Consider the following 57,671-nt stretch of genomic DNA (forward strand, 5'->3'; position numbering starts at 1 on the left):
TGGGTTTTTAAGAAACCCTAAACTTGGCTCAGCAATCTCAAATGACTATGTGATTTCTCGCATGGCCACTTGTGATGCTGATAATCTTGGCGACGATCAGTCCATACTCACAAGCACCCACACGAATTGCTTGATTCAATTTGTTAAAGAGCGTTTGGTTAAGAGCGTTTCGTCTCAACCGAGGCGCGCATTCTACGCCTTCCTCAAAGTCTGTCAAGCGTTTATTTTGAAGTTTTTTGCGAGAAACTCGTTTCACTTCAAACACTTGACTCGCTGCGATCGCTCGTAGCGGGAGGCGAATCATACAGCGTTACAACCTGCTGTCAACTGCCTTTTTCACCGCTGCCGACCTGTCGATCGAGCACTTCCGAGACTACCTGAATCGCTCAACTCGTTGATTACCAAGGAATTTTGCGCTTCGACTACGTCGGAAGTGGGGCGCATTATAAGGGCCTCGGAAACTCCGTCAACCCTTTATTTCAGAAATATTGAAAAAGAAAGAAAGGCGCCGCCTGGACGGACCCCATCGCGGGGCAAGCCCGCTACAGGGACCTTGCAGCGACGGAGCGCATGAATGCGGGTTGCAGTAGCGCCTCCTGATTGCGCACTATATTGCGCACCTCCCTGCCTCCCCCCCTGAAAGGACTGCCTGCCCCAAATGAATACCCAGCCCCGCAGCCTGGTCGCCACGCTGTTCCCCATTGGCCTGCTGCTGATCGCCATGGCTTCGATCCAGTCTGGCGCTTCGTTGGCCAAGACCATGTTCCCCATCGTCGGCGCCCAGGGCACCACCACACTGCGCCTGATATTCGCCAGCTTATTCATGCTGCTGTTACTGCGCCCATGGCGCGCCCGGCTCAACAGTAATGCCTGGCGTAACGTGATCATCTACGGCATGGCGCTGGGTGGCATGAACTTCCTCTTCTATATGTCCCTGCGCACCGTGCCACTGGGCATCGCCGTGGCCCTCGAGTTCACCGGACCGCTGGCCGTGGCGATCCTCGCCTCGCGCCGCGCCCTGGACTTCCTCTGGATCGCCTTGGCCATTGCCGGTCTCCTGCTGTTGATCCCGGTGGGTCAAGCCGGCAATGCCATCGACCTGGCAGGTGCGGGCTACGCGCTGGGTGCCGGCGTGTGCTGGGCGCTATACATCCTCTATGGCCAGCGTGCCGGTGCGGAGAATGGCATCCAGACCGCCGCGCTCGGTGTGCTGATCGCCGCGCTCTTCGTCGCCCCCATCGGTATCGTGCATGCCGGCAGCGCGCTGCTCACGCCTGCGCTGATCCCTGTGGCCCTGGGTGTGGCGATCCTCTCCACCGCCCTGCCCTACAGCCTCGAGATGGTCGCCTTGACGCGCATGCCCGCGCGCACCTTCGGCACGCTGATGAGTATCGAGCCCGCGTTCGGTGCGCTTTCTGGCTTGCTGTTCCTCGGAGAAGTGCTGACCTTTGCCCAATGGCTGGCGATCCTCGCCATCATCACCGCCTCGGTGGGCGCCACGCTGTCGATGAAACGCGAAACCACGCCTGCGGTGGCCGCTGATTGATTTGAGAAATGTTGTCATTTGGGTACGCGCGCGCCTTGTACCCACCTGCCAGGCTGTTTAAGCTGTCACAAAATCATAATCCGCGGGCTATCTACTGGGCCGGGCACGGACGCAGGAGTGTTCAGGAAGAACCAAGCGACAACAGCAGGGTCGGACGATGTACCGATACCCTTACTATTAAGGACAGGAATGAAACGTATTATTCTCATCCTGGCCATCTTGGCCATTGCTGGGTGCGCCGCGACAGCCAAGACCGAGGTCAAGCGGGGCAAAAAAGGCCTGCACATCAACTGCTCAGGCCTCTCGTCGTCGTGGGACAAGTGCTACAGCAACGCGGCGGCCTCCTGCGGCAACAAAGGCTACAAGGTCATCGCCCGCTCCGGCGACAGCGACGAGGAGCCCGGCGACTATGTGTTCGGGATCAACCCCGCCGGCTACACCAGCCGCAGCATGATCGTCATCTGCAAATGAAACACCACAAGGGCAGCTTCTAGCTGCCCTTGTGCATTTCCGCGCGGATCAGACCGGCGCCGTGCGCCGCTCCAGCCACTCCAGCGCTTCCCCCTTGAGCAACGGTGCGAGCCGTTCGCGCACCGTCTGGTGGTAGCCATTGAGCCACCCACGCTCCTCGGCGCTAAGCCGCTCCGGCAGCAGGCAGCGGGTGTCGATCGGGCAAAGCGTCAAGGTCTCGAAGGCGAGGAAATCGCCAAAGGCGCTCTTGCCCACCTCGCGGTTGACCACCAGGTTCTCGATACGCACGCCCCAGCCACCCGGCCGATAGGTGCCCGGTTCGATCGAGCTGATCATGCCCGCCTGCATGGCCGTCTGCGGCGTGGTCGCGGCCTGGTAAGCAATCACCTGCGGCCCCTCGTGAACGTTCATGAAATAGCCCACCCCATGCCCGGTGCCATGGCCGTAGTCGACCTGCTCGGCCCAGATCGGCGCACGGGCGATGGCATCGAGCAGCGGGGACAGGATGCCGCGCGGGAAGCTCGCCCGCGACAGTGCGATCATGCCTTTAAGTACACGCGTGCAATCCTGCTTCTGCTCCAGGCTCGGCGTGCCGATCGGCACCATCCGGGTGATGTCGGTAGTGCCGCCCAAGTACTGGCCACCGGAATCGATCAGCAGCAGGCCATCGCCTTCGATCACCGCGTGGGATTGCTCGGTGGCGTGGTAGTGGGGCATCGCGCCATTGGCATTGAAGGCGGCGATGGTCGAAAAGCTCAGCGACACGAAGTGCGGGCGCCGCGCCCGGGCCGCGCTCAATTGCTCGTCGACGGTCAGCTCAGTGATGGTCTGCTGGCCCAGGTTGGCCTCGAACCAGGCGAAGAACTCGCACAGGGCCGCGCCGTCCTGCTCCATCACCTGGCGAATGTGCACCAGGTCTTCCTCACCCTTGCGCGACTTGCTCAGGGTGCTCGGGTTGAGCCCCTCGACCAGGCGCACCTGGTCGTCGAGGTGGTCGAGCAAGCCACAGGTGACCCGCGCCGGGTCCACCAGCAGGCGGCTGCCCGGGGCGATGGCCGCCAGCGCCTGGGTGATGTCGGCATAGTCACGCACCTCGATACCGTCGGCGGCCAGCACTTGGCGCAGATGGTCATCGATCTTGTCGCGGCCAACGAACAATGCCGCACGTTCCTGGCTGACCAGCGCGAAGGAAACGAACACCGGATTGTAGGACACATCGCTACCGCGAAGGTTGAACAACCAGGCGATGTCATCCAGCGTGGCGATGAAGTGTGCATCGGCGCCCTTGTCGGCCAGGGTGCGCCGCAGTTCAGCGAGCTTCTCCGCGCGGCTGACCGTGGCGTGGGGGGGCAGGTGCTGGTAGACCGGGTTGCCCGGCAGCACCGGGCGGTCGTTCCATATCTGGCCCAGCAGGTCGAGGTGGGTCAACAGGCGTACTTGACGCGCCTGCAGGCGTTCGCCGAGCTGGCGCGCCGAGGCCAGCGCCATGACCGCGCCATCGACGGCCACCGCGCCCTGCGCCGGGACCTGCTCGCCCAGCCACTCCAGGGCGCCCGGCTGGCCCGGCATCAGCTTCATCAGCACGATGCCGCTGCCGTTCAGCTCCTTCTCGGCCTGCTCCCAATAACGGCTATCGGCCCAAAGGCCAGCGAAATCCGCAGTGACCACCAGCGTGCCGACCGAGCCGTGGAAACCGGACAACCACTGGCGCCCCTGCCAGTGACCGGGCAGGTATTCCGACAGGTGCGGGTCCGCAGAGGGCACCAGCAAGGCATCGACGCCTTCCCTGGCCATGGCCTCGCGCACACGCGCCAGGCGCGCCGGCCCGGTTTCCTGAAGGGGGGACTGACTGTTCATGCGCACTCCTGCGTTCACATCTTCAACGGTTCCGAAACGCCGATAATGGAGCAGCCCGCAGGCGCCAGCAATCCCCTCGCGTCGCTAGCCCCCAGGGCCTGGGCTACTAAATGGCGCGCCTGCTCCTCGGCCTGCATGGAGGGTTACAGGGTGAAGCCTGCCGCGTTGCCTGGCGAGTAGCGCCCCAGCGGCACCTGCAAGCCACCAGGGCGCCCGCCCGCTTACGCCGCGACCTTGGCCGGCGCGATCTTGAACCAGATGGCGTACAACGCCGGCAGGAACATCAGCGTCAGCAAGGTGCCGCCCAGGGTGCCGCCAATCAACGTGTAGGCCAGGGTGCCCCAGAACACCGACTGGGTCAGCGGAATGAACGCCAGCACCGCCGCCAGCGCTGTCAGCAGCACCGGTCGCGCCCGTTGCAAGGTGGCCTCGACCACCGCGTCGTACGGCGCCAACCCGTCGGCCTGGTTGGTGTGGATCTGGCCGATCAGGATCAGCGTGTTGCGCATCAGGATGCCGGCCAGGCCAATCAGGCCGATCAGCGCGTTGAAGCCGAACGGCTGGTGGAACAGCAGCAAGGTCGGCACCACCCCCACCAACCCTAGCGGCGCGGTCGCCAGCACCATTGCCAGCGCCGACAACGAACGCACCTGGAAGATGATCACGATCATGGTCAGGATCGCCATGATCGGGAACCACGGCGCCAGCGCCGCATCGGCTTTGGCCGACTCCTCGATCGCACCGGCCAGTTGGATGCGGTAGCCACTGGGCAACTGGCCGATTAGCGGTTGCAGCTCCTTCCAGACCTGCATCGACACGTCCGGCGGCTGCAGGCCCTCGGCGATGTCGCCACGCACGGTGATGGTCGGCTCGCGGTCGCGTCGGCGCAGCAGCGGGTCTTCGGCACGCACCGTGATGTCGGCGACCTGGGCCAGCGAGATCCGTCGGCCGCCACTGGCCACCAGGCTGAAGTCTCCGAGCCTGGCCGGGTCCAGGCGGGTGTCGCCAGCGCTGCGGGCGACCACATCGACCTTGCGGATGTCTTCGCGCACCTGGGTCACGGCGCTGCCCTTGAGCAGGAACTGCAACTGTTCGGCGACTTGGGCCGAGCTCAGCCCGAAGGCTTGCAGGCGGTCCTGGTCCAGCGCCAGGTGCAGGGCCGGCGCGCGCTCCATCCAGTCCGTGTTGACCGTGCGCATCTGCGGGTTGGCCTGCATCAGCGCACGCACCTGGTCGGCGATGCCACGCACCTTGTCGGCATCCGGTCCGACCACACGGAACGCCACCGGGAACGGCGAGTACGGGCCGAACACCAATTGCGTCACGCGTACCCGCGCCTCGGGCGCCAGCCCATTGGCAACCGCCTCGCGCAGGTTGACCTTGAGTGTGTCGCGGTCATGCTCGCTGGCAGTGAGCACGACGATCTTGGCGAACGAGGGATCAGGCAGCTCTGGCGCCATGGCCAGGTAGAAACGCGGCGCGCCCTGGCCGATGTACGAGGTGATGATCTGGCTTTGCGCCTGCTTCGCCAGCCATTTCTCCACGGTCTCGGTGGCGCTACGGGTTTGCTCGATGCTCGAGCCGTAAGGTAGCTGGACTTCCACCAGCACCTCGGGACGGTCGGACGACGGGAAAAACTGCTTGCGCACCGCGCCCATGCCCATCACTGCCACCACGAAACTGGCCACCACCAGCGCCGCGACCCACCACTTACGCTGGATGACCCACCCCAGCAAGCGCCGGAAGCGCTGGTAGTTCGGCGTGGAATAGATACCGGCGTGGCCACCCTCGACCGGGGCGATGCGTGGCAGCAGCTTGACCCCGAGGTACGGCGTGAACACCACCGCCACCAGCCACGACGCAAGCAGCGCGAAAGCGACGATCCAGAAGATGTTGCCGGCGTATTCGCCCGCAGTGCTCATGGCAAAACCCACCGGCAGGAAACCGATGATGGTCACCAGGGTGCCCGAGAGCATCGGCGCGGCGGTGTGGCTCCAGGCGTAGGCCGAGGCACGCAGGCGGTCGTAGCCCTCCTCCATTTTCACCACCATGGTCTCGATGGCGATGATCGCGTCGTCCACCAGCAAGCCCAGCGCGAGGATCAACGAACCCAGGGTGATGCGGTCGAAATCGCGCCCGGTGGCGAGCATGATCACGAACACCGCCGACAGTGTCAGTGGCACCGCCGCCGCCACCACCAGGCCGACCCGCCAACCAAGGCTGAGCAGGCACACCACCATGACCACGGCCAGGGCGACGAAGAACTTCAGCATGAACTCGCCGACCGCCTCGCGGATGTTCACCGACTGGTCGGTGACCTTGCTCAGCGACATACCCAGCGGCAATTCACTGGCGATACCTGCGCGCGCCTGCTCCAGCGCCTGGCCCAGCTCCAGGCCGTTCCAGCCCTCGCGCATGACCACGCCGAGCAGCAGCGCCGGCTCGCCGCCGTTGCGCACCAGGAAGGTCGCCGGGTCTTCGTAGCCACGGTGCACTTCGGCCACGTCGGCCAGCTTGAGGGTGCGGCCATTGACCTCGATGGGCGTCTCGCGCACTTGCTCCAGGCTGTTCAGCGCGCCGTCCAGGCGCACCTGCACCTGCGGGCCATAGGTTTCGATGGAGCCGGCCGGGGTCACCGCGTTCTGTCGATGCAGGGCAGCGAAGATGTCGTTGGGCGACAGGCCCAGGGTGGTCAGCCGGTCATGGGCGATGTCGACGAAGATTCGCTCCGGCTGCTCGCCAATGATGTTGACCTTCTTCACCCCCGGCACGTGCAGCAGGCGCTGACGCAGGGCCTCGGCCTGGCGCGCCAGCACGCGCTGCGGCTCGCCGGCGGCCTTGAGGGCGTAGAGGACGAAGGTGACGTCGGAATACTCGTCGTTGATCAGCGTGCGCGAGACGCCCTGCGGCAGGTTCTGCTGCTCGTCGCGGACCTTCTTGCGCGCCTGGTAGAACTCCTGCTGCACCTCGCGCGGTGGCGTGCTGTCGCGCAGCACCAGGGTGGTGAAGGCCAGTCCGGGGCGGGTGAAGGTCTCGCTGCGATCGTACCAGCGCAACTCCTGCAGACGCTTTTCCAGCGGCTCGGCCACCAGGTCCTGCATTTCCTGGGCGGTGGCGCCGGGCCAGGCGGTGACCAGGGTCATCTGCTTGACCGTGAAGGCAGGGTCTTCGGCGCGGCCAAGCTTGAGAAACGCCAGGGTACCAGCAGCGAAGATCGCGATGAGCAGGAACAGAGTGACCGCGCGCTCACGCACGGCCAAGGCGGAAAGGTTGAAACCGGTCATGGTTGCTGCCCTTCCACCACCCGCACCTGCTGCCCCTCGTGCAACTGATGCACACCCAAAGCCACCAGCAACTCGCCCGGCGCCACGCCCTCGCCGACCAGGGCACGCTCGTCCTCGATGCGCAGTACCTTCACGGGCCGGTAGTGCACGGTGTTGTCGCTGGCCACCACCCATACACCAGGGCCTTCACCACGGTCGTAGAGGCCGGCGAGCGGCACCTCGCGCACCTCGCCGCCCGAGGTGGGAATGCTGATCACTATCGTGGCGCCCAGCGGTAGTTCGCGGGTGTCGCCGTCGAGCACGTAACGGGCGCGGTAGGTGCGGCTCTGCGCGTCGGCGGCGCCGGACAGCTCGCGCAGTCGCGCCGTGAATGCCTGCCCGGCCTGGCCGTAAAGGCGTGCGGTGGCGCTGGAGCCCAATGCCGGACGCAGGGTTTCCGGCAGGTCCACCAACGCCTCGCGGGCGCCGTCCTGGGCCAGCACCAACACTGGCTGGCCGGCGGCGACCACCTGGCCGCTGTCGGCCAGGCGCTCGACCACGATACCGTCGCTGTCGGCGCGCAGGTCGGCATAGTCCTGGCTGTTGCGCGCCAGCGCCAGCTGGCTGCTGGCCGCCTCCCAGGCCGCGCGGGCGCCGTTGCGCGCCGCCTGGGCCTGGTCGAAGTCACGGGCGGAGATCGCCCCGACATCGACCAGCCCCTGCACCCGGGTGAAATCGGCGTCGGCCTTGACCATCGCTGCGCGGGCCTGCTCTACCGCAGCCTGGCGGTTGCGCACGTCGAGGTCGAAGTCCGCCAGGTCCAGGCGCATCAACGACTGGCCGCGCTTGACCCGCTGGCCGACGTCAACCAGACGCTGGGCGACTTTACCGCCGACGCGAAAACCAATCGGGCTCTCGACCTTCGCCGCGACCACGCCAGTGAAGCGCCGCACCTGTGCGCCTGGGTCGCTAATGACCCGCGCCGTGCTGACCAGCGGTGGGTGATCGACACGGGGGTCGGGAAAAGCCGCGTCGCCGCAGCCGCCAAGCAACAGGCCGGCAGCGACAGGGGCCAGGATGACACGCAGATGAGCATAGGTTGACATGGACGCCTCCTCGTTTGGAGGCATTTTGTTTACAGGTTACGAATGTGTCAACTTGAAAACTACTCTAGGGCGCCAAGCTGCGCAGCACCAACCCGGTGACGGCGTTCATGCCGGCTTCCAACTCAGGCAGGCCCCGCTGCTCCATGGTCACCGGATGGGTGTAGGGAATCAGCGCCTCGTGGATGCCGAGCACCACCTCGTCAAGCGGTGTCTTGCGCTCGAACTCGCCGCTGGCGCGCCCCTCCTCGATGATCGACTGGACCATGTCGGTCAGCGCCTGCCAGTGCCCAGTGGCGGTACACCAGCGCTCCTCGGCAGCCACCGCGACCAGCTCGAACAGCTTGTTCTGGTTGATGAACAGCGCGTGGCTCAAAAACAGCGCTTGGCGCGTGAACACCCTGAATTTTCGGGTCGCCGAAGACTCCTCGGCGATCAGCCGACGCAGTTCGTTGTCCAGCTCGCCCAGCACCATGGCGACGATCGCCTCGCCGATCGCCTGTTTGGACTCGAAGAACCGGTAGATGTACGCGGTGGTGATGCCGAGGGCCTTGGACAGGTCGGCGACGGTGGTCTTGCGGTAGCCGAACTGCCTGAAGTGCTGGTCGGCCACCCGCAGGATCTGCAGGCGTCGGTCATGCTCGGCAGGGCCGCGCTGGCCAGAGGATGGCAGCTCGATCGCTTGAGGGTCGGGGGACGGGTTCATGAGTCGGGGTCCATTGACAGGCAAGTAACGATTTAAGAATACTGTAAACAATCAATCTTTCTGAGGATACTGCAATGACTCGGCACCTGATCAGGCGCACGCACAGTGTACTCGCGCTGGCGGCCCTCGCGGGCATCGGCGGTTGCATGGTCGGCCCCGACTACCGTCAACCCGCGCTGCACAGCCCCGAGCAGTTCATCGGCGCCAACGCCCTCGGTGAACACCAGGCCAACGCGCCGGAGGTGCCGTTCGAACGTTGGTGGCAAGGCTTCGCCGACCCCGTGCTCGACCGCCTGGTCGACACCGCGCTGCACGAGAACCTCACCCTTGAGCAGGCCATGGCCCGCCGCGCACAGGCCCGGGCCTACGCCCAGGGCGCCCGCGCCGAGTTGTTCCCGGTGGCGCGAGCGGGCGTCGATGCCAGCCATGCGCGGCAATCACTGCAGGACCCGTTGGTGGCCACCGAGCGCAATGTGCTGCCCGGCTTCGAGCGCAGCGGTTCGCTGTACGACGCCGGTGTGTCGAGCCTATGGGAAATCGACCTGGCTGGCGGTCTGCGTCGCGGTGCGCAGGCCGCACTGGCCGAGTACCAGGCGGCCCAGGCCGGCCAAGCGGCGGCACGTATCCAGGTGGCCGCCGGGGTGATCGACGGCTACCTGCAGGTACGGCTGCTGCAGGCGCGGCTGGACGTCGCCGAACGGCAGGTGCGCACCCAGGCCGATATCGAGGGGCTGGTGAACACCCTGAAGGACCGCGGCCTGGCGCCCGATCGAGAACTGCAACAATCCCGTGCCGAGCTGGCCCTGAGCGAGGCCGCGGTGCCTGCCCTGCGCGCGCGCCTGGCCGCGGCGCGCAACCACCTCGACGTACTGCTGGGCCGCCAACCCGGCACTACGGACGCCGACCTCGACCATCCCGCACCACTGCCGAGCGCGCCACGCATCGCGGCCGCCGGTGGCAGCGCAGCGCTGCTGCGCAGGCGGCCGGACCTGATCGTCGCCGAACGCCGCCTGGCCGCCGCCAACGAACGCATTGGCCAAGCGCTGGCCGAGTACTACCCCAAGGTGTCGCTGTCGGCACTGCTCGGCAGCACCACTACCCACGCCGGCAACCTGCTCAGCAGCGATGCCGGCAAGGCCGCCGCCACCCTCGGCCTGCGCTGGCGCCTGTTCGATTTCGGCCGGGTCGACGCCGAGGTGCAAGGTGCCAAGGGCGGCTATGCCGGGCAACTCGCCGAGTACCGCCAACGCGTGCTCGAAGCCAGCGCCGAAGTGGAGACCTCGATCAGCACCCTGCTCGAAGGCGAACGCCGCGCGCGCCTGCTGGATGCCAGCGAACGCGCCCGGGCCAGCGCCCGCGACGCCGTGCTGGCCAGCTACCGCCAGGGCAACGCCAGCCATATCGAACTGCTGGAAACCCAGGCACGCCTGCAAGCGGTGCAGGCCGAACGGCTGGACGCCGAGTACGCCGCCTCGGCCTCGGCAGTGGCGCTGTACAAGGCCCTGGGCGGCGGCTGGAATGGCACCGCCGCCGAGCAACCGCCCAGCCGCCATCGATCCCTTGCGCTGAACTAAACCGGACCCGACGGCTTCACAGTCCCATAGACGCCACCAAGCGGATGGGATCGCCATGCCCCAAGCAGCAACGCCGAAAGCCGCCGTCGTCCTGCTCGACACCCGCGAGCACACCCCCGACCACGAGCGCGCCGTGCAGCACAAGCTCGCCGAGTACCTGGCGCGCCTGCTCGGCGTGCCGCACGTGACGCCGGAACGCCCGCCCACGGCCGACGACCACTACTATTACCTGCCCACCGAAACCCTCATCGACCCGGCGCGCTACGCGCCGCTGGGTATCCAAGGCGAGCTGGACCTGTTCGGCGGCCTGGTCAGCGCGCCGTACATGGCCACCAAGGCCATCTCCCACCCCCTGCCCGCCGACGCCTGCTTCCCGACCGGCTGGACCGACGCCTTCGCCCAGCAGGCCAGCGACGCCCTGCTGCGCGGCTACAGCGTGTTCGCCAAGGACGACGCTCGCCGCGCCGCCGAGCTGCTGTTGCGCGAAGGCCCTGTGCGGCTCAAGCCAGTGAGGGCCTGCGCCGGGCGCGGGCAAGTGGTGATCGAGCGACTGGAGCAACTAGAGCCCCTGCTCGCCGCCATGGACGATGCCGACCTGGCGCTGTGGGGGCTAGTGCTCGAGGAAGACCTCAGCGAGGTGCAAACCTTCAGCGTCGGCCAGGTCAGGGTCGCGGGTCTGACCTGCAGTTACCACGGCACCCAGCAACTGACCCGCGACCACACGGGCCAGGAAGTCTACGGCGGCTCCGACCTGGTGGTGGTGCGCGGCGACTACCAGGCGCTGCTGCAACTGCCAATGGAAGACCACCTGCGCCTGGCGATCAACCAGGCGATGACCTACGAACAAGCCGCCGAGCGCCACTTCCCCGGCTTCATCGCCTCACGCCGTAACTACGACATTGCCCGTGGCCGTGACCGCCACGGCCACCTGCGCAGTGGCGTGCTGGAGCAATCCTGGCGCCTGGGGGGCGCCAGCAGCGCCGAGCTGCTGGCCGCGCAGGCGTTTGCCGACGACCCGGCGCTGCGACGCGTGCGGGCCTCCACCCACGAGGTGTTCGGCAGGCCGCAGCTGCCTGCCGACGCGACACTTTTCTACCAGGGGGAAGACAGTGAACTCGGACTCTTCAGCAAATTCGCGCGGATCCGCGAGCATGAGCATCCAGAGTGAAACCGTGGAACTGGACGTCGAGGGCGAGCGCATCGCGGGCACCCTGGTCAGCCCCGGCGGCCAGATGCCCGGCATTCTCTTCGTCCACGGCTGGGGCGGCAGCCAGCAGCGCGACCTGGCCCGCGCCCGGCAGATCACCGGCCTGGGCTGCGTGTGCATGACCTTCGACCTGCGCGGCCATGAAAAAACCGAGAGCCAGCGCCTGACGGTAACCCGCGAGCAGAACCTCGCCGACCTGCTGACTGCATACGACCGTCTGGCCAGCCACCCGAACGTGGACCCCGCCGCCATCGCCGTGATCGGCAGCAGCTACGGCGGCTACCTGGCAACCCTGCTGACGGCTCGACGCCCGGTGAAATGGTTGGCACTGCGGGTGCCAGCGCTGTACTGGGACGACGAGTGGAACATGCCCAAGCAGGGGCTCGACCGCCAGCGCCTGAATGCCTACCGCCTGAGCCCACTGGGCCCGGCCGACAACCGCGCCCTGGCCGCCTGCGCCGAATTCGCCGGCGACGTGCTGCTGGTGGAGTCGGAACAGGACGACTACGTGCCCCACAGCACGTTGATGAGCTACCGCTCGGCGTTCGTCAGCGCGCACTCCCTGACCCATCGCACCGTCGACGGTGCCGACCACGCTCTGTCGAGCGAGGAAAGCCAGAAGGCCTACAGCGCCATCCTCACCGCCTGGGTCGGTGAAATGGTCATCGGCGCGCGCCTGGACCGCTATCCGCACTACGCGCCCTGGTATGCCTGAGCCTCGCCGACCTGGCAGTGCAGGCCGCCATCAACTCCCCGCACCAGGCTGCGCAGGGCTTGATAGGCGGTGAAATTGACGCCGCGCGCCTGGTGCCGCTGCAGCAGGTCGAGGAACGGCTCCTCGACGAAGCATGGCGCCGCTGCCGCCCATTCGTGGCGCGACTGCCATTGCAGGCACTGCAGCACGCGGCTGCCGTCTTCACTGGCCTGCACGCTGACCCCCAACAGCCCCTCGCAGCGCGTGGCGATCTGCTCGGCGCGCAGCACCAGGGCCTCGGCCAGCGCCTGTTGCCGGGCCGCTGGCACTTCGTACTCGATCATCTGGGTGAACCACAGGGAATGGGGTTGGGCCGCCATCGACAGTCTCCTTGCTCTGGTTGCTTGCAGCGTGATGGCGAGCAGGGTAAAACCTCTAGTTAACTCAAGGTCAAGGATTTTATCCAATGCCCGTCAAGGCGCCCTTATCCCCCGATCGCCTGCTCAGCGTCGGCCAATTGGCAGCGCGCAGCGGCGTCGCCGTGACCGCCCTGCACTTCTATGAAACCAAAGGCTTGATCCACAGCAGCCGCAACGCTGGCAACCAGCGGCGCTACGAACGGGCGATGCTGCGCCGGGTGGCGGTGATCAAGATGGCCCAGCGCCTGGGCGTGCCGCTGGCACAGGTCGCTGAGGCGCTGGGCACGCTGCCCAAGGGGCATACGCCGACGGCCGAGGACTGGCAGCGCTTTTCGGCACGTTGGCGTGATGACCTGAGCCGTCGGATCGATGAGCTGGTGATGTTGCGCGACCAGCTGGATGGTTGCATTGGCTGTGGCTGCATGTCGCTGAAGGAATGCCCGCTGCGCAATCACCATGATCGGCTGGCTGAGGAAGGGCCGGGGCCTCATCCGCCTGAGCAGGCGGTGGTGTGACCTGGCTTTTTGGGTCTGTGCGGGCCCTCACCCCAACACGGCAAACCGTCGCCGATAATCACTCGGCGTCACCCCGGTAACCCGCTGGAACACCTTGCGAAACGCGCCAGGGTCCTGATAACCCACGCCCCAGGCGATCTGGTCGACGCTGCGCCGGGTGAACTCCAGCAACCGGCACGCTCGCCCCACCCGCACCTGCTGGCAGTACTCGGTCGGCCGCAACCCGGTGGCGGCGCGGAAACGCCGCAGGAAGGTGCGTTCCTCAAGCCCTGCGCACTCGGCCATGCTCGCCAGGCTCGCCTCGCGCGCGCCGCTGCCCTGCAACCAGTGCTGGACCTTCAACACCGCTTCGTCACCATGCTCCAGGCGCGGACTGAACACCGCCCCAGGCAGCGCCGTGGCCACGGGTTCGACCGCCAGGTAGCGCGCCGTCTCACGCGCCAGGGTCGCGCCCAGGAAGCGCTCCAGCAAGCGCAGGCCCAGGTCGGTCCAGGCCATCAACCCGGCGGAGGTCATGATGTCGCCATCGTCCAGCACCGGCTGGCTGGCCTCCACCCGCACCCGCGGGAAGCGCTCGGCCAGCGCTTGCGCGTAGTTCCAATGACTGGTGGCCGAGCGGCCATCGAGCAGCCCGCTGGCGGCGATGAAGAACACCCCGATGCACACCGACGCCAGCACCGTGCCGCGCTCGTGCCACTGGCGCAGCTGCGCACCGTGCAACGCCAGCAACGCCGGTTGCGGCGCCTGCCCCAGGCTCGGTGGCACCACCAGCACGCGTACTGCGTGGGACGCCTGCGGTTGACTGTCATGCACCGCTTGCAACTGCCCGGCCGCGTCGGCCTGCCAGTGGCTGACCCGCACCCGCGGCAGTTCGCTGGCGCCGAGTTCGTCGGCGACGCGGTTGGCCACCGTGAACAGGTCGGTCAAGCCATGCACGGCTGCGCCCTGCGCCCCGGGGTAGAGCAGCACGCCGATCTCCAGGCAGAGCGGGGTGTCAGTTTTTGCCGTCATTGTGTAGATCGCGCCAATCCTCAAGCAGGTCGTCCAAGCCTATAACTATCAGCACACCACGACTACTGCCCAAGGAGGCACGCACCATGAGCAAACAGGCCCTGATCCTCATCGATATCCAGAACGACTACTTCCCAGGTGGCAAATGGACCCTCGACCACGCCCACGCCGCCGCCGACAACGCCGCCCGCCTGCTGGGCGCGGCACGCGAGCGTGGCGACCTGGTGGTGCACGTGCGCCATGAGTTCGCCTCGGCCGATGCACCGTTCTTCGCCCCCGGCTCGGAAGGCGCTGCGATCCACGCCAAGGTCACCCCGGCGGCCGGCGAGCCGGTTGTGCTCAAGCACCAGGTCAACGCGTTCCTGGGTACCGACCTGAAGGCGATCCTCGACCAGCAGGGTATCCAGGCGCTGACCATCACCGGCAGCATGAGCCACATGTGCATCGACGCCGCCACACGCGCCGCCGCCGATTTCGGCTACCAGGTCAGCGTGGCCAACGATGCCTGCGCCACCCTGCCGCTGGACTTCGCCGGCGAAACGGTACCGGCGGCGCAAGTGCATTCGGCAGCCATGGCGGCGCTGGCCTTTGCCTATGCACGAGTGGAGAGCACAGAGACGCTGCTGGGAGAATACGCGAGCTGAAGGCGGGCTCTTTCGAATGCCGGGACCGCCTTGCGGTCCCGCTTGAACGCTCAGATGACCACGTTGCGCACAAAGCGCGTAGGCACCTCGCCATCATTGCGATAGGCGTAGCGACAGTCGCTGGGGAAGATGTGGAACTCACCGGTGCCCAGGCGCAACTCGCCACCTTCGATCACCAGCGTCAGACAGCCTTCGGTGACGAAGATCTGCTCGCTCCAACCCTCGGCGTCGGCTTCGCTAGCGTAGTGTTCACCCGGCGCCAGGGTCCAGGCCCACAGCTCTACCTCACGTCGCGCCGGGCTGCTACCCAGCAGCATCGCGCGGCTGTCGGGATGCTCGCCGGCCCAGGCCAATTCGTTGATGCGCCCAGGGTCGCGCTGGTCGGGCGCCTGGATCAAGGTGCTGAAGGCCACGCCCAAAGCCTCGGCGATCAAGTCCAACGTGGTGAGGCTGACGTTCTTCTCCCCAGCCTCGATCGCCACCAGCATCCGTCGACTGACCCCGGAGGTTTCCGCCAGGGCGGTCTGGCTGAGGCCGGCGGCGTTGCGCAGGCGGCGGATGTTCTGGCTGACGTGCTGAAGCACCGAGGCGCGGTGCGCGGAATCTTTGTGCACTATATTGCTCACTGGTAGGGGTTGCGCAGTATACTGCCCACTTTCGCGGCGATTGTGCGCCGCCCCTGCCGAGTGCGCAAGACCATGACCCCGAGCAAGCACGGCCCACGGCCGTCCGTTTCCTTTCGCCTGAGCAAGGCCGAACTGGTACTGGTGTTCATCACCATGCTGTGGGGCGGCACCTTCCTGATCGTGCACAACGTCATGACCGTCAGCGGCCCGATGTTCTTCGTCGGCCTGCGTTTCGCCGCCGCCGCCTTGTTCGTCGGCATCGTCTCGGCACGCGCGCTGCCGGGGCTGACCTTCACCGAATTGAAGGCCGGGGTGCTGATCGGCGTGTCGATCATGCTCGGCTACGGCTTGCAGACGATGGGCCTGCAAACCATCAATAGCAGCCAATCGGCGTTCATCACCGCACTCTACGTGCCTTTCGTGCCCCTGCTGCAATGGCTGGTGCTGGGCCGCCGCCCCGGGCTGATGCCGAGCCTGGGCATCGGCCTGGCGTTCGTCGGCCTGATGCTGCTGGCCGGCCCCGAGGGCGGCGCATTGCACTTCAGCGAAGGCGAACTGGTGACCCTGGTGAGCGCGGTGGCGATCGCCGGCGAGATCATTCTGATCAGTCGCTACGCCGGTAAGGTCGACGTGCGCCGGGTCACCGTGGTGCAGTTGGCTACCGCCTCGGTGCTGTCGTTCCTGATGATCGTGCCCACCCGCGAGGCGCTGCCAGATTTCTCCTGGCTGCTGCTGGGCAGCGCCATTGGCCTGGGCGCCATGAGCGCAGTCATCCAAGTGGCGATGAACTGGGCGCAGAAGTCCGTATCACCCACCCGCGCCACCCTGATCTATGCCGGCGAGCCTGTGTGGGCCGGCATCGTCGGGCGCATCGCTGGCGAGCGTCTGCCAGGGGTGGCATTGATCGGCGCACTGCTGATCGTGGTCGCCGTGGTGGTCAGCGAACTGAAGATTCGCCGCGCCAGCGCGCCGCTGGCGCACGACGGTGTGGGCGCGCGCGAAGGCGAGCCGGGGCGTTGAAGGCGACAATAACGGCTATGCTTTGAAAAAAACTGTTATAAAAAAGCCGCTTCTCACACCGTCTTTGTAGGATTCTGCGACAGCTTGCGGGTTGGTCATCCATCGCGTGGCACGTATGATCCTTGGCAAACTCCCGCAGATTAGAACGCTATGTCATTGATAGTGCTATTGCTTCTGCCCTTTCTGGGCAGTTGCCTGGCAGCCGTCCTGCCGCACAACGCACGCAACACCGAGTCCATCCTCGCCGGGCTCGTGGCCCTGGTCGGTACGGTCCAGGTCGCGTTGCTGTACCCGCAGGTCGCCCATGGCGGCGTGATCCGCGAGGAATTCCTCTGGCTACCAAGCCTGGGGCTGAATCTGGTGCTGCGCATGGACGGCTTCGCCTGGTTGTTCTCCCTGCTGGTGCTGGGCATCGGCACCCTGGTGTCGCTGTACGCGCGCTACTACATGTCCCCGCAAGACCCGGTGCCACGCTTCTTCGCCTTCTTCCTGGCCTTCATGGGCGCCATGCTCGGCCTGGTGATCTCCGGCAACCTGATCCAACTGGTGTTCTTCTGGGAGCTCACCAGCCTCTTCTCCTTCCTCCTCATCGGCTACTGGCACCACCGTAACGACGCCCGCCGCGGCGCCTACATGGCGCTGATGGTCACCGGCGCCGGCGGCTTGTGCCTGCTGGTCGGCGCGCTATTGCTCGGCCACGTGGTCGGCAGCTACGACCTGGACAAGGTCCTGGCCGCAGGCGAGACCATCCGCCAGCATGCCCTGTACCCGGTGCTGCTGCCGCTGATCCTGATCGGCGCCCTGAGCAAGAGCGCGCAGTTCCCCTTCCAGTTCTGGCTGCCTCACGCCATGGCGGCGCCGACGCCCGTTTCCGCCTACCTGCACTCGGCGACCATGGTCAAGGCCGGGGTGTTCCTGCTGGCGCGGCTATGGCCGGTGCTGTCAGGCAGCGAGGAGTGGTTCTGGATCGTCGGCGGCGCTGGCGCCTGTACCTTGTTGCTGGGTGCCTTCGCGGCAATGTTCCAGAATGACCTCAAGGGTCTGCTGGCCTATTCCACCATCAGCCACCTGGGCCTGATCACCCTGCTGCTGGGGCTGAACAGCCCGCTGGCCGCCGTGGCCGCGGTGTTCCACATTCTCAACCACGCCACCTTCAAGGCCTCGCTGTTCATGGCCGCGGGCATCATCGACCACGAGAGCGGCACCCGCGACATCCGCCGCCTCAGCGGCCTGATCCGCCTGGTACCCTATACCGCGACCCTGGCCATGGTCGCCAGCGCGTCCATGGCCGGCGTGCCGCTGATGAACGGTTTCCTGTCCAAGGAGATGTTCTTCGCCGAGACCGTGTTCATCAGTTCCACCGCCTGGGTCGAGGCGGCGCTGCCGGTGATAGCCACCCTGGCCGGCACCTTCAGCGTGGCCTACGCGCTGCGCTTCACCGTCGACGTGTTCTTCGGCCCCACCGCCCAGGACCTGCCACATACGCCCCACGAACCGCCGCGCTGGATGCGCGCGCCGGTCGAGCTGCTGGTGCTGACCTGCCTGGTGGTCGGCATCTTCCCAGCGCAATCGGTCGGCCCGCTGCTGGCCGCCGCGGCGCTGCCAGTGGTCGGCGGCACCCTGCCGGAATACAGCCTGGCCATCTGGCACGGCTGGAACGCGCCACTGATCATGAGCCTGATTGCCATGTGCGGCGGCATCCTGCTCTACCTGCTGCTGCGCAAGCAACTGCGCCTGGGCCGCTTCCCGCACCCGCCGCTGATCGAGCGTTTCAACGGCAAGCGCCTGTTCGAGCATGGCTTGGTGCGCCTGATGCTGCTGGCCAAACGCATCGAGGTGTCGCTGACCAGCCGCCGCCTGCAGACCCAGCTGTTCATGCTGGCGCTCGCCGCCTTCCTGGCCGGCCTCACGCCCATGCTGTACAGCGGCATCAGTTGGGGCGACCGGCCGAAGATTCCGGGCTCCGGGGTGTTCGTCGCCCTCTGGCTGATCGCGATCGCCTGTGCCATTGGCGCCGCTTGGCAGGCCAAGTACCATCGTCTGGCGGCGTTGATCATGGTCAGTGTCTGCGGCCTGATGACCTGCATCACCTTCGTCTGGTTCTCTGCGCCGGACCTGGCCCTGACCCAGTTGGTGGTCGAAGTGGTCACCACGGTGCTGATCCTGCTCGGCCTGCGCTGGCTGCCGCGCCGGATCGAAGGCGTCTCGCCGCTGCCCGGCAGCCAGGAGCGCGCCCGTCTGCGGCGCCTGCGCGACCTGCTGCTGGCGGTGCTGGTGGGCGGCGGCATGGCGCTGCTGTCCTACGCCATGCTGACCCGCCCCACCCCCAACGACATCTCCTCGTTCTACCTCAGCCGCGCCCTGCCACAAGGCGGCGGCACCAACGTGGTCAACGTGATGCTGGTGGACTTCCGCGGCTTCGACACCCTCGGCGAGATCACCGTGCTGGTGGCTGTGGCACTGACCGTGTTCGCCCTGCTGCGGCGCTTCCGCCCACCGAAGGAGAGCATGCAGTTGCCCGCCCAGCAGCGCCAGCTGGCGCCGGACGTGGTCAGCGACCTGATCAACCCGCGACACGCCACCGATACCGCGCTGGGCTTCATGATGGTGCCGGCGGTGCTGGTGCGTCTGCTGCTGCCGATCGCCCTGCTGGTGTCGATGTACCTGTTCATGCGCGGCCACAACCAGCCAGGGGGTGGCTTCGTCGCCGGCCTGGTGATGTCGGTGGCGTTCATTCTCCAATATATGGTCGCCGGCACCCAGTGGGTCGAGGCGCAGATGAGCCTGCGCCCACTGCGCTGGATGGGCACAGGCCTGCTCTGCGCCACCCTGACCGGCATCGGCGCGATGGCCCTGGGCTACCCGTTCCTGACCACCCACACCGCCCACCTGCATCTGCCGTTGCTGGGTGACGTGCACGTGGCCAGCGCGCTGTTCTTCGACATCGGCGTGTACACCGTGGTGGTTGGCTCGACCCTGCTGATCCTCACGGCCCTGGCGCACCAGTCGGTGCGCGCGTATCGCCCGGGCCACCCGAAATCCAGCCAAGCAGGAGCCGCCTGATGGAAGAAGTCATCGCAGTCGCCATCGGCGTACTGGCCGCCTCCGGGGTATGGCTGGTGCTGCGCCCCCGGACCTACCAGGTGATCATGGGGCTGTGCCTGCTGTCCTATGGCGTGAACCTGTTCATCTTCAGCATGGGCAGCCTGTTCATCGGCAAGGAACCGATCATCAAGGACGGCGTGCCGCAAGACCTCTTGCACTACACCGACCCCCTGCCCCAGGCGCTGGTGCTGACCGCCATCGTCATCAGCTTCGCCATGACCGCGCTGTTCCTGGTGGTGCTGCTGGCCTCGCGCGGCCTGACCGGCACCGACCACGTCGACGGCCGGGAGCGTGAGGAATGAGCGCAATGAATCAACTGATCGTCGCGCCCATCCTGCTGCCACTGGTGACTGCCGCGCTACTGTTGCTGGTAGGCGAGAAACACCGGCACTTCAAGGGTCGCATCAACCTGATGTCGACCTTTGCTGGCCTGGCCATCGCCGTCACCCTGCTGATGTGGGTGCGCACCCAGGGCCAGGCCGAGTCCATCGGCGTGTACCTGCCCGGCAACTGGCCCGCGCCGTTCGGCATCGTGCTGGTGCTGGACCACCTCTCGGCGCTGCTGCTGACCCTCACCGGGGTCATCGGCATCTGCGCCCTGATGTTCGCCCGGGCACGCTGGGATGGCGCCGGGGCAAGTTTCCATGCGCTGTTCCAGATTCAGCTGATGGGCCTGTACGGCGCCTTCCTCACCGCCGACCTGTTCAACCTGTTCGTTTTCTTCGAGGTGCTGCTGGCTGCCTCCTACGGCCTGCTGCTGCACGGCTCCGGGCGTGCGCGGGTCAAGGCCGGGCTGCATTACATCGCCATCAACCTGTTCGCCTCGTCGCTGTTCCTGGTGGGCGCAGCCATGCTCTATGGCGTGACCGGCACCCTGAACATGGCCGACCTGGCGTTGAAGATCCCCCTGGTCGCCGAAGCCGACCGTGGCCTGCTACACGCTGGCGCAGCGATCCTGGCCACGGCGTTCCTGGTCAAGGCGGGCATCTGGCCATTGAACTTCTGGCTGGTGCCGGCCTACTCCTCTGCCAGCGCGCCTGTGGCGGCACTGTTCGCCATCATGACCAAGGTCGGCCTGTACGCCGTGCTGCGCCTATGGAGCCTGCTGTTCTCGGGGCAGGCCGGGGCCTCGGCACATTTTGGCGGGGAATGGCTGGTGTACGGCGGGCTGGTCACCCTGGCGGTGGCGGCTGTTTCGATCCTCGCCGCCCAGCGCCTGGAGCGCCTGGCGGCGCTGAGCATCCTGGTGTCGGCCGGCACCCTGCTGGCCGCTGTCGGCTTTGCTCAGCCGGCGCTGACTGGCGCCGCGTTGTTCTACCTGGCCAGCTCCACCTTGGCACTGTGCGCGCTGTTCCTGCTCGCCGAGCTGGTGGAGCGTTCGCGCTCGGCCAACGAGGTGCTACTGGACGACGAGGAAGACGCGATCCCCTCGCCGCTGGAGTCGCTGCACCCACCCAAGGGCATCAACCTCGACGACGAACAGAAGGCGGTGATCGGCCAGATCATCCCCTGGACCATGGCCTTCCTCGGCCTGAGCTTCATCGCCTGTGCCCTGCTGATCATCGGCATGCCGCCCCTGTCGGGTTTCATTGCGAAGCTCAATCTCATCAGCGCGCTGTTCAACCCACAAGGCCTGGGCATGCCCCCCGAACAACCGCTGTCAGTCGCCGGCTGGGGATTGGTGGCGCTGCTGGTGCTATCGGGCATGGCCTCATTGATCGCCTTCGGCCGGGTCGGCATCCAGCGCTTCTGGAAGCCCGAAGAGCGCCCCTCGCCGCTACTGCGCCGCTATGAAGGGGTACCGATCGCCGTACTGCTGGGGTTGTGCATCTTCCTCAGCCTGCGCGCCGAACCACTGCTGCGCTACACCCAGGACACCGCAGCTGGCCTGCAGTCGCCGGACGCCTACATCCAGGCGGTCATGGCAACCCGGCCGCTGGCCGGCCCGACCACACTGGTGGAGGTGCAGCCATGAGTCGCCTGTTCCCAGCCCCGCTGCTGTCGCTTTCGCTGTTCGTGCTGTGGCTGGCGCTGAACCTCTCGGCGAGCCCCGGCAACCTGCTGCTGGGCGCCGCCCTGGGCGTGCTGGCACCGCTGCTGATGGCGCCGCTGCGCCCACAGCATGCCCATGTGCGTCGGCCGCTGGCGATCCTGCGGCTGATTGGCCGCGTCGGCCTGGACGTGATCGTTTCCAACCTGCAGGTCGCCCGTAGCGTGCTGCGCGCTGGCAACCACCCGCCGCGCTCGGCCTTCGTGCACATTCCGCTGGATCTGCGCGACGCCCACGGCCTGGCGGCGCTATCGATGATCACCACGGTGGTACCAGGCACGGTCTGGTCGGAACTGGCCCTGGACCGCAGCGTCCTGCTGCTGCATGTATTCGACCTGGACGACGAGACAGCCTTCATCGCCCACTTCAAGCACACCTACGAACGCCCGCTGAGGGAGATCTTCGAATGACTGGCCTGCTCGCCAACGCCATCCTCGCCAGCCTGTTCATCTTCGTCATCGCCATGGCGCTGGCGCTGATCCGCCTGTTCCGCGGCCCGTCCGCCCAGGACCGGGTACTGGCGCTGGACTATCTGTATATCCTGGCCATGCTGATGATGCTGGTGCTGGGTATCCGCTACGCCAGTGACACCTACTTCGAAGGCGCCCTGCTGATCGCCCTGTTCGGCTTCGTCGGCTCCTTCGCATTGGCCAAGTTCCTCCTGCGCGGCGAGGTGATCGAATGAGCGAAGCCATCGAACTGCCGTTCTGGCTGGAACTGACCACGGCCGGCCTGCTGTTGGTCGGCAGCCTGTTCGCGCTGATCGGCGCCCTGGGCATGCTGCGCCTGAAAGACTATTTCCAACGCATGCACCCGCCAGCGCTGGCCTCGACCCTCGGCGCCTGGTGCGTGAGCCTGGCCTCTATCCTGTACTTCTCCGAACTCAAGCAGGGGCCGGTACTGCATGCATGGTTGATTCCCATCCTGCTGTCGATCACGGTGCCGGTGACCACCCTGCTGCTGGCTCGCGCGGCGTTGTTTCGCAAGCGAACAGCGGGTGAGGATGTGCCAGAGGAAGTCAGCAGTGGCCGCGATCACGGCAACTGACCCTACCGTCGCTTAAACGCAAAAGGACCGCCAGGCGGTCCTTTTTGCTTTACCGGCTAAGCCGTTGCAGCTCGCGCCGCACCATGGCCACGAACGGCGCAGGTCCTAACCGGTAGAGTTCACCGGCCACCCAGCCCAGCCAGGCGCCTTGCAAATCGTCGCGACGCGCCAGCAAGCGCTCGGCCTCGGCCACCGCTTCGGACTGATGGCGCTGGTGAAACTCGGCGCGCCCCAACGGTGGCTGGGCGCTCATTCGCTGGCCTTGAAGGTGGTCATCTCACCCTTGCGCCATTTGGCGACCTTACCGGTCACCGCCTTGAGTAGCTTACCCAGCCCTTCCTGTACCTGGTCACGGGCGGCGAACACCAGCATCACCCCTGCCCCTTCGCGGAACACGATGCCGTCGCCTTCCGGCACCGAGACGAAGGCGTAGTCACCCAGGCCATAGACATTGAACTTGATTTCACGAAAGCGCAGCTCCAGCTTACCGCCCTCGCGGCTGGGCAGCACGGCCGCGCGGAAGTGGTCGCCCACCTTCAGCTCCAAGCGCTGTTTATCATCGACCACCAGGGCGCTGTCGGTGTCGATTTCGGCCATGTACAGGCCATCGGGGTTCTGCTCGGTGACATAGACGAAACGGCCCTGGAACAGCTTGACCAACTTGGCGCGCAAATCGCCCAGGGCAAACAAGGCGTGGGTGTCCAACGTACTGACTGCCAATGAAGTGATCCTCAAACCAATTAAATCCCGCAGCCTCGCGCGTCTGTGCATACGCAGGCCAACGGTTCATTCAATGCGAACCGAGAAAAGAGTAATGAAGCAATGCGCGAAGCGTCTGTGGTGGCAACCGATGCAACAGGCAGGAATATTTACTCTGGCATGCCAGCCAAAACCTCAGACGATTCCAGGCATGGATCCCACTTTGGGAAGCGTAATGTCTGACAACAGATGCGTCAGAAAAAATGCGATAGATAGCGCCAGGCCCTCGGCACAAACGGGCCCCGGTATTCATCTGCACATTACAGGGGAAAGAATATGCACGAAAACACCGAAATCCGTCGAGAGGTGAAGAACATTTCTTGCTCCTCGCATACCCATCTTTTGCCGCGCTTCATTGTCGTGCCTGCTGGCGTGAGTTTCTTTCACGTGACCGAGAGCACCACTGGCCGGGTCAAAGGCTTCAGGCGTACCCACCTGGAAGCCTGTGCACTGGCCCAGCATCTTGAGGCCTGTACCTACGCCGCCTTTCCCGCGCGCGACTGCACAAGCCAGGCTGCCTGACACGTCAATGCCTCTTCGCGACAGGCGAACGCCGCCACGGCAACCGCCATTGACCAGCACCACCCAGCAGACACGTCGACCCGAGGCCGGCAGGGAGGCCGACACCTCACGGCCACATCGACTCGGCTATTCATCATTTCTTCCGAAAGTCTAATTAGCAACCTAACGGTGCATGCATGATACGTCGCCCACGACCCAGGAAAAAGCGCACGGCGGTACAGCTGTATTGCGCTGATGGCAACAAATTGCCCGAGCTTGGTCAGGCGAGAAAACGCGAAAGGCCCCAGGGATCACTCCGTGGGGCCTCATGCCAAAAAGGGTCGGTCAGATCTGCCGCTGGTGGCGGTCGAGCTGCTCGTGACGCTCCTGGGCTTCGATGCAGTACTTGGTGGTCGGGCTGATCAGCAGACGCTGCAGGCCGATTGGCTCACCGCTGTCATCGCACCAGCCGAAACTCTCGTCGGCGATACGGCCCAGGGCCATTTCCAACTGCGGCAACAGGCGCTGGTCGCGCTCGATGGCATTGACGAGCCAGTGGCGCTCTTCCTCTACCGAAGCCACGTCAGCCGGGTCCGAAGGGGTGTCCAGGCTCTCGATGGTGGCGCGGCTCAGCTCGATGCGCTCATGCGTCTCGACTTTGATCGCTTGCAGCAGAGCGGTGAAGAACGCGAGCTGCTCGGCATTCATGTAGTCATCGGCCGACATGGCCAGCAACTGTTCCTTGGTCATCGATTTCTCTATGAAAAAATGTGCATTTGGGCGATTCGGGTACCACCAACGATCATGCGTCAGCGATGGAATGCTTCAAGCGCCAACCGGCACTGTTTTACAGGGGGCGAAAGTCTAAGGTGCCACGCTCCAGGGGGCAACAGAAATGACGGGGGAATCGAGCGAAATGGCTCTTTATCCGTCCACCGGTACCCACACGACCTGTCGAGGCACAGCCAGGTGCGCCCAGGGGTGCAGAAAAGGCGCCCGTGCGGCGACTTTCGCATGGACCCTAATATGCAACATCGCATGCTCGCTGTCAGCCCGGCGACAGCACTGTGCTTGCCAGGGCGTTAGCCCCATACGGCACTGGCACGACGCTACTGCGTTTATCTGCAGGTTCCATCACCAGAGGAACCCGCACGATGAACACACACCCACGCGTTCCCCGCAGCAGCTCGCTCGAATGCGCCGTCACCAAGCGCTTCGATACTCGCCCAGGCCTGCTCGACGTCGCCGCCAAGGTGCTCGAAGAACAATGGAACGAACGAAAAATGGGCGCTTACTCGACGTCCGATCTCTATCTGGTCAGTCGCACACGGGGGGCGGCCAACCCGTTCGTCCGCCCGCTGCATCATGTCCTGGTGGAGCGTTATTGCCATGAAGGCACGACCAACCTGACGCCAGGTGAGGATCACGTCAGCAACCGCGCGGCCCCAGCCGCACACGCGGTTGTCGAGGTCGACCTGCATGCCCTGGAACAGTTGATCAACGATTGCGGCCCTTTGCTGTTCGAGGCCTATGCCCAAGCACTGGTTGCCTTTTGGGGAGAAGCCGACGCTCACGGCCAGACGCCCTGGCAGTGGTATAGCGACTACCTGCACGAACAATTGCGCGCCTCGATCGAGCGCCAGACGAACGACGGCACCCTCAGCCAACAGGATGCCGCCATGGCCTCCCTGGTGCGGATCCACTCCAACCCGCAAGCACTGAAGCAGTGGGAAAACAGCGCCAGGATCGCCCTGCACATCCTGCGACTTGACCGGGACCAGCAGTGGCAATTGGCGCCTGACCTGGCCAGTGCCGTACTCATGGAACGCGAGCAAGGGCCCGCATTGCTGTATACGCTGGCCGGCAGGCTGATACCCTTCGCGTCCCGGCAAGACCTGCTGGACGCGATAGCGCAGCATTGGCCACCTCAACTGGCCAGTCAGCCGCCGTTACTGTCGCTGGCCCGCCCGACCATGGACCTGTTCCAAGAGCAGACCCTGAGCGTGCTGCATCAACAGCTACTGGCCATGGAGCATACCTGCCTCACCTACAGAAGGCGCTATGACAGCCGCCGCTTGGCCAATGCCCTGGATCGTATCGGCGACATGGCTGGCGCCTGCGGCACGGCCGAACAGAACACCCAGGCGAGCATCGCCCACCAGCTTCCCGACTGGCTGCGCAACGCCAGCACCCACGCCCTGATGCACTACAGCACGCTGCTGACCGACATTGCCAGCTGCACCTATGAATCCGCAGGCCATCACTGGCTCGCGGGTATCGAAGACGCTGAAGCGTTCGCCTACAGGCTGCTCAGCGAGCGTATTGTTCTCGACCACCCTCGATCTACCCTGGACCTGCGGATGGTCCGGGTGGTCAATCACCAGGTGATCGCCGCGGCGATACCCACTCAAGGCTCGTTGATCCAGGATGGCGTCATCCTGCCCGTTTCCTTCACGCTCGCGCAGTTGGCGATTTCCAACCTGGGGCTGCTCAGGCCCGGAACCATCACCCTGGAACCCGTGCACAAGCAGGCACTGCCCAGCTGGCTGGATGCCGCGTATGTCCGCCAGTTGGTCAGCGAGGTGGACATTGGCACACGCTACCCTCAGATGCTGCGCCAGCAACTGCTCGACGACCCGCAGCAGCGACGGCAGCGCGAAGAGCTGCTGGGATCGCAACTGAAGGTGCAATTACCGGCGATGGCAATGGAACTGTGCCTGCTTGGCGCCGAACTCGAACCCGACGCCGTGGATATGCTCGGCAAGTTGTTCGCCGCCGAGCCCCAGGGGCAGGCGTCACGCTGGGTACTACGCCCCTTGGGGTTTCTCAGCAGCATGGACGCCAGTCCCGACCACCCGCTCAACACATGGTTGATCGAGTCTCCGAACGCTGGCGCTTCAGCTTGCCTGCTCTACCGCCCCTTGCATCAGCAAGCGCTCCTGCTGTTCAAGGACCGCCTGGCATTGCTGGTCGCCATTGGCACACCCGGTGCGCTGCAGGACGACCTGCTGCAACGCCTTCCTGCCGAGGCTCGCAGTACCTACGCCCACGGTGGCTTTCTGGAGCCTCACCTGTTCCACCCGATCGATGACCCGGCCAGCGTGCCGTTCGGCAAACCCGCGCCGGTCACGCTTTCACGCGAAGCGGCCCCCGAAGCCGCAGTGTCGGCGATCTACCAAGGCTGTGTGGACGAGACACTCCAGCAGTTCGAGGCGCACTCCGCCACCACTGCCCAGACTCGCTGGGCGCGCTGGGCCGAACTGGGATGGCTGTTGCTCGACACCGTACTGCCCTTCACCGAAGGCGCGATCGCCAGGATCGGCTGGCTGGCCCAGATCGAGGCGGCCCTGACTCAAGCGGTCGACCCACCCGCCAGTGACGACCCCGCCGCACGCAATGCTGCGCTGGCCCAACTGCTGCTCGACCTGGCCATGATCGTGCTGCACCACGCCATCGTACGCCAAGCGCTCGAGGCCCCTGCAAGGCCTGCCCTGCCAAACGTGCCACCGGTTGCCGCGAACCCGGTCAAACCACGTGTAGTGCCCGCCGCGCAGGCATCGACCCTGGATTTCAGGTGGTCCAATGCCACGCTCAGGCTGAGCGAGGCTCAAGCGCAGGCGGTCGGCGAGCTGCGCGCGGGTGTTCTGAGCGAAGTGCTGGGCCCTGCCATCCCCAGTGGCCCCTTGCAGGGGCTGCACCTGTATGAGGACGCCTGCTGGGCGATCCTGGAAAATGCCGTCTACAAAGTGAAGCTGGACAATGCATACGGCCAGCCACGCGTCGTCGGTGGGTTGAACGATGAAACACTGGGCCCTTGGCTGCAACTGGATGATGCCGGTCGCTGGCACGTGGACCTGCGGCTACGTCTACGCGGCGGCATGCCCCTGGAGACTCGACTCAAGCAGATGCGCGTGGCCAATGAGCAGGCCATTACCGAACTGGACGCGCAACTTCGCCAGGACACCACCTACCTGAAGCAGCAGGTCGACTACCTGGAAAAGGTCGCGCAAGTAGCGGCTGGCGATGTTCCCCCTGCCATCCTGCGCAACTACCTGGACAAGGCCCAGGCGTTTTCGACCTTCTGCGAAGAGCACCTTGCCCGTCTCAAGCAACGCAACGCCAAAGCGCCCCTGCGTGAATACAAGTTGCTGCGCGCCAGCGGTTTGAGCCAGCGCCTGCGTTGCGAGCAGTCGATCCGCGCCACGCTCGTACGCCTCTACCGGCCCTTGCGTACCCAGGTGGTGGAGATCACTCTACGCCAACGTGAAGGTTACACGCTGTCGACAGACGACGTTCGTATCGTCAATGAGCGTCTCGATACACTGCTGCCGTTGCTCGACCAGATCATCGGAAACAGTGCTCGCCTGTCGACGGAGCTGAAGCAACTGCGGGAACTGGCAAGTCTCTCACAGCCGAAAATCCACTCAATGCTCGAGCATATCCTGTCCACTTGGGTGAAACCGACCGCGCCCATGATGTGGCGGCTGATCCGACTGGAGTCCTGCACCAACCAGCTCTCGCTGCTCGCCGAGCTGGACGATGTATCGACCTACTGGCTCGACCGCTTTTGGTCGAACATCGAGCTGGGGGTGGCCCAACACCTGCATTTCAATGCCCTGGAAAATGCGAGCGACGAAATCCGCCAGCGCCTGCTGCAGAATATCGACCAGCACGTAGGCGCGGCACAACGGCAACTGGATAACCTGCAGTCCAGGTTGACCCTGGACCCGACGACATCGCCCCTGTCAACCTTGCGTGAGGATGTGGAGCACTTCGCCAGACGCGTCAAGCTCGACCTGGCCGAGTATCCCGACTACACCAGCCTGAACTCGATACCTCAATTGCGCAGGCAAATGCCGGGCCTGATCGAAACGCCCGACGAGGGATTGTTGCTGGGCACGCCACGGCAGGGCAACGACGACATCATCGATATACCCGCGTCGGGCGACGCAATGGCACCGACCCGGACCTACAAGCTCGAACAAGGCGATTGGGTGCGGGTGCAGCGCCACCACCCGCCCAAGGCTGCCGGCAAGCCACAGAAACTCAGGAAATTGCTGGATAACGGCGAACAACGCCTGCGACAGGCCAGAGAGACGCTGGCGAACCTGCGGACCAAGGCCGCGAGCAGCTACCTGCCGGTGGAAATCGAAGAGATCCTGCTGAACCAACGCCGGGCCGTGGACGAGCAGCGTGGCGCCATCGAACAGCGGTTGACCGCCGATAACCAGACCGACGAACGCGATGCCAACCAGGATGCGGCGCTGACCATCAAAGCGCTGGAGGACCTGTCGGGCACCCTGGCCGAACAGGCGCTGGCCTTGCGCACCCAGGCGGCACTGGCGCAAAAACCACGCATGGGCGAACTGCGGTTCCTGATCGACAACCACCAGGTCGAGGTCCGTAAGGAAGGCACGCGCCGGTTGCTCGCCAGGAGCAAGGATCGGCCCGACGACTACCTGGACGAATATGCCATCAGCCATGACGGCGTCGTGCTGTGGTATGCGCACTTCCACTACCGCAGCGCCGACAGCGAACGGACCGCGTTCACCGCAGGCCACCTGAAGACAGCGGCCCAACGCTTCGTCCGGGGGCAGTGGGCCTTCGATGACACCACAGGCAAACAGGTCGAGGTGTACCGGGGGCTGGTCACACAGGCTGCCGCATCCAGCTATTTTTTCAATCTGTGAAGCCACTGGGGCGCCGCCCGGCAGCGCCCCAACCCCCTCAACGGTCCTTGAAATGGGCCTCGCGCTTGGCGATGAACGCCGCCATGCCTTCCTTCTGGTCCTCGGTGGCGAAGGCCGCATGGAACACCCGCCGCTCGAAACGCACACCCTCGCTCAGGGTGACCTCGAAGGCGCGGTTGATGCTCTCCTTGACCATCATGCTCACAGGGATCGACTTCGCGGCGATGGTCGCGGCAACCTTCAGTGCCTCCTCCAGCAGTTCCGCCTGCGGCACCACGCGCGCCACCAACCCGGCGCGCTCGGCCTCCTCGGCGCCCATCAGACGACCGGTCAGGCACAGCTCCATGGCCTTGGCCTTGCCTACCGCACGGGTCAGGCGCTGGGTGCCGCCCATGCCCGGCAGCACGCCGAGGTTGATCTCCGGCTGGCCGAACTTGGCGTTGTCACCGGCCAGGATGAAATCACACATCATCGCCAGTTCGCAGCCACCGCCCAGGGCAAAGCCGGACACTGCGGCGATGATCGGCTTGCGCCGGTTGGCGATGCGGTCGGCATCGCTGAACAGATCATCGACGTAGATCTGCGGGTACTGCAGCTCGGCCATTTCCTTGATGTCGGCCCCGGCGGCGAAGGCCTTGGCGGAACCGGTGAGCACCACGCAGCCGATGTTCGGGTCACGTTCGAGCTGGTCCAGGGCCTGGTTGATCTCGCCGACGATCTGCGCGTTCAGCGCGTTCAGCGCCTGCGGCCGGTTCAGGGTGATCAGGCCGACCTTGCCGTGGATGTCCAGCAGGATTGTTTCGAATGCCATGCAAGCTGCTCCTTCAAAGGTTGCGCGCAATGACCATGCGCTGAATGTCGCTGGTGCCTTCGTAGATCTGGCAGACCCGAACGTCGCGGTAGATCCGCTCCAGCGGGAAGTCACTCAGATAGCCATAACCACCGAGGGTCTGCAAGGCATCCGAACAGACCTTTTCGGCCATTTCCGAGGCGAACAGCTTGGCCATCGATGCCTCCACCAGCGCCGGGCGCCCGGCATCGCGCAGGGCTGCGGCGTGCAGCACCATCTGCCGGGCCACGGCGATGCGCGTGGCCATGTCGGCCAGGCGGAACGCCACCGCCTGATGCTCGATCAGCGCTTTGCCGAAGCTCTGGCGTTCGTTGGCGTAGTCGCGCGCCACTTCGAACGCGGCGCGGGCCATGCCTACCGCTTGCGAGGCGATGCCGATGCGGCCGCCTTCGAGGTTGGCCAGGGCAATCTTGTAGCCCTGCCCCTCCTCGCCCAGGCGATTTTCCAGCGGCACGCGCACGTTGTCGAAGACGATCTGGCAGGTGTCGGAAGCGTGCTGGCCGAGCTTGTCCTCGACCCTCGCGACCTGATAGCCAGGGGTGTCGGTCGGCACGATGAAGGCGCTGATGCCACGCTTGCCGGCGTCTGGGTCAGTGACGGCGAAGACGATCACTATCCCGGCGTTCTGCCCGGAGGTGATGAACTGCTTGCTGCCATTGAGCACGTAATGGTCGTCCTCAAGGCGTGCGCGGGTCTTCAGGCTGCTGGCGTCGGAGCCGGCCTGCGGCTCGGTGAGGGCGAAGGCGCCGAGCATCGCGCCCGTGGCCAGCGGCGCGAGGAACTGCGCCTTCTGCTGCTCGCTGCCGAACTTGAGGATCGGCACGCAGCCCACCGAGTTGTGCACGCTCATGATGGTCGAGCAGGCGCCGTCACCGGCAGCGATCTCCTCCAGGGCCATGGCGTAGGCCACATAGCCGGTGTCGCTGCCGCCGTACTGCTCCGGCACCAGCATGCCGAACAGGCCCAGGCCGGCCATCTCCTCGATGGCCTCCTTGGGGAAGCGGTGTTCCTTGTCCCACTGCTCGGCGAAGGGTTTAAGACGCTCCTGGGCGAAGGCCCGGACCGCGTCGGCGATCTGTTGTTGCTCGTCGGATACCAGCATGGTTCACCTCAGTACAGGCACTCGACCGCCATCGCCGTGGCCTCGCCACCGCCGATGCAGATGGCCGCCACGCCGCGGCGCAGGTTGTTCTGGCGCAGGGCCGACAGCAGGGTCACCAGGATGCGCGCGCCGGAAGCACCGATCGGGTGGCCCAGGGCGCAGGCGCCGCCGTGGATGTTGACCTTGTCATGGGGCAGGTCGAAGTGCTTCATGGCCGCCAGGGTAACCACGGCGAACGCTTCGTTGATCTCGAACAGGTCGACCTCGGCCAGGTCCCAGCCGGTGCGTTTCAGCAGTTTGTCGATGGCGCCGATGGGCGCGGTGGGGAACAGCGCCGGGGTATCGGCGAAGGCCGCATGACCGTGGATCACCGCCAACGGCTTGAGGCCACGCCGATCGGCTTCGGAGCGACGCATCAGCACCAGCGCGGCGGCGCCGTCGGAAATCGAGCTGGAGTTGGCGGCGGTGACGCTGCCGCCTTCACGGAAGGCCGGCTTGAGCTGTGGAATCTTGTCCAGGCGTGCCTTGGGCGGCTGCTCGTCGTCCTGGATGATGCGTTTCTCCTTGCCCTCGGTGACTTCCACCGGGGCGATCTCGGCAACGAAGCGGCCGTGCTTGATCGCGTCCTGGGCACGGGTCAGCGAAGCGATGGCGAAGGCATCCTGGGCTTCGCGGCTGAAGTCGCCGTGCTGCGCGCAGTCCTCGGCGAAGGTGCCCATCAGGCGGCCTTTGTCGTAGGCGTCTTCCAGGCCATCCATGAACATGTGGTCGATGATCTTGCCGTGCCCCATGCGGTAGCCGCCACGGGCCTTGTCCAGCAGGTACGGGGCGTTGCTCATGCTCTCCATGCCACCGGCGACGATGACCTCGGCGCTGCCGGCCAGCAGTTGGTCGTGGGCCATGATCGCGGCCTGCATGCCCGAGCCGCACATCTTGTTCAGCGTGGTGCAGGGGGTGTGCTTGCCCAGGCCTGCGCCCAGGGCGGCCTGGCGTGCGGGTGCCTGGCCGAGGCCGGCGGGCAACACGCAGCCGAACAGCACCTGCTCGACGCTGCCGGCATCGATGCCGGCACGCTCGACGGCGGCGCGGATCGCCGCGCTGCCCAGTTGCGGCGCGGTCAGGCTCTTGAGGTCGCCCTGCAGCCCGCCCATGGGCGTGCGCACGGCGCTGACGATGACGATCGGGTCATTGGCGAGGGTCATGTTCGCTACTCCTTACTTGGCAGCCATGCGCAGCGCGCCGTCGAGGCGGATCACCTCGCCGTTGAGCATGCAGTTCTCGATGATGTGACGGGCCAGCGCGGCATATTCCTCGGCGCGGCCCAGGCGTGGTGGGAACGGCACACCCGCGGCCAGCGAGTCGCGCACCTCCTGGGGCAGGCCGGCCATCATCGGCGTCTCGAAGATGCCGGGGGCGATGGTCATCACGCGGATGCCGAAGCGCGCCAGCTCACGCGCCACCGGCAGGGTCAGGCTGGCCACCGCGCCCTTGGAGGCGGCATAGGCGGCCTGGCCGATCTGCCCGTCGTAGGCGGCGATGGAAGCGGTGTTGATGATCACCCCGCGCTCACCGCCCTCGCCCGCCGGGCCTTCGGCAATGGCCGCGGCAGCCAGGCGCAGCAGGTTGAAACTGCCGATCAGGTTGACGTTGATCACCCGGGCGAAGCTGTCCAGGCCATGCGGCCCCTGCTTGCCGAGGACCTTCTCGGCACCGACGATGCCGGCGCAGTTGACCAACCCATGCAGGCTGCCAAAGGCGCTGACGGCGGCGTCGACCGCAGCCTTGGCGGCGTGCTCGTCGCTGATGTCGGCGACCGCGAAGCGCGCGTTGTCACCCAGCTCGCGGGCCTTGGCCTCGACAGCCTGAGCATTGAGGTCGACCAGCATGACGCGGGCGCCGGCCTCGATGAGCATCTGCGCGGTGGCGGCGCCGAGCCCGGAGGCAGCGCCGCTGACGATGAAGTTTTTCTGAGCGATGTGCATGGTCTGTGTTCCTTCAGACGCCGGCAGGGGTGGCCTGCATGGCGTGTTGCTTGGCGATTTCCTGGTTGCGCAGGATGAAGCGTTGCAGCTTGCCGCTCGGGGTCTTGGGCAGCTCGCCAACGAATTCGATTTCACGGGGGTAGGCATGGGCATAGAGGCGCTGGCGCACGTGCTGGCGCAGCGCTTCCTCAAGCTCGGGGCTGGCGGTGTGGCCAACCCCGAGCACGACGAAGGCCTTGATCAGCTCGGTGCGCTCCGGGTCGGGCTTGCCGATCACCGCCGCCTCGACCACCGCCGGGTGCTCGATCAGCGCGCTTTCCACATCGAACGGGCCGACCCGATAGCCGGACGTGGTGATCACATCGTCGCTGCGGCCGACAAAGCTGATGCTGCCGTCGGCATTCAACTCGACAGTGTCGCCGCTCAGGTAATACTGGCCGACGAACGCCTTGGTCGGCAGGCCGTGGTAGCCCGCGAACCAGCACAGCGGGGATCGTTCGCGGTCCACCGCGAGGATGCCGGGCACACCGGGCGGTAGCTCCTGGCCCTGTTCGTCCAGCACCACGATGCGATGGCCTGGGATGGCGAAACCGGCCGACCCCAGGCGCACCGGGTGCTTAAGGCCGTGATGGTTGCACAGCACCATACCCAGTTCGGTTTGCCCGTAATGGTCGTGGATGGTCACGCCAAGCTCGTCGGCGAACCAGCGGATCACCTCCGGATTGAGCGGCTCACCGGCACTGCTGACCACCCGCAGGCGGCCCTTGATGGGGGCCGAGAACTGCTCGCCGGCGGCGATCAACAGGCGGTAGGCGGTGGGCGAACCGGCCAGGTTGGTGATGCCCAATTTGTCGATGATCCGCGCGCAGCTCTCGACGCTGAACGGCCCATCGTAGAAGGTCGTGGCATGGCCAAGCGACAGCGGGCCGGTGACGGCATAGTAGAGCCCATAGGCCCACCCCGGGTCGGCCAGGTTCCAGAAGGCGTCCTGCGGGCGCAGGTCGATGGCGTCGCGCATATAGCCCTGGAACGCGACGATGGCCTTGAGCGGTACCTCCAGCGGCTTGGCAGGCCCGGTGGTGCCCGAGGTGAACATCAGCAGGAAGGGGTCGTCACCCTTGCGCGGCACCGGCTCGCACTCGGCCTCGGCGGCCTCCAGCGTACGCTGGAAGTCCAGCTCGGCGCCCTGGGCGCCGACGCTGATGATCGTCGGGCAAGCGGCGACGTCGTCGAGCTTGGCGCGGTTATGGCGGTCGGTAACCACCACCTTGGCATGGGACTGCTCAAGGCGGTGCTCGATGGCCTTGGGCCCGAAGGCGGTGAACAACGGCTGATAGACCGCGCCCAGGCGCCAGGCGGCGAGGATCGTCACCAGCAGCTCGGGGGTGCGTGGCATCAGGCCGGCGACCCGGTCACCGGCAACCACGCCCTGTGCCTTCAGGACATTGGCAAAACGTGCCGCCATGCCCTGCAACTGGTCGAAGCTGTAGCGCCGGCCGTTACCGTCGCGGTCTTCCCAGACCAGCGCCAGGCGGCCGCTGCCATCGGCATGGCGGTCGCAGCATTCGACACAGGCATTGAGGGCCTCGAGACTGCCCTGCAACGCCGCGTCGGCAGTGTGGGCAAAGTTGAACGAGCTCGCGGCCTCGGCGTAATCGCGCATCGTCGGACTCCCGGATTGTTCTTGTTGGAGTGGTCCGTCGATAGTCGCGCCAGCAGCCAACCGGAACAATGGCAAAAGCCATCAATCCGGATGACTGGTTTGGCCAGTGCCGCGCGCTTTAGTTATGGTCGCGCTCCAGCAAGGCGCGATAATGCCCGGGGTTGCAGCCGAACCATTTGCGAAACGCCTTGTAGAAGGAGCTGCCGTCGGCGAACCCCAGGTGCAGGGCGATTTCGCTCAAACCCAGTTCGGATCGAGCGAGCCAATCGATCGCCAGTTGCCGACGCACGCTGTCCTTGAGGCCCTGGTAGGTCTGGCCCTCATCCGCCAGGCGGCGGCGCAAGGTCGACGCCGACAGGTGCAACTCGCGGGCCAGGCACTCGGCATCCGGCCATTCGGCCGGGTCACGCTGGCCCAAGGTACGGCGAATGCGACGGGCCAGGCTGTCGGGGTCGCGGTACTTGACCAGAATGTTGCCCGGCGCCTCGGCCAGGAAACGCAGCAGCTCCTCCGACGTGCGCCGCAACGGCACCTCCAGGCAGTCGGCGGGAATGATCATGCGCGTGCGCGGGCGGTCGAACTGCAGGTTTTCCGAGAACATCACCCGGTAATCGTCGCAGAACGGCGGCTCGGCGCAGCGCAGATCGATGGCCAGGATCGGGATGCGCCGCCCGGCCAGCCAGCACGCCACGCCGTGCACGATCATCCAGAAGGTGAAGTAGGTGAAGGCCCGGCGCGGGGTCTCGCGGGGCTCGTTGATGACGATCTCGGCCAGGCTCTGCTGGCGTACCAGGCTCGGTTGCAGATCTTCGAGCATCAGCGCGAGAAAACCCAACGCGGTGTCCAGGGCGGCGCCCAGGGTCGGTTGCGCCATGCTCGCACGGCACAGGAAGGCCAGGCTGCCGCTGCGCAAGCCGCGCGGGTCCATGGCGAAGAACTCGTCGTTGCAACGCCGCGCCAAAAGGCGCCAGAGACGCGCGTAGGACTCGGCGCTGACCCGCGCCTCAGGCAATTCGAGCAAAGCGGCGTCGATACCGGCGCGCGCCAGCAGGACGGCATCGGGCTCGCCCGCCGGGCAAGTCTGCAACAGCGCCTCGCGCACCAGTTGCATGGAGATCGTGTCTTTCTCGCTCATCGGTTGTTCCGGGCCCGCCCAGCGGCCATCTTAGGCCGCCAGGCGGAAAACACCAGCCCCGCAGCGAGGGCCCGGCGCTGCCATCAGTCGCTGAGCCGCGCCAGGGCCTCGCGGCTCAAGCGCCTGGCCTCCTGCGCCAACGCGGCCTCACGCTCGCTAGCCACTCGCTCGACTTCGACCAGATACGCTTGATCACCCAGGGTCAGGCGTTGGTCGTCCAGGGTTTCCATGCACGTCCAGTAAGGCGCCTCGATGGCTTCGAAGGCATCACCATGCAACTGCCGCAGATGGCGCAACCAGAAATCCCGCTCGCTGACGTAGGTGACCAGCGCGTCGCTCGCTTCGGCCTGGCGAACCGCCTCGGCCGCAGCGTCCAGGTCGGCGGCAGAAACCCCCGCCACCGCACCGAACTGCAGGGTGCGCGGCTGCCCCGGCAAGTCTAGCCGCGTCGCCAGACCGACCCGGTAGGCGAGGCTGACCTCCACCTCGTCGACCCCTCGCCCCTCGGCTTGCCGCCTGCTCATGTCGGCACGAGCAAAACGCTCGACCTGATCGAGGCGGAACAGGCGCCGAGCGAGGCTCAGCAGGCCCACCTCACCGTTACCGGCGCTGTCGCGCACCGCCGCCACGGACAGCGCGCGCACCTCCAGCGCGGCGAAACAGGAGATGACACTGTCGACGCAGGTTCTCGGCTGGCTGGCCAACTCGAACAGCTCCTGGCGCAACGCACCGTTGTGCTCAAGCGCTTCGAACATCGACCAGACGCGCCCCTGCAGGTCGTCTCGTGCCAGGCGAAAATCGCTGGTGCCAGTCAGGTCACGCAACAGTCGGAAGAAGTCCTCGCTGCCCGGTTCGTCGACCATACGCTCCCATTGCACGGTGCGCAGAATTCGCTGCGACGGGCTCGCGCCCTCCAACCAGCGTAGGCGCGACACCGGCCCTTCCTCCACGGACGCTTCGCTATCGGACGCGCTCTCGATACCCAGCCAACGCTGCGGGTAGTCCGCCGGCAGTGGGTTGCCTTGCAGCGCCAGGCCGCGTCGCAGGGTCGGGCGGTAATCGGCCACCGCCTGCGGCAAGACACTGATGCGGTTGTCGCGCAAATCGACGTAGTCGAGCGATACAGCCAACGCCAGATGCTCAGGCAGCGCAGTCAGCCCGGTGTCGCGCAAGCCCAATTGGCGTAACCGCGGCAAGCGCTCCAGCGCCACGGGGAAACGCCCCAAGGGATTGCCGCTGAGTACCAGCACACGCAAATGCGACAGGGCTGCCAAGGTGTCGAAGTCCGCTATGTCCAAGTCCATGTGGTTTCTGGACAACGTCAACTCCCGCAAGCGAGAAAGCCCGGCAACCCCGCTCGGCAGCGTTAGCAAACGGTTGTTGTCGAGGTTGAGCCGAAGCAGGTGGCGAAACGGCCTCAGAAAGTCGCTGGGCACCTCCTGCAACTGCATGTTCACCAGGCTCATCTCGGTCACGTGCAGAAACCCAGCCTGTGCCGGCAACGCAGGCAATTGGCGTGCGGCGATGTCACCCAGGTCCAGCAGCATGCCCGGGTCTCCGTTGGCATGATGCCTGCCGGCCAGCCCCTGCATCCGCCAGCAGCGACGCAACTCATCGGCGACCCGTTGCCGCACCGACCGCTGCGCATCCTGTTCCGCCTCCTCGCACCAGCGCGACAGGGCCTGGTCGAGCTGCTGGAAGCTCTGTTCCTCCTGCAACAACGCGGTGAAGGGCGAGCCAGGTTGCTCCTCCAACACCTGCAGATAGTCTTGCAGCTGTCGCTCGTTGAAGCCGGGATAGAGGCTGCGCACCCGGTCCTGCAGGGTGCGGTCGGCAACTTGCGCGGCGTCGCCGCGTCCACTCAGCAGGTAGCCGAAACGCCCATCGGGCAGGCGCTGCGGCGGCGTGGGCCGAGGCGTGCCGGTGCGAATGCCGAGCATCGCCATCAGGTTCGCCCGCGTACCGGGCAGCCGCGCCTGGAGGTCACGCCGCATGCGTTTGATCGCGTTCGGGCCGGTCCACCTTAACCGCTCACGCTCTGCCTCCGGCAGAAAGTGCCAGAGGATGCCGAACAGATCACCAGGCCCCGGTTGCTCGGTGAACAGCCGTCGCCCCCCTTCATAGACCTGCAGTTGCCCCCGATGATCGACCAACACCCGGGGCGGATGCTCGACATCGATAGTGTGCAAACGCGCCAGAGGATGGCCGTTGACCGACCCACGCCGGACCTCGAAGTTGATGTCCCGCGGCCATGTCTCGCCACGCAGCAACAAGGCGAACACCAGGTCAGGCAAGTGATCGGAGTAGGCATTGTTCAGGTACAGGCCTTGCAACGTCCGCGTCAGCCGGGCCTCGACCAGCGCCGCGCGCGCACGTTCGGCGAGGGGCAAGGGCAGCGCCAGCTTGAGGGACATGTGCTCGCGCTGGGCCTCGGAGGCATGCTGCATGACGTCATGCGCATAGACGCTGGGCAGGCCAGGGAAATCCCTGGTGACGATGGTCGCGAGCGGATCACGCTGCAGGTACTCGTCGCTGAGCTTGTCCATCAACACTGCGCGCAACTCCGGTTCACGGGCGAGCATCGCCTGCCGGCGCTGGCCCGCCACCTGATGCGCGGCGGGCAATTGCGCCAGGCAAACGCTCAGCATTCCTTGGTCGGTGAACGCCCGGTCGTGCCGCACCCCGGCGAAGAACCGGTCTATGCGGCTGTCCAGGTCGTAGCGTTCGAGCGTGTCGCGCAAGGCCACCGGCATCTTGCGCTGTTGCGCGACCAGCGCGTGCAACGCCGCCTCATCGATATCGGCGATGCGCATCACTTGTGCCACTCGCTCGGCGTCCAGCTCCCAGGCCGGCGCCCAGAGATGCCCCAGCAACACTTGAGCCCCCACCCACTCCTGCGGCCGCTGCCATGCCAGCCGCCAACCACACTCGCCATTCCACTGCATTTGCGGGGCGAAGCCCAGGTCACCGTCAGTGCGCACCAGTCGCCAATGCCCGAGCTGGCGGTCGTGGCGCATTTCAAAGTAGTCGTTGTGACGCCGCCACCATTGGCGCCCGTCATGCCGGTACAGGCCGTCACGGCCACGAGTGACGTTCGGTGGTGTCGACCTGCTCCGAAACGGTTGCAGGTCGTGGGCCCAGAGTCGCCCGCCAACACCGGACCGCACCGGCACCATCTGCTCGACGAAGGCGCTGCGCTGCAAACCCCGCGCGACCGCCGTGCCGCCCGCGGCGAACACGGCGTTCACCGCGACGGCCTCGGCCACGCTGAGCAGATGTTCGAGCGCCTCGTGCTGATGGCCACGCTGCCAGTCGACCACCCCCTCGTAGGCTTCCCGCAAGGTCTGGACCACCATCTGTGCCAGTAGCAGCTGGTTCAGCCCAGGCACGAAGAACGCAGCCAGCTGCAATAGGTTGCTCCCCACAGACTCCCAGGTATTCAGGCGCTCGCGCTTGCTCTCTTCATCCGCCTTGGCAACGGGCACCAATAGGTACAACGCGTCGGCACGCAGTTGCTCGAGGTGCAGGGTGACGAGTTCTGCGAACAAACCGCCCGCTGGCACCTGTGCGGAAAGCTCCAGGTCCACTTGAGGATCGCTCAGGCGCTTGCGCAAGGTGCTCTGGAACGGCACTCGGTCTTCGAGCCTGAGCATCTCGAGCAGCGCCGCCAGCGCCTTGGCATCCCCCAGCAGGCTCTGCAAGTGGGTGCTCAGCGCCGCCCAGGAGGCGAACCGCTGCAACGGTCGATGCGCCAGGTACAGGATGATACCTGGCGCTTGCCCGTCATGAGGCGACGACTGGCCAGGCGCAATGGCTGGCAGCTCGAAGACCACTGCCGCGCTCAGTGTATGGCCAAGGATTCGCAGGCACTTCGCGCTCACCGTGGCACTGGAAACTGATGACGACTGCGCAAGCACCTGGCGCAACAGCGCCACGTCCGTGGGGTTCAAGTCCCCCTTCAGCTCGGCAAGCTCGATTGCCAGTGCCAGTCGCTGGCGTTTTTCCTCACCCAGCGCTTGGCTGACCTTTTCATCCAAGACCTGATCGAGATGCTCCTGATAACGCCGGCCGGCATCGACCTCACGGCAAATAGCCGCGAGCGTGGCCGTGTCGATCAGCAAGGGCGCAACGTCGAGAGGGTGGCCGGGCTCGCGGTGGATCACGCCACTGTTGGCATGGCAGGCAAAATCCTCGGCGAAGTTCTGCATCAGGTGCGCCAGCGCCGGTTCGAAGCTGTCATGGGTAATCAGCTCACCACCACCCAGGAGGCTATAGTTCTGCCAACGCTCGCGCCAAAGCGCATGACCCAGGTCCAGGGCCAGGCCGGTCTTTGCCCGGAGCGCCTCCTGCAACAGTGCCTGGGCGAACGCCTGCGGCGGCCGGAGCCGGGCGAACGCTTGGGTCAACAGGTTTTCGCTGGCACGTTGCACGGCGAATGCCGCGCGCAGGGCCACGATTGCCTGCGGCGTTGCCTTGCGTAGCCAGTCAGGCAGGTTTTCACCAAGAAATTGATCGAGCGTATCGAGGGTTTGGACAGCGCTGGGCATCGGCGTGGCTCCGGAGAAAGGCAGCCACTACCCTCTCCCGCGGCGCGCACGGGCAACAGCTGGAAAGCCCTCCGCCTCTCGGCTACCCAGCGCAGCAGCCGTGGTAGCCCCCGGCCGGCCTGTAGGCGCGGGCATGCCCCTCGAGGGCATTCGCCCGCACACCGCCCCCTTCAAACCGAGCGATTCAACTTCACCCATGCCGCGAACCGATCGATGAACGCCTGCAAGAACGGCCGGGTCTTGTCATTCAACTTGCCCCCGTCATCGAACAGTGTCGCCGCACCGCCGATATACGCCTCCGGCATCTGCATGCACGGCATATCCAGAAATACCAGTGACTGGCGCACCGCGTGATTGGCACCAAAGCCACCGATGGCCCCTGGCGACACGCTCGCCACCGCCGTCGGCTTGCCGCCCCAGGCGCTCTGCCCATACGGCCGCGACCCCACGTCGATGGCATTCTTAAGGCACCCTGGCACCGAACGGTTGTACTCCGGCGTCACGAACAACACCGCGTCGCTGCGGCGGATCTCATCGCGAAAACGCTTCCACGCCTCCGGCGCAGTGGCTTCGATATCCTCGTTGTACAACGGCAGGTCGCCGATCTCGACGATCTTCAGGGCAAGGCTGGACGGCGCCAGCTCGCTGAAGGCGCGGGCCACCTTGCGGTTGTAGGAGTCCTTGCGCAAGCTGCCGACGACGACCGCTACCGAATAGACCTGGCTCATGGCGTTTTGCAACCTCTGCTGGGAAAAGAGACGTTGTAGTTATAGATGACCGTTCCTCGGCACCGAGGTTTTTTTCCATGCAGGGGAAAACTTCCCCCAAGCTTTGCTGGTCTATGCCTTCAGACATTTCCTACATATTTCAGAGGTTTCAACCTACATGGCAGCAGTACTGGTCGGCCAATTCCACGCCCGCGACGCCGAAGGCCGCATCTATCCGGTCCATGAGTTCCAGGAGTCCACCCTCCAGGCCGACGGCAGCACCCTGGGCGCGCCGATCATCAGCTACCGGCTGGCCATCGGCGACCGCGTCAACCATTTGGGCGAGGACCGCTTCGAACTGGCCCAGAGCGGCGTCGAGATCATCCGCATTCCTTGACGCAGTCGACCGTGTACACCCGCCCCTGCCCGTGGCCTTCGCTCTGCAGGCCGTGCACATCGGCGACGAACCCCGGGAAGCCGCTGTCGAAGGCACGTGCGAACGCCAAGTAGTCGAGGATCGAGCGGGTGGCCTCGGTGAACCGCTCTCCCGGCATGATCAATGGGATACCCGGCGGATACGGCACCAGCATCACCGCCGCGACACGCCCCAGCAGGTGCTCGATCGGCACCGCCTCCACCTCCCCCCGCACCATGTGGTCATAGGCCTGGGCCGGGCTCATGGCCACCTCGGGCAAGCGTGTGAACAGGCGCTTGAGCTGCTTGGCCGTGGCATTGGTGCGGTAGCAGTCGTGCAGTTGCTCGCACAAGTCGCGCAGGCCCAACCCGGCATAGCGTAACGGTGCCACCGCCACCACGCTGGGCAGGCATAACGGCAACGCGGTATTGCCATCGTAGTGGCGCTTGAACTCCAGCAACTCGGTGAGCAACGTGCTCCACTTGCCCTTGGTGATGCCCATCGAGAACAGCACCAGGAAGCTGTACAGGCCGGTCTTCTCCACCACCAGCCCACGCTCCCAGAGGAACTTGCTCACCACCGCCGCCGGAATGCCATGCGCGCCCAGCACCCCGTCTGCGGTCAGGCCTGGCATCACCAGGGTGACCTTCAGCGGGTCGAGCAACACGTAGTCAGCCGTCACCTCGCCGAAGCCATGCCATTGGGCGCCGGGTTCGAGCAGCCAGTCCTGCGCGGCCACGCGGTGAATGCCCTCCGCCGCGGGCGGCTGCCAGATGCTGAACCACCAGTCGTCGGCGGCGATGTGCTCACGCAGGTTGGCCAGGGCGCGGCGAAAGCTCAGGGCCTCGTCGAACATTTCTTGCAACAGCGAGCGTCCCGCTGGCCCTTCCATCATCGCCGAAGCCACGTCCAGCGAGGCGAGGATGCTGTACTGCGGTGAGGTGGAGATATGCATCATGAACGCTTCGTTGAAGCGGTCGCGGTCGAGCGCGCGGCCGGCGCCGTCCTGCACGTGGATCATCGAGGCCTGGCTGAAGGCCGCCAGCAGCTTGTGCGTGGAATGCGTGCTGAACAGCAGCGGGCTGGCTTCTGCACGCGGCGTGCCCATGGCGTAGCGGTCGGCGAAAAAGTCGTGGAAGGCGGCGTAGGCGAACCAGGCCTCGTCGAAATGCAGCACCTCGACGCTGGCGCCCAAGGCTTGCTTGATCAGCCCAGCGTGGTAGCACAGGCCATCGTAGGTCGAGTTGGTCACCACCGCCAGGCGGATGCGCGGCTCGCGCCCCTGGGCCAGGGGGTTGGCGTGGATCTTCGCCTGGATCGACTCAGCGCTGAACTCGCTGAGCGGGATCGGCCCGATGATGCCCAGTTCGTTGCGCTCCGGACACAGGTACAGGGGGATGGCGCCGGTCATGATGATCGCGTGCACCACCGACTTGTGGCAGTTGCGGTCCACCAGCACCAGGTCGCCGCGCCCGACCATGGCGTGCCAGACGATCTTGTTGGCCGTGGAGGTGCCGTTGATCACGAAGAAGGTATGGTCGGCGCCGAAGTTGCGCGCCGCCCGGGCCTCGGCCTCGGCCAGCGGGCCGGTGTGATCGAGCAGCGAGCCCAGCTCCGGCACCGACACCGAAAGGTCCGAGCGCAGCGTGTTCTCACCGAAGAACTGGTGGAAGGCCTGGCCCACCGGGCTCTTGCGATAGGCCACGCCACCGCCGTGGCCGGGGGTATGCCAGGAGTAGTTCGACTGTGCGGTGTGCTGTACCAGGGCCTTGAAGAACGGCGGCAGCAGGCCGTCGAGATAATTGTGCGCGGCGCGTGCCACCTGACGGGCGAGGAATGGCACGGTGTCTTCGAACAGGTAGAGGATGCCGCGCAGTTGGTTCAGCTCGCTCATGGCCTCGGCGGGGGCGTTTTCCAGGGTGACCTGTTCGCCCAGGGCGAAGATCGGCAGGTCGGGCGCGCGCAAACGGGCCAGGCGGATCAGCTCGGCCATGTTCTGCAACAGGTGGGTGTTGTCGCCCGCGCCTTCGGCGGCGATCAGCATGCAGGCCAGCCCGTGGTGGGTGGCGGCGACCAGGCGCGCTTCGGCGTGGTCGGCGGCGGCGAGGATGGCGAAGCCGTCCTGGGCCAGCTCCTCGGCGATGCCGCGCACACGCTCGCCCGCGACGCTGTCCGCCTTGATCGCGCGGTGGACGATGAGGATGGGAAACTTCAGGTCCTTGTACATGGGCAGCCTGCGCGGGACGGGGAGTTCCCTTCAGGGTAGAAGCTGCCGGGGGGATGTGCTGCCTGTGCCGGTCCTATCGCGGGGCAAGCCCACTCCTACAGGTTCTATGCAGGCCCTTGTAGGAGCGGGCTTGCCCCGCGATAGGGCCGGCACAGCCCCATGAACTCAGCTGGCGGAAGGCTCCGTCAACACCTGCCACAGCGACGGCGCCCCTGCCGACTTGGCAATCGCCGCCAAGCGCTCGGCATGCGCCTCCAGTTCCTCGGCCGAGGCCAGGATCACCGGCCCCGGCTGCCGCCCGACGATCCGTCGGATTTCGCTGCCACCCCCTGGCCCGCCTTCCTCTTCGCCGCCATGCCCGGCCAGCGACAGGCTGGTCTGGCCGCCGGTCATCGCCAGGTAGACGTCGGCCAGCAGTTCCGAGTCGAGCAATGCGCCGTGCAGGTCACGGCCGGAGTTGTCGATGCCGTAGCGTTTGCACAAGGCGTCGAGGCTGTTGCGCTGACCCGGGTGGCGGGCCCTGGCCATCATCAGGGTGTCGAGGATGGTGCAGTGCTGGGAGATATCGGCGCGGTCGTGTTGGCCCAGCAGGGCGAACTCGTTGTTGATGAAACCCACGTCGAACGCCGCGTTGTGGATGACCAACTGCGCGCCCTGGATGTACTCGAAGAATTCCTCGGCCACATCGCCGAAACGTGGCTTGCCAACCAGGAAGGCATCGGTGATGCCGTGCACGCCGATCGCGCCCTCGTCGCTCTCGCGGTCCGGTTGCAGGTAGACGTGGAAGTTGCGCCCGGTCAGGCGCCGGCCGATGACCTCGACGCAACCGATCTCGATGATCCGGTGGCCTTCGCTGACCGGCATGCCGGTGGTTTCGGTATCGAGGACGATCAGCCTGGTGTTCTGCTGCTGCTCCACGCGGGGGCTCCAACTGACATCTGGGGAAAGGGGCGGAGTATACCTCAGCTGGCGCGCAAGGGGCCGCTTAGCAGCCCCGGCGTGGCGCAAGGCCCGACTTCAGCGCTTACCGCGCACCTCATCGACGCCACGGTTGGCCAACTGGTCGGCGCGTTCGTTGCCCGGATGGCCAATGTGCCCACGCACCCACTTCCAGGTGACCTTGTGACGGTTGACCTGCTCATCGAGCTGCTGCCACAGGTCGGCGTTCTTCACCGGCTCCTTGGCGGCGGTCTTCCAGCCACGCTTCTTCCAGTTGGTCATCCATTCGGTGATGCCTTTCATCACATACTGGGAATCGGTGGTCAACACCACCTCGCACTCACGCGTGAGGGCCATCAGGGCGCAGATGGCCGCCATCAGTTCCATGCGATTGTTGGTGGTATCGCGCTCGCCGCCCCACAATTCCTTTTCGACGCCTTTGTAGACGATCAGGGCGCCCCAGCCACCCAGGCCGGGATTGCCCTTGCAGGCACCATCGGTGTAGATCTCGACGCTCTCGCTCATGTACCGCCTTCGTTCGCTTGCAGGTTATCGACCGCGGACGGGTCAGGGCTCGCTGGGCCGGCGGTTGACCTTGGCCAGCGGCAAGGGCAGCAGCTTGCCCATCGGCTCGCGGCGCTCCAGGCGCAACGGCCGCAGCCCCACCACCATCTTGCGCGCGACCAGCAGGTAGACCCCGCCACCGGCGGTTTGCCAGCCCCCGGCCATCCGCTCCCAGCCGGCCAGGCGTTGTTGCCAGACCGGCGAGGCAAGCGGCGGACGATAGCACCCGAAGCGGCGTTTCTCCAGCGCGAAGCCCAACAGGTTGAGCCAGTCGCCCACCCGCGACGGCGAGATGCAGCGCGCCTTGCGCAAGGCGCCGCGGCCGAAGAAATGACGCATGCCCCAACCGCTCCAGGGGTTGATGCCGACGATCAGCAGGTGCCCGCCAGGGCGCACCGCGCTGGCCGCCTCGCGCAACAGCCCGTGGGGCGACAGGCTGAAGTCCAGGCCGTGCTGCAACACCACCACGTCGGCGGCGTGCTCGGACAACGGCCAGGCCTGCTCCTCGCAGACGATCTCAACCCCCGGCAGCGGTGCGCCCAGGCGCACGTTGCGCTGCACCTGCGGCGCATGGGGCGGCGCCTCGGCACAGGGGCCGTAGTGCACCAGGAAGCCGCCGAAGAAACGGCCCAGTTCCTCGGCGAGCAGTTGTTCTTCTTCCTTGAGTATCAATTGCCCGAGCGGCCCGCTGAACCAGTCGCGGGCCAGGCGGATCAGCTCGACCCACTCGGGGTCGGCCTGGGCAAAGGCTTGGTCGGTCATTGCGCTCTCCCTCGAAGGTTTCTCCCGCCGCGCCATCGCGGCTAAGATGCCTTCATGTGCCACGCGTGGCGATACGGATCCGCACCATGATACAGATCGATGCCCTCCCCGCTTTTTCCGACAATTACATCTGGTTGTTACAGGATACTGCCAAAAAGCGCTGCGCGGTGGTCGACCCTGGCGATGCCACGCCCGTGCTCCAGTGGCTCGACAGCAACCGCGGCTGGGTGCTGCAGGACATCCTCGTCACCCACCACCACAATGACCATGTCGGTGGCGTGCAGGCCCTGAAACAGGCGACCGGCGCACGGGTCTGTGGGCCGGCCGGTGAAACCATCCCCTGCCGCGACCTGGCCCTGGACGACGACCAGACGATCAGCGTGCTGGGCTTGGACTTCCAGGTGTTCGCCGTGCCCGGCCATACCCTGGGCCACATCGCCTATTACACTGCGCAATCGCCCACGCCGCTACTGTTCAGTGGCGATACCCTGTTCGCCGCCGGCTGTGGCCGCTTGTTCGAGGGCACACCCGAACAGATGCACGCCTCCCTGCAACGCCTGGCCGCTCTGCCCGCGCAAACCGAGGTGTATTGCGCCCACGAATACACCTTGAGCAACCTGCGATTCGCCAAGGCCGTGGAGCCGGAAAACCCTCAAGTTGCCCAGCGTTTCGCCGACGTTACCGACGCTCGAGAGCATAATCGCATCACGCTACCCTCCACCATCGGCATCGAGCGCCTCACCAACCCGTTCCTGCGCACCGCTGAAATATCGGTGAAACAAAAAGCAGACGAATGGAAGGGGCATTCAAACGACAGCCAAGCCGCTGTTTTTGCTGCCTTGAGGTCTTGGAAAGACCGCTTCTGATAACCTCAAGATATATCGCACGTTCACGTCAAAGGTTGACCCGGCCGGGGCCGGTTTCTAGAATCGCCGAAATTTTTTGCCCGGAAACCACCCTCAGCCGATGTCTTCCCGTAGCCGCAGAACCGCTCACTCCGTCGCCCTGACGCGCCTGGCCCAAATCAGTGCGCTGGCCCTGGCCGCCACCCTGGTGGGCTGCCAGAGCACCCGTCAGCTCGACGATGCCGAAAGCGTTCGCGCGCACAACTACCAGGCGCGGATCAAGCACAAGCCCGCGCCGCTGGTGATCAAGCCGGTCGAGCAAGCGCCACAGGACGTCTGGGAACGCATGCGCTCAGGCTTCGCCCTGCAAGACAGCATCGACGTCAACCCGCGCATCGAGCAGCAACGCCTGTGGTTCGCCAGCAACCCCTCGTTCCTGGAGAACGCCGGCGAGCGTGGCAGCCTCTACCTGCACTACATCGTCGAACGCCTCGAAGAGCGCGACATGCCGCTGGAGCTGGCGCTGCTGCCGGCGATCGAGAGCGCCTACAACCCGATGGCCTATTCCCGCGCCCACGCGGTCGGCCTGTGGCAGTTCATCCCGTCCACCGGGCGCCACTTCAACCTGCGCCAGACCAACTTCTACGACGGTCGCCGCGACATCACCGCCTCGACCAATGCCGCGCTGGACTACCTGACCCGCCTGCACGACATGTTCAACGGCGACTGGCTGCTGGCCCTGGCCGCCTACAACGCTGGCGAAGGCACCGTCAGCCGGGCGATCGAGCGCAACGAGCGGCTCGGCCTGCCGACCGACTACTGGAACCTGCCGCTGCCCCAGGAAACCCGCGACTATGTGCCCAAGCTGCTGGCCCTGTCGCAGGTGGTGATGACCCCGCAGGCCTACGGCGTGAACCTCAGCCCGATCGCCAACGAACCTTATTTCGAAGCCGTCGCGATCAACGACCGCCTGGACCTGTCGCGGGTCGCGGCGCTGGCCGATATCGACGAAGACGAGCTGATCCAGCTCAACCCCGCCTTCAAGAAACGCATGACCGTCGACGGCCCGCAGCAGCTGCTGGTGCCGACCGCCAAGGCGCAGTTGCTGTCCAGCAGCCTGTCCAACCTCAAGCCCGAGGAGCTGGTCAGCCTGCAACCGAAGAAGGCTGTGTTCGAGGCCGCCCTGGCCGAAGCCAAGGCCCCGGCCGCTTCACGCAACTACAAGGTCAGGCGCGGCGACAACCTGGGCAGCATCGCCAAGGCCAACCGCGTGGCGGTCAAGGACATCCAGCGCTGGAACCGCCTCTCCGGCAGCAGCCTCAAGGTCGGCCAGGTGCTGGCCCTGCGTGGCGGCGATGCGCCGAGCGCGGCGGCCAACCGGGTGGCCGCCGCCAAGCAGCGCTCGACCCAGTACAAGGTGCGCAAGGGTGATTCCTACTACCTGGTGGCCAAGCGCTTCAACGTCGAGATGCAGCACCTCAAGCGCTGGAACCCGCGCAGTGGCCATGCGCTGAAACCAGGGCAGACGCTGACCGTCTACCTGTCGCATTGAGGCGACTCCATCGCGGGGCCAGCCCGCGCCTGCAAGTACAGTTGTACCTGTAGGCGCGGGCTGGCCCCGCGATGATTTGCGAACCCGCTTCCCGCCACGCCACGTACCCTTTTTCCATCCCAGACAAGCTGTTACTGTACCCCGGACTAAGCCCAATGCCGCCTGGACCGGATCGCCGACTTGATACGACCCCTCCTCCTGTCTCTGACCCTGGCCTTGAGCTTCCCCGCAGCCGCGACGGTGAGCGAAAGCCACGGCTACGCGCAGTTCGGCACGCTCAGGTACCCAGCCACCTTCACCCACTTCGATTGGGTCAACCCGCAAGCGCCCAAAGGCGGCACCTTGCGGGCCATGGCGTTTGGCACCTTCGACACTCTGAACCCCTACACCTTCAAGGGCAGCAGCCCGATCAGCACGCCCAACTTCCAGCAGTACGGCGTGAGCGAGCTGAACGAGCCGCTGATGGTCGGCACCGGCCAGTACGACCCCTCCGGTGACGAGTCCACCTCCAGCTATGGCCTGATCGCCCGCTCGGTGGAATACAGCGAAGACCGCAGCTGGGTGGTGTTCAACCTGCGCCCGGAAGCGCGCTTCCACGACGGCCACCCGATCACCTCGGCCGACGTCGCCTTCTCCTACCGCACCCTGCTCAAGGAAGGCCACCCGATCTACCGCACCAACCTGCAGGAAGTGCAGCGCGTCGACATCCTCGGCCCACTGCGTATCCGCTTCGTCTTCAAGCGCGCCGGCAACCCGCTGCTGATCCTGCGCCTGGGCGAGATGCCGGTATTGCCCAAGCACTACTGGCAAGGCCGCGACTTCAAGGCCACCACCTTCGAGCCGCCGCTGGGCAGCGGCCCCTACCGCATCACCGAGGTGCAGCCCGGCCGGCGCGTGGTGTTCGAGCGGGTGAAGCACTACTGGGGCAAGGACCTGGCGGTGAATCGCGGCAAGTACAACTACGACCGCGTCGAATACGAGTTCTACCGCGACGCCGTGGTGGCCTTCGAAGCGTTCAAGGCCGGTGAGTTCGACATCTATATCGAGCACCAGGCCAAGAACTGGGCCAACGGCTACAACTTCCCGGCGGTGCGCCGTGGCGAGGTGATCAAGGCGCAGATCCCGCACCGCATCCCCACCCAGACCCAGGGCCTGTTCATGAACACCCGCCGTGCCACCTTCGCCGAGCCGAAGGTGCGCCAGGCGCTCGGCCTGCTGCTCGACTTCGAGTGGACCAACCGTGCGCTGTTCAGCAGCGCCTACCGCCGCACCACCAGCTACTACCCCAACAGCGAGTTCACCGCCAGCGGCCTGCCCACCGGCAAGGAATGGCTGCTGCTGGCGCCGTTGCGCGAACAGCTGCCCGCCGAGCTGTTCACCGAGCCGTACAGCGTCAGCCAGACCGACGGACGCGGCATCGACCGCCAGACCCTGCGCCAGGCCCTGGCGCTGTTCGCCCAGGCCGGCTGGAAGCTCGACGGCCAACGCCTGGTCGACGCCAAGGGCCGCCAATTGCGCCTGGAGCTGTTGTTGGTCAACCCGAACCTGGAACGCATCCTCCAGCCCTATGTCGAAAACCTCGCCAGCGTCGGCATCGACGCACGCCTGCGCACCGTCGACCGCGCCCAGTACAAACAACGGCTGGACCAGTTCGATTTCGACATGATCCTCATTACCCTGAACCAGACCCTGAGCCCGGGCCTGGAACAGTGGCTGTATTTCCACTCCAGCCAGGCCGGGGTCAAGGGCAGCAAGAACTACGCCGGGGTCAAGGACCCGGTGGTCGACCACCTGCTCGACACCCTGCTCGCCGCCCGCACCCGCGACGACCAGGTCGCCGCCGCCCGTGCCCTCGACCGGGTGCTGTCGTGGCACTACTACATGATCCCCAACTGGTACCTCGACAATCACCGCCTGGCCTACCGCAACCGGTTCGCCTTCGTCACCACGCCGCCCTATACACTGGGCCTGAACAGCTGGTGGCTAAAGACTTCGGAGAAAGCCAAATGATGCCGATGCACCGCCTGGCCTACGGCCTGTTGCTCGCCTGCCTGAGCCTGCCCGCGCTGGCCGCGCCGCAACACGCCCTGACCCTCTACGACGAGCCGCCCAAGTACCCGGCGACCTTCAAGCACTTCGACTACGTCAACCCCGACGCCCCCAAGGGCGGCACGTTCCGCCAGTCACTGTTCGGCGGCTTCGACAGCCTCAACCCCTTCATCAGCAAAGGCGTGCCCCCCGACGACATCGGCCTGATCTACGACACGCTGATGCGCCAGAGCCTCGATGAGCCGTTCACCGAGTACGGCTTGGTCGCCGGCAAGATCGAAAAGGCCCCCGACAACAGCTGGGTACGCTTCTACCTGCGCCCCGAGGCACGCTTCCACGACGGCCACCCGATGCGCGCCGACGACGTGGTGTTCACCTTCAACACCCTCATGGAGAAAGGCGCCCCGCTGTACCGTGGCTACTACGGCGACGTCGCCGAAGTGGTCGCCGAGACCCCACTGACCGTGCGGTTCACGTTCAAGCACAAGAACAACCGCGAGCTGCCGCTGATCCTCGGCCAACTGCCGGTGCTGCCCAAGCACTGGTGGGAGGGCCGCGACTTCACCCGCGGCAACCTGGAAGTGCCGCTGGGCAGCGGCCCCTACCGCATCGCCGACGTCAAGGCCGGCCGCTCGATCCGCTTCGAGCGGGTCAAGGACTACTGGGCCAAGGACCTGCCGATCAACCGCGGCATGTACAACTTCGATGTCATGAGCTACGACGCCTTCCGCGACAACACCGTCGCCCTCGAAGCACTCAAGGCGGGGCAGTTCGACTTCTGGCAGGAAATGGCCGCGAAGAACTGGGCCAACGCCTACAACGTGCCGGCCGTGCGCGAAGGCCGGTTGATCAAGGAAGAGATCGCCAACGGCAACCCCACCGGCATGCAGGGTTTCATCTTCAACCTGCGCCGCCCGCTGTTCCAGGACGTGCGCGTGCGCGAGGCGCTGAGCCTGCTGCTGGACTACGAGTGGACCAACAAGCAGCTGTTCAACGGTGCCTACACGCGCACCGACAGCTACTTCGAAAACTCCGAGATGGCCGCCACCGGCCTGCCCACGGCCGATGAGCTGAAGATCCTCGAACCGCTGCGCGGCAAGGTCCCCGAGCAGGTGTTCAACGAGGAATTCCGCAACCCCGTCACCGATGCCAGCGGCATGATCCGCGACCAGCAGCGCAAGGCCTACAAGCTGCTGCAGGAAGCTGGCTGGAAGATCGTCGACGACAAGATGGTCGACACCCAGGGCAAGCCGGTGTCGATCGAGTTCCTGCTGGCGCAGACCGAGTTCGAGCGCATCCTGCTGCCGTTCAAGCGCAACCTCGCCGACCTCGGCATCGACCTGACCCTGCGCCGGGTCGACGTGTCGCAGTACATCACCCGCCTGCGCTCGCGCGACTTCGACATGATCGTCGGCAACTTCCCGCAGTCCAACTCGCCCGGCAACGAGCAACGCGAGTTCTGGACCACCGCCGCCGCCGACAAGTCCGGCAGCCGCAACTACATGGGCCTGCGCGACCCGGCCGTCGACCAACTGGTGGAGGCGCTGATCAACGCCGACTCGCGCCAGAGCCTGGTGGCCCACACCCGCGCCCTCGACCGCGTGCTGCTGTGGGGCTACTACGTGATCCCCAACTGGCACATCAAGACCTGGCGCGTGGCCTACTGGAACCACCTCGGCCACCCCAAGGTCTCGCCCAAGTACGACATCGGCGTGAACACCTGGTGGATCAAGCCCGACGTCACCCCGGCGGTGAGCGAGCGGCCCGCGCCACTCGTGGACGAGGGGAACTGACATGCTGGCCTATATCCTGCGGCGCCTGCTGCTGATCATTCCCACCCTGTTCGGCATCCTGATCATCAACTTCGTCATCATCCAGGCCGCCCCCGGCGGGCCGGTGGAGCAGATGATCGCCAAGCTCGAAGGCTTCGAGGGCGCCACCAGCCGCATCGCCGGCGGCGGCGCCGAGGTCTCGGTGGCCGGCTCCAACTACCGCGGCGCCCAGGGCCTGGACCCGGCCCTGATCGCCGAGATCGAGCGCATGTACGGTTTCGACAAGTCGGCGCCGGAGCGCTTGTGGATCATGGTCAAGAACTACGCCCAGCTGGATTTCGGCAACAGCTTCTTCCGTGACGCCCAGGTCATCGACCTGATCGCCGAAAAGCTGCCCGTGTCGATCTCCCTGGGGCTGTGGAGCACGCTGATCATGTACCTGGTGTCGATCCCGCTGGGCATCGCCAAGGCGGTGCGCCATGGCAGCCACTTCGACGTCTGGACCAGCTCGGCGATCATCGTCGGCTATGCCATTCCCGCGTTCCTGTTCGCCATTCTGCTGATCGTGCTGTTCGCCGGCGGCAGCTACTTCGACTGGTTCCCGCTGAGGGGCCTGACCTCGAACAACTTCGAGGAGCTGTCGACCACCGGCAAGGTGCTGGACTACTTCTGGCACCTGGTGCTGCCGATCACCGCGCTGGTGATCGGCAACTTCGCCACCATGACCCTGCTGACCAAGAACAGCTTCCTCGACGAGATCAACAAGCAGTACGTGGTCACCGCCAAGGCCAAGGGCCTGAGCCGGCCACGGGTGCTGTACGGCCATGTGTTCCGCAACGCCATGCTGCTGGTGATCGCCGGCTTCCCCTCGGCGTTCATCGGCATCTTCTTCACCGGCTCCCTGCTCATCGAGGTGATCTTCTCGCTCGACGGCCTGGGCCTGATGAGCTTCGAAGCGGCGATCAACCGCGACTACCCGGTGGTGTTCGGCACCTTGTTCATCTTCACCCTGTTGGGGCTGGTGGTGAAACTGATCGGCGACCTCACCTACACCTTGGTCGACCCGCGTATCGACTTCGCCAGCCGGGAGCACTGACATGGCCCTCTCTCCCCTGAACCGCCGGCGCTTCGAGCGCTTCAAGGCCAACCGCCGTGGCTGGTGGTCGCTGTGGATCTTCCTGGTGCTGTTCGGCCTGAGCCTGGGCGCCGAACTGATCGCCAACGACAAGCCGATTGCCGTGCGCTACGACGGCGAGTGGTACTTCCCGGCGTTCAAGCGCTACCCCGAGACCACCTTCGGCGGCGAGTTCCCGCTGGAGGCCAACTACAAGAGCCCGTACATCCGCGAGCTGCTGGCCAGCAAGGACAGCTTCGTGCTGTGGGCGCCGATCCCGTACAGCTACCAAAGCATCAACTACGACCTCAAGGTGCCCGCCCCCGCGCCGCCCTCGGCAGACAATCTGCTCGGCACCGACGACCAGGGCCGCGACGTGCTGGCCCGAGTGATCTACGGCTTCCGCGTCTCGGTGTTGTTCGCCCTGACGCTGACCGTGCTCAGTTCCATCGTCGGCGTCATCGCTGGCGCCCTGCAGGGCTTCTACGGCGGCTGGGTGGACCTCGCCGGCCAGCGCTTCCTGGAGATCTGGTCGGGCCTGCCGGTGCTGTACCTGCTGATCATCCTCGCCAGCTTCGTGCAGCCGAACTTCTGGTGGTTGCTGGGCATGATGCTGCTGTTCTCGTGGATGAGCCTGGTGGATGTGGTGCGCGCCGAGTTCCTGCGCGGGCGCAACCTCGAGTACGTGCGCGCCGCCCGCGCCCTGGGCATGCGCAACGGCCCGATCATGTACCGGCACATCCTGCCCAACGCGATGATCTCGACCATGACCTTCATGCCGTTCATCCTGACCGGCGCCATCGGCACCCTCACCGCCCTGGACTTCCTCGGCTTCGGCCTGCCCGCCGGCTCGCCGTCGCTGGGCGAGCTGGTCGCCCAGGGCAAGGCCAACCTGCAAGCCCCCTGGCTGGGCATCAGCGCCTTCGCCGTGCTCGCGGTGATGCTGAGCCTGCTGGTGTTCATCGGCGAATCCGCCCGCGATGCCTTCGACCCGAGGAAATGACATGAGCCAAGACACTTTGATCGAAGTCCGCGACCTGGCGGTGGAGTTCGTCACGGGCGAGCAGGTCAACCGCGTGGTCGACGGCATCAGCTTCGACATCCGCAAGGGCGAGACCCTGGCCTTGGTCGGCGAGAGCGGCTCGGGCAAGTCGGTCACCGCCCACTCGATCCTGCGCCTGCTGCCCTACCCCCTGGCGCGCCACCCTAGCGGCACCATCCAGTACGACGGCAAGGACCTGCTGCACCTGGGCGAGAAGCCCATGCAGCGCATTCGCGGCAACCGCATCGCGATGATCTTCCAGGAGCCGATGACCTCGCTGAACCCGCTGCATTGCATCGAGAAGCAGATCAACGAAATCCTCCTGCTGCACAAGGGCCTCACCGGCAAGGCCGCCACCGCCCGCACCCTGGAGTTGCTGGAGCTGGTCGGCATCCCTGAGCCAAAGAAACGCCTCAAGGCCCTGCCCCACGAACTTTCCGGCGGCCAGCGCCAGCGGGTGATGATCGCCATGGCCCTGGCCAACGAGCCCGAGCTGCTGATCGCCGACGAGCCCACCACCGCGCTCGACGTGACCGTGCAGTTGAAGATCCTCGACCTGCTCAAGTCGCTGCAGGCGCGCTTGGGCATGGCGCTGCTGCTGATCAGCCACGACCTCAACCTGGTGCGGCGCATCGCCCACCGCGTGTGCGTGATGCAGTGCGGGAAGATCGTCGAGCAGGCCGACTGCGCCACCCTGTTCAAGCAGCCCAAGCACCCCTATACGCAGATGCTGATCAACGCCGAGCCCAGCGGCTTGCCGGCGGACAACAGCGTGGGCGCGCCGTTGCTGGAGGTGAATGACCTGCGGGTGTGGTTCCCGATCAAGAAGGGCTTGCTGCGCCGTACCGTCGACCATGTGAAGGCGGTGGATGGCATCAACTTCAGCCTGCCCCAGGGGCAGACGCTGGGGATCGTCGGTGAAAGCGGGTCGGGCAAGTCGACCCTGGGGCTGGCGATTCTGCGCTTGATTTCCAGCCAGGGCGGCATCCGCTTCCATGGGCAGGACCTCGAAGGGCTGAACCAGAAGCAGGTGCGGCCGTTGCGCCGGGAAATGCAGGTGGTGTTCCAAGACCCGTTCGGCAGCCTGAGCCCGCGGATGTGCGTGCACGATATCGTCGGCGAAGGGTTGCGGATTCACCGGATCGGCACGCCCGAGGAGCAGGAGAAGGCGATTATCGCGGCGCTGGAGGAAGTGGGGCTGGACCCGCGCACGCGGCACCGGTACCCGCATGAATTCTCTGGCGGGCAGCGCCAGCGCATCGCGATTGCGCGGGCGTTGGTGTTGAAGCCGGCGTTGATCTTGCTGGATGAGCCGACATCGGCGCTGGACCGCACGGTGCAGCGGCAAGTGGTGGAGTTGCTGCGCTCGTTGCAGCGCAAGTACAACCTGACGTACCTGTTCATCAGCCATGACTTGGCGGTGGTGAAGGCGTTGAGTCACCAGTTGATGGTGATCAAGCATGGGCATGTGGTGGAACAAGGGGACGCGCAGGGGATCTTCCACGCGCCGCAGCATCCGTATACGCGGCAGTTGTTGGAGGCGGCGTTCCTGGAGGTGGAGGCCAATACCTAGGGCATTTCCGCGATCGCGGACGGCGGGGGCCAGCCGCGAATCGTGGATTGGAACCGGCAACCGAACGGCGCCAAAAACTCAGAATTAACCCCTTTCTTGTAGTCCATTTCCCAAACATACTCCTGCCGCCTTTTTTCCGTTGCGACTGCTCTGGGGGCGCTCTAGTCTCGGTGGGTCGCTGAACACAGCGACCGGCTTTGACGGGCCGCACGGGAATATGGGGCATTGCATGGCCTAAATGGTGGCTGTGCATGGGGCACGCTCGCGTGCGCCGGTCTTCCTGTATTCCGCCGGTCTGTCAACCCATGCACAGCTGCCACCCACCTGTTTGACAGCAGGTCGTGGAGGCAGCCCTCCAAGGAATACAGGAGCTGTCATGCTAAAAATCGTCCCCGACCCACCCCACAATCACCACGCCCTCGAAGAAACCCTCATCCAGGCCACCGAATACGCCTTGTGCGCACAAGCCGTGGCCTATCAGGCTGCTCTGCTACAGCCCAAATCCCCCGCCTCGCTTTTAGTCCTGGCCTCGATGCATGAGATGGAGGCCTTGCGTGTGCTGCTGGAGTCGGCGTTGATCCAGGTGCAGATGCCGCAGGGGCAACGGACGCAGCATTAGGCGCGTCATGGGTTGTCTGTTCCGGCGCTATCGCGGGGCAAGCCCGCGAGAGCGCCGGAACAGACCGCGAACATTTCAGGGAGATCAAACGATGAGCACAGACGACACCAAGCCCCACCTGACACCAGGGAAAACCAAGTTCTACCAAGGCCCGAACCAGACGTATCCATTGTTTTGCATCGAGCCGGGCATACCCTGCCAGCATGCACGTGAGCAGGCATCGGAGTTGATGGGGTATGTGCGTGAGCTGACCATCCTCGGCGTGATGGAGGACAACCCACAGCTGGTGTGGGCCTCGCATTACCTGAGCGCGCTGGCCAAGGCGCTGATGGATGATGCCGAGCTGGGGATGATGCATTGAGGGTGAATGGCACGGGCGAAGACCGTGATCGCGGGGCAAGCCC

At 65.5% G+C, this 57,671-nt stretch carries 48 protein-coding genes and 1 pseudogene; 26 read left to right on the forward strand and 23 right to left on the reverse strand.

Going from position 1 to position 57,671, the window contains the following annotated elements; genetic code table 11:
* The first annotated feature begins 658 nt into the window (after positions 1-658).
* Positions 659-1,546 carry a threonine/homoserine exporter RhtA gene (gene rhtA, locus P0Y43_RS12275; RefSeq protein ID WP_275637535.1) on the forward strand — a complete coding sequence of 296 codons (888 nt, stop codon included), beginning with the start codon at positions 659-661 and terminating at the stop codon, positions 1,544-1,546.
* 189 nt (positions 1,547-1,735) lie between these two features.
* A complete protein-coding gene (locus P0Y43_RS12280; protein ID WP_275637536.1) occupies positions 1,736-2,017 on the forward strand; it encodes a hypothetical protein in 282 nt (93 codons plus the stop codon).
* 48 nt (positions 2,018-2,065) lie between these two features.
* Here the strand turns inward: P0Y43_RS12280 and P0Y43_RS12285 are convergent, their stop codons facing one another.
* The 4 genes from P0Y43_RS12285 to P0Y43_RS12300 all read right to left on the reverse strand — a co-directional run bounded on the left by P0Y43_RS12285 (position 2,066) and on the right by P0Y43_RS12300 (position 8,946).
* Positions 2,066-3,874 carry an aminopeptidase P family protein gene (locus P0Y43_RS12285; protein WP_275637537.1) on the reverse strand — a complete coding sequence of 603 codons (1,809 nt, stop codon included), beginning with the start codon at positions 3,872-3,874 and terminating at the stop codon, positions 2,066-2,068.
* A gap of 221 nt (positions 3,875-4,095) precedes the next feature.
* Positions 4,096-7,158, reverse strand: a complete 3,063-nt coding sequence (locus P0Y43_RS12290) for an efflux RND transporter permease subunit (protein ID WP_275637538.1) — start codon at positions 7,156-7,158, stop codon at positions 4,096-4,098.
* Positions 7,155-8,243 (reverse strand): efflux RND transporter periplasmic adaptor subunit, encoded by a 1,089-nt coding sequence (locus tag P0Y43_RS12295; RefSeq protein ID WP_275637539.1) that lies wholly within the window; start codon positions 8,241-8,243, stop codon positions 7,155-7,157. The genes P0Y43_RS12290 and P0Y43_RS12295 overlap by 4 nt, the downstream gene beginning before the upstream one ends.
* 64 nt (positions 8,244-8,307) lie before the next feature.
* On the reverse strand, positions 8,308-8,946 hold the full coding sequence (locus tag P0Y43_RS12300; protein WP_275637540.1) for a TetR/AcrR family transcriptional regulator: 639 nt from the start codon (positions 8,944-8,946) through the stop codon (positions 8,308-8,310).
* A gap of 74 nt (positions 8,947-9,020) precedes the next feature.
* On the opposite strand from P0Y43_RS12300, the gene P0Y43_RS12305 reads away from it, so the two are divergent.
* From P0Y43_RS12305 to P0Y43_RS12315, 3 genes are read left to right on the forward strand one after another with little or no spacing between them, the layout of a single operon-like run.
* The gene (locus P0Y43_RS12305) at positions 9,021-10,520 is read left to right on the forward strand and encodes an efflux transporter outer membrane subunit (RefSeq protein WP_275637541.1); all 1,500 of its coding nucleotides are present in this window, start codon (positions 9,021-9,023) and stop codon (positions 10,518-10,520) included.
* A gap of 49 nt (positions 10,521-10,569) precedes the next feature.
* Positions 10,570-11,688 carry a DUF3182 family protein gene (locus tag P0Y43_RS12310; protein ID WP_275637596.1) on the forward strand — a complete coding sequence of 373 codons (1,119 nt, stop codon included), beginning with the start codon at positions 10,570-10,572 and terminating at the stop codon, positions 11,686-11,688.
* Positions 11,672-12,442: an alpha/beta hydrolase family protein gene (locus tag P0Y43_RS12315; RefSeq protein WP_275637542.1), complete on the forward strand. Its 771-nt coding sequence runs from the start codon at positions 11,672-11,674 to the stop codon at positions 12,440-12,442. The genes P0Y43_RS12310 and P0Y43_RS12315 overlap by 17 nt, the downstream gene beginning before the upstream one ends.
* Here the strand turns inward: P0Y43_RS12315 and P0Y43_RS12320 are convergent.
* Positions 12,421-12,801: an antibiotic biosynthesis monooxygenase gene (locus P0Y43_RS12320; RefSeq protein WP_275637543.1), complete on the reverse strand. Its 381-nt coding sequence runs from the start codon at positions 12,799-12,801 to the stop codon at positions 12,421-12,423. The genes P0Y43_RS12315 and P0Y43_RS12320 overlap by 22 nt on opposite strands.
* A gap of 86 nt (positions 12,802-12,887) precedes the next feature.
* On the opposite strand from P0Y43_RS12320, the gene soxR reads away from it, so the two are divergent.
* Positions 12,888-13,355 (forward strand): redox-sensitive transcriptional activator SoxR, encoded by a 468-nt coding sequence (soxR, locus tag P0Y43_RS12325; protein ID WP_275637544.1) that lies wholly within the window; start codon positions 12,888-12,890, stop codon positions 13,353-13,355.
* A 27-nt stretch (positions 13,356-13,382) separates the two neighbouring features.
* On the opposite strand, the gene P0Y43_RS12330 is transcribed toward soxR, so the two are convergent.
* On the reverse strand, positions 13,383-14,366 hold the full coding sequence (locus P0Y43_RS12330) for a GlxA family transcriptional regulator (protein ID WP_275637545.1): 984 nt from the start codon (positions 14,364-14,366) through the stop codon (positions 13,383-13,385).
* Positions 14,367-14,452: 86 nt separating this feature from the next.
* Between P0Y43_RS12330 and P0Y43_RS12335 the strand changes: the two genes are divergently transcribed.
* A complete protein-coding gene (locus P0Y43_RS12335; protein ID WP_275637546.1) occupies positions 14,453-15,010 on the forward strand; it encodes a cysteine hydrolase family protein in 558 nt (185 codons plus the stop codon).
* A gap of 50 nt (positions 15,011-15,060) precedes the next feature.
* On the opposite strand, the gene P0Y43_RS12340 is transcribed toward P0Y43_RS12335, so the two are convergent.
* Positions 15,061-15,624, reverse strand: coding sequence for a helix-turn-helix domain-containing protein (locus tag P0Y43_RS12340; protein ID WP_275637547.1), 564 nt, complete (start codon positions 15,622-15,624; stop codon positions 15,061-15,063).
* 84 nt (positions 15,625-15,708) lie between these two features.
* Here P0Y43_RS12340 and P0Y43_RS12345 point away from each other — a divergent pair, with 84 nt between their 5' ends.
* The 7 genes from P0Y43_RS12345 (at position 15,709) to P0Y43_RS12375 (ending at position 22,858) form a co-directional block, all read left to right on the forward strand.
* Complete coding sequence (locus P0Y43_RS12345) at positions 15,709-16,656, forward strand: DMT family transporter (protein ID WP_275637548.1); 948 nt, start codon at positions 15,709-15,711, stop codon at positions 16,654-16,656.
* A gap of 150 nt (positions 16,657-16,806) precedes the next feature.
* On the forward strand, positions 16,807-19,719 hold the full coding sequence (locus tag P0Y43_RS12350; RefSeq protein WP_275637549.1) for a monovalent cation/H+ antiporter subunit A: 2,913 nt from the start codon (positions 16,807-16,809) through the stop codon (positions 19,717-19,719).
* On the forward strand, positions 19,719-20,063 hold the full coding sequence (locus P0Y43_RS12355) for a Na+/H+ antiporter subunit C (RefSeq protein WP_166888042.1): 345 nt from the start codon (positions 19,719-19,721) through the stop codon (positions 20,061-20,063). Before P0Y43_RS12350 ends, P0Y43_RS12355 begins: the two co-directional genes overlap by 1 nt.
* The gene (locus P0Y43_RS12360; protein ID WP_275637550.1) at positions 20,060-21,736 is read left to right on the forward strand and encodes a monovalent cation/H+ antiporter subunit D; all 1,677 of its coding nucleotides are present in this window, start codon (positions 20,060-20,062) and stop codon (positions 21,734-21,736) included. The genes P0Y43_RS12355 and P0Y43_RS12360 overlap by 4 nt, the downstream gene beginning before the upstream one ends.
* On the forward strand, positions 21,733-22,221 hold the full coding sequence (locus tag P0Y43_RS12365) for a Na+/H+ antiporter subunit E (protein WP_275637551.1): 489 nt from the start codon (positions 21,733-21,735) through the stop codon (positions 22,219-22,221). The genes P0Y43_RS12360 and P0Y43_RS12365 overlap by 4 nt, the downstream gene beginning before the upstream one ends.
* On the forward strand, positions 22,218-22,496 hold the full coding sequence (locus P0Y43_RS12370) for a K+/H+ antiporter subunit F (RefSeq protein ID WP_275637552.1): 279 nt from the start codon (positions 22,218-22,220) through the stop codon (positions 22,494-22,496). Before P0Y43_RS12365 ends, P0Y43_RS12370 begins: the two co-directional genes overlap by 4 nt.
* Positions 22,493-22,858 (forward strand): Na+/H+ antiporter subunit G, encoded by a 366-nt coding sequence (locus P0Y43_RS12375; protein WP_275637553.1) that lies wholly within the window; start codon positions 22,493-22,495, stop codon positions 22,856-22,858. The genes P0Y43_RS12370 and P0Y43_RS12375 overlap by 4 nt, the downstream gene beginning before the upstream one ends.
* 49 nt (positions 22,859-22,907) lie before the next feature.
* On the opposite strand, the gene P0Y43_RS12380 is transcribed toward P0Y43_RS12375, so the two are convergent.
* Positions 22,908-23,111: a hypothetical protein gene (locus P0Y43_RS12380; RefSeq protein WP_275637554.1), complete on the reverse strand. Its 204-nt coding sequence runs from the start codon at positions 23,109-23,111 to the stop codon at positions 22,908-22,910.
* On the reverse strand, positions 23,108-23,578 hold the full coding sequence (locus P0Y43_RS12385) for a hypothetical protein (RefSeq protein WP_275637555.1): 471 nt from the start codon (positions 23,576-23,578) through the stop codon (positions 23,108-23,110). Before P0Y43_RS12385 ends, P0Y43_RS12380 begins: the two co-directional genes overlap by 4 nt.
* Positions 23,579-23,893: 315 nt before the next feature.
* Between P0Y43_RS12385 and P0Y43_RS12390 the strand changes: the two genes are divergently transcribed.
* A complete protein-coding gene (locus tag P0Y43_RS12390; RefSeq protein WP_275637556.1) occupies positions 23,894-24,139 on the forward strand; it encodes a hypothetical protein in 246 nt (81 codons plus the stop codon).
* Here P0Y43_RS12390 and P0Y43_RS12395 read toward each other — a convergent pair.
* Positions 24,094-24,273 (reverse strand): annotated as a pseudogene (locus P0Y43_RS12395) (hypothetical protein). The gene P0Y43_RS12390 and the pseudogene P0Y43_RS12395 sit on opposite strands and share 46 nt — an antisense overlap.
* 190 nt (positions 24,274-24,463) lie before the next feature.
* Positions 24,464-24,868 carry a TraR/DksA family transcriptional regulator gene (locus tag P0Y43_RS12400; protein WP_275637557.1) on the reverse strand — a complete coding sequence of 135 codons (405 nt, stop codon included), beginning with the start codon at positions 24,866-24,868 and terminating at the stop codon, positions 24,464-24,466.
* Between the two features lie 317 nt (positions 24,869-25,185).
* Here P0Y43_RS12400 and P0Y43_RS12405 point away from each other — a divergent pair, with 317 nt between their 5' ends.
* Positions 25,186-29,808, forward strand: a complete 4,623-nt coding sequence (locus P0Y43_RS12405; protein ID WP_275637558.1) for a DUF6543 domain-containing protein — start codon at positions 25,186-25,188, stop codon at positions 29,806-29,808.
* A gap of 37 nt (positions 29,809-29,845) precedes the next feature.
* On the opposite strand, the gene P0Y43_RS12410 is transcribed toward P0Y43_RS12405, so the two are convergent.
* From P0Y43_RS12410 to P0Y43_RS12445, 8 genes are all read right to left on the reverse strand, one after another.
* A complete protein-coding gene (locus P0Y43_RS12410) occupies positions 29,846-30,619 on the reverse strand; it encodes an enoyl-CoA hydratase (RefSeq protein WP_275637559.1) in 774 nt (257 codons plus the stop codon).
* A 13-nt stretch (positions 30,620-30,632) separates the two neighbouring features.
* Positions 30,633-31,760 (reverse strand): acyl-CoA dehydrogenase, encoded by a 1,128-nt coding sequence (locus P0Y43_RS12415; RefSeq protein ID WP_275637560.1) that lies wholly within the window; start codon positions 31,758-31,760, stop codon positions 30,633-30,635.
* 8 nt (positions 31,761-31,768) lie between these two features.
* Entirely contained in the window at positions 31,769-32,962 is a 1,194-nt protein-coding gene (locus tag P0Y43_RS12420; protein ID WP_275637561.1) for an acetyl-CoA C-acyltransferase, read from the reverse strand.
* 12 nt (positions 32,963-32,974) lie between these two features.
* Entirely contained in the window at positions 32,975-33,742 is a 768-nt protein-coding gene (locus P0Y43_RS12425) for an SDR family NAD(P)-dependent oxidoreductase (protein ID WP_275637562.1), read from the reverse strand.
* A 13-nt stretch (positions 33,743-33,755) separates the two neighbouring features.
* On the reverse strand, positions 33,756-35,405 hold the full coding sequence (locus tag P0Y43_RS12430) for an AMP-binding protein (RefSeq protein ID WP_275637563.1): 1,650 nt from the start codon (positions 35,403-35,405) through the stop codon (positions 33,756-33,758).
* Between the two features lie 118 nt (positions 35,406-35,523).
* Positions 35,524-36,540, reverse strand: coding sequence for an AraC family transcriptional regulator (locus P0Y43_RS12435; protein WP_275637564.1), 1,017 nt, complete (start codon positions 36,538-36,540; stop codon positions 35,524-35,526).
* Between the two features lie 83 nt (positions 36,541-36,623).
* Positions 36,624-41,087: an NEL-type E3 ubiquitin ligase domain-containing protein gene (locus P0Y43_RS12440; RefSeq protein ID WP_275637565.1), complete on the reverse strand. Its 4,464-nt coding sequence runs from the start codon at positions 41,085-41,087 to the stop codon at positions 36,624-36,626.
* 170 nt (positions 41,088-41,257) lie between these two features.
* Positions 41,258-41,815 (reverse strand): NADPH-dependent FMN reductase, encoded by a 558-nt coding sequence (locus tag P0Y43_RS12445; protein WP_275637566.1) that lies wholly within the window; start codon positions 41,813-41,815, stop codon positions 41,258-41,260.
* A 157-nt stretch (positions 41,816-41,972) separates the two neighbouring features.
* Here P0Y43_RS12445 and P0Y43_RS12450 point away from each other — a divergent pair, with 157 nt between their 5' ends.
* On the forward strand, positions 41,973-42,191 hold the full coding sequence (locus tag P0Y43_RS12450) for a hypothetical protein (protein ID WP_275637567.1): 219 nt from the start codon (positions 41,973-41,975) through the stop codon (positions 42,189-42,191).
* On the opposite strand, the gene P0Y43_RS12455 is transcribed toward P0Y43_RS12450, so the two are convergent.
* From P0Y43_RS12455 to P0Y43_RS12470, 4 genes are all read right to left on the reverse strand, one after another.
* Positions 42,175-44,436 (reverse strand): Orn/Lys/Arg decarboxylase N-terminal domain-containing protein, encoded by a 2,262-nt coding sequence (locus P0Y43_RS12455; protein ID WP_275637568.1) that lies wholly within the window; start codon positions 44,434-44,436, stop codon positions 42,175-42,177. The two genes, P0Y43_RS12450 and P0Y43_RS12455, sit on opposite strands and share 17 nt — an antisense overlap.
* A gap of 165 nt (positions 44,437-44,601) precedes the next feature.
* Positions 44,602-45,354 (reverse strand): DNA polymerase III subunit epsilon, encoded by a 753-nt coding sequence (dnaQ, locus tag P0Y43_RS12460; RefSeq protein ID WP_275637569.1) that lies wholly within the window; start codon positions 45,352-45,354, stop codon positions 44,602-44,604.
* A 99-nt stretch (positions 45,355-45,453) separates the two neighbouring features.
* Entirely contained in the window at positions 45,454-45,900 is a 447-nt protein-coding gene (rnhA, locus tag P0Y43_RS12465; RefSeq protein ID WP_275637570.1) for a ribonuclease HI, read from the reverse strand.
* 42 nt (positions 45,901-45,942) lie between these two features.
* Positions 45,943-46,701: a methyltransferase domain-containing protein gene (locus P0Y43_RS12470; RefSeq protein WP_275637571.1), complete on the reverse strand. Its 759-nt coding sequence runs from the start codon at positions 46,699-46,701 to the stop codon at positions 45,943-45,945.
* Between the two features lie 86 nt (positions 46,702-46,787).
* Here P0Y43_RS12470 and gloB point away from each other — a divergent pair, with 86 nt between their 5' ends.
* The 9 genes from gloB (at position 46,788) to P0Y43_RS12515 (ending at position 57,628) form a co-directional block, all read left to right on the forward strand.
* Positions 46,788-47,567 carry a hydroxyacylglutathione hydrolase gene (gene gloB / locus P0Y43_RS12475; RefSeq protein WP_275637597.1) on the forward strand — a complete coding sequence of 260 codons (780 nt, stop codon included), beginning with the start codon at positions 46,788-46,790 and terminating at the stop codon, positions 47,565-47,567.
* Between the two features lie 100 nt (positions 47,568-47,667).
* Positions 47,668-49,098, forward strand: a complete 1,431-nt coding sequence (locus P0Y43_RS12480; protein ID WP_275637572.1) for a lytic transglycosylase domain-containing protein — start codon at positions 47,668-47,670, stop codon at positions 49,096-49,098.
* Positions 49,099-49,278: 180 nt separating this feature from the next.
* Positions 49,279-51,108 (forward strand): extracellular solute-binding protein, encoded by a 1,830-nt coding sequence (locus P0Y43_RS12485; protein WP_275637573.1) that lies wholly within the window; start codon positions 49,279-49,281, stop codon positions 51,106-51,108.
* Positions 51,105-52,940 carry an extracellular solute-binding protein gene (locus P0Y43_RS12490; protein ID WP_275637574.1) on the forward strand — a complete coding sequence of 612 codons (1,836 nt, stop codon included), beginning with the start codon at positions 51,105-51,107 and terminating at the stop codon, positions 52,938-52,940. The genes P0Y43_RS12485 and P0Y43_RS12490 overlap by 4 nt, the downstream gene beginning before the upstream one ends.
* 1 nt (position 52,941) lies before the next feature.
* Entirely contained in the window at positions 52,942-54,015 is a 1,074-nt protein-coding gene (locus P0Y43_RS12495; protein ID WP_275637575.1) for a microcin C ABC transporter permease YejB, read from the forward strand.
* Position 54,016: 1 nt separating this feature from the next.
* On the forward strand, positions 54,017-55,036 hold the full coding sequence (locus tag P0Y43_RS12500; protein ID WP_275637576.1) for an ABC transporter permease: 1,020 nt from the start codon (positions 54,017-54,019) through the stop codon (positions 55,034-55,036).
* 1 nt (position 55,037) lies between these two features.
* Positions 55,038-56,648 carry an ABC transporter ATP-binding protein gene (locus tag P0Y43_RS12505; protein ID WP_275637577.1) on the forward strand — a complete coding sequence of 537 codons (1,611 nt, stop codon included), beginning with the start codon at positions 55,038-55,040 and terminating at the stop codon, positions 56,646-56,648.
* A 376-nt stretch (positions 56,649-57,024) separates the two neighbouring features.
* Entirely contained in the window at positions 57,025-57,267 is a 243-nt protein-coding gene (locus P0Y43_RS12510) for a hypothetical protein (RefSeq protein ID WP_275637578.1), read from the forward strand.
* A gap of 91 nt (positions 57,268-57,358) precedes the next feature.
* Positions 57,359-57,628 (forward strand): DUF3077 domain-containing protein, encoded by a 270-nt coding sequence (locus P0Y43_RS12515; protein ID WP_275637579.1) that lies wholly within the window; start codon positions 57,359-57,361, stop codon positions 57,626-57,628.
* Positions 57,629-57,671 lie beyond the last annotated feature (43 nt).

The organism is Pseudomonas entomophila, assembly GCF_029193575.1.
In the GTDB taxonomy this organism is placed as follows: Bacteria; Pseudomonadota; Gammaproteobacteria; order Pseudomonadales; family Pseudomonadaceae; genus Aquipseudomonas; species Aquipseudomonas entomophila_G.

Coding starts and splice junctions, on each gene's coding strand:
- P0Y43_RS12450 (WP_275637567.1), top strand. CDS start 41,973: ATGGCAGCAGTACTGGTCGGCCAATTCCACGCCCGCGACGCCGAAGGC.
- gloB (WP_275637597.1), top strand. CDS start 46,788: ATGATACAGATCGATGCCCTCCCCGCTTTTTCCGACAATTACATCTGG.
- P0Y43_RS12320 (WP_275637543.1), bottom strand. CDS start 12,801: ATGGCGGCCCAACCCCATTCCCTGTGGTTCACCCAGATGATCGAGTAC.
- P0Y43_RS12360 (WP_275637550.1), top strand. CDS start 20,060: ATGAGCGCAATGAATCAACTGATCGTCGCGCCCATCCTGCTGCCACTG.
- P0Y43_RS12350 (WP_275637549.1), top strand. CDS start 16,807: ATGTCATTGATAGTGCTATTGCTTCTGCCCTTTCTGGGCAGTTGCCTG.
- P0Y43_RS12305 (WP_275637541.1), top strand. CDS start 9,021: ATGACTCGGCACCTGATCAGGCGCACGCACAGTGTACTCGCGCTGGCG.
- P0Y43_RS12420 (WP_275637561.1), bottom strand. CDS start 32,962: ATGACCCTCGCCAATGACCCGATCGTCATCGTCAGCGCCGTGCGCACG.
- P0Y43_RS12415 (WP_275637560.1), bottom strand. CDS start 31,760: ATGCTGGTATCCGACGAGCAACAACAGATCGCCGACGCGGTCCGGGCC.
- P0Y43_RS12365 (WP_275637551.1), top strand. CDS start 21,733: ATGAGTCGCCTGTTCCCAGCCCCGCTGCTGTCGCTTTCGCTGTTCGTG.
- P0Y43_RS12295 (WP_275637539.1), bottom strand. CDS start 8,243: ATGTCAACCTATGCTCATCTGCGTGTCATCCTGGCCCCTGTCGCTGCC.
- P0Y43_RS12345 (WP_275637548.1), top strand. CDS start 15,709: ATGACCCCGAGCAAGCACGGCCCACGGCCGTCCGTTTCCTTTCGCCTG.
- P0Y43_RS12335 (WP_275637546.1), top strand. CDS start 14,453: ATGAGCAAACAGGCCCTGATCCTCATCGATATCCAGAACGACTACTTC.
- P0Y43_RS12400 (WP_275637557.1), bottom strand. CDS start 24,868: ATGACCAAGGAACAGTTGCTGGCCATGTCGGCCGATGACTACATGAAT.
- P0Y43_RS12505 (WP_275637577.1), top strand. CDS start 55,038: ATGAGCCAAGACACTTTGATCGAAGTCCGCGACCTGGCGGTGGAGTTC.
- P0Y43_RS12290 (WP_275637538.1), bottom strand. CDS start 7,158: ATGACCGGTTTCAACCTTTCCGCCTTGGCCGTGCGTGAGCGCGCGGTC.
- P0Y43_RS12390 (WP_275637556.1), top strand. CDS start 23,894: ATGCACGAAAACACCGAAATCCGTCGAGAGGTGAAGAACATTTCTTGC.
- P0Y43_RS12300 (WP_275637540.1), bottom strand. CDS start 8,946: ATGAACCCGTCCCCCGACCCTCAAGCGATCGAGCTGCCATCCTCTGGC.
- P0Y43_RS12410 (WP_275637559.1), bottom strand. CDS start 30,619: ATGGCATTCGAAACAATCCTGCTGGACATCCACGGCAAGGTCGGCCTG.
- P0Y43_RS12370 (WP_275637552.1), top strand. CDS start 22,218: ATGACTGGCCTGCTCGCCAACGCCATCCTCGCCAGCCTGTTCATCTTC.
- P0Y43_RS12435 (WP_275637564.1), bottom strand. CDS start 36,540: ATGAGCGAGAAAGACACGATCTCCATGCAACTGGTGCGCGAGGCGCTG.
- P0Y43_RS12355 (WP_166888042.1), top strand. CDS start 19,719: ATGGAAGAAGTCATCGCAGTCGCCATCGGCGTACTGGCCGCCTCCGGG.
- P0Y43_RS12455 (WP_275637568.1), bottom strand. CDS start 44,436: ATGTACAAGGACCTGAAGTTTCCCATCCTCATCGTCCACCGCGCGATC.
- P0Y43_RS12380 (WP_275637554.1), bottom strand. CDS start 23,111: ATGAGCGCCCAGCCACCGTTGGGGCGCGCCGAGTTTCACCAGCGCCAT.
- P0Y43_RS12500 (WP_275637576.1), top strand. CDS start 54,017: ATGGCCCTCTCTCCCCTGAACCGCCGGCGCTTCGAGCGCTTCAAGGCC.
- P0Y43_RS12480 (WP_275637572.1), top strand. CDS start 47,668: ATGTCTTCCCGTAGCCGCAGAACCGCTCACTCCGTCGCCCTGACGCGC.
- rnhA (WP_275637570.1), bottom strand. CDS start 45,900: ATGAGCGAGAGCGTCGAGATCTACACCGATGGTGCCTGCAAGGGCAAT.
- P0Y43_RS12285 (WP_275637537.1), bottom strand. CDS start 3,874: ATGAACAGTCAGTCCCCCCTTCAGGAAACCGGGCCGGCGCGCCTGGCG.
- P0Y43_RS12430 (WP_275637563.1), bottom strand. CDS start 35,405: ATGCGCGATTACGCCGAGGCCGCGAGCTCGTTCAACTTTGCCCACACT.
- P0Y43_RS12425 (WP_275637562.1), bottom strand. CDS start 33,742: ATGCACATCGCTCAGAAAAACTTCATCGTCAGCGGCGCTGCCTCCGGG.
- P0Y43_RS12440 (WP_275637565.1), bottom strand. CDS start 41,087: ATGCCCAGCGCTGTCCAAACCCTCGATACGCTCGATCAATTTCTTGGT.
- P0Y43_RS12330 (WP_275637545.1), bottom strand. CDS start 14,366: ATGACGGCAAAAACTGACACCCCGCTCTGCCTGGAGATCGGCGTGCTG.
- P0Y43_RS12445 (WP_275637566.1), bottom strand. CDS start 41,815: ATGAGCCAGGTCTATTCGGTAGCGGTCGTCGTCGGCAGCTTGCGCAAG.
- P0Y43_RS12315 (WP_275637542.1), top strand. CDS start 11,672: ATGAGCATCCAGAGTGAAACCGTGGAACTGGACGTCGAGGGCGAGCGC.
- rhtA (WP_275637535.1), top strand. CDS start 659: ATGAATACCCAGCCCCGCAGCCTGGTCGCCACGCTGTTCCCCATTGGC.
- P0Y43_RS12490 (WP_275637574.1), top strand. CDS start 51,105: ATGATGCCGATGCACCGCCTGGCCTACGGCCTGTTGCTCGCCTGCCTG.
- P0Y43_RS12515 (WP_275637579.1), top strand. CDS start 57,359: ATGAGCACAGACGACACCAAGCCCCACCTGACACCAGGGAAAACCAAG.
- P0Y43_RS12280 (WP_275637536.1), top strand. CDS start 1,736: ATGAAACGTATTATTCTCATCCTGGCCATCTTGGCCATTGCTGGGTGC.
- soxR (WP_275637544.1), top strand. CDS start 12,888: ATGCCCGTCAAGGCGCCCTTATCCCCCGATCGCCTGCTCAGCGTCGGC.
- P0Y43_RS12510 (WP_275637578.1), top strand. CDS start 57,025: ATGCTAAAAATCGTCCCCGACCCACCCCACAATCACCACGCCCTCGAA.
- P0Y43_RS12470 (WP_275637571.1), bottom strand. CDS start 46,701: ATGACCGACCAAGCCTTTGCCCAGGCCGACCCCGAGTGGGTCGAGCTG.
- P0Y43_RS12375 (WP_275637553.1), top strand. CDS start 22,493: ATGAGCGAAGCCATCGAACTGCCGTTCTGGCTGGAACTGACCACGGCC.
- P0Y43_RS12495 (WP_275637575.1), top strand. CDS start 52,942: ATGCTGGCCTATATCCTGCGGCGCCTGCTGCTGATCATTCCCACCCTG.